The 57,434-nt window shown below is 62.3% G+C and carries 52 protein-coding genes and 1 tRNA gene (1 of these 53 running past the window's edge); 23 read left to right on the forward strand and 30 right to left on the reverse strand.

What is annotated here, in order from left to right; all coding sequences use genetic code 11:
* Nucleotides 1-138: 138 nt before the first annotated feature.
* Together QZY03_RS18865 and QZY03_RS18870 are read left to right on the forward strand one after the other, a co-directional pair.
* The gene (locus QZY03_RS18865; RefSeq protein WP_295583707.1) at nt 139-1,722 is read left to right on the forward strand and encodes a DUF262 domain-containing protein; all 1,584 of its coding nucleotides are present in this window, start codon (nt 139-141) and stop codon (nt 1,720-1,722) included.
* 587 nt (nt 1,723-2,309) lie between these two features.
* Nucleotides 2,310-3,236 carry an RES family NAD+ phosphorylase gene (locus QZY03_RS18870; RefSeq protein ID WP_295583708.1) on the forward strand — a complete coding sequence of 309 codons (927 nt, stop codon included), beginning with the start codon at nt 2,310-2,312 and terminating at the stop codon, nt 3,234-3,236.
* Nucleotides 3,237-3,748: 512 nt separating this feature from the next.
* Here the strand turns inward: QZY03_RS18870 and QZY03_RS18875 are convergent.
* From QZY03_RS18875 to QZY03_RS18885, 3 genes are read right to left on the reverse strand one after another with little or no spacing between them, the layout of a single operon-like run.
* Nucleotides 3,749-4,219, reverse strand: coding sequence for a hypothetical protein (locus QZY03_RS18875; protein ID WP_295583709.1), 471 nt, complete (start codon nt 4,217-4,219; stop codon nt 3,749-3,751).
* Nucleotides 4,209-4,562 (reverse strand): DUF4258 domain-containing protein, encoded by a 354-nt coding sequence (locus QZY03_RS18880; protein ID WP_295583710.1) that lies wholly within the window; start codon nt 4,560-4,562, stop codon nt 4,209-4,211. The genes QZY03_RS18875 and QZY03_RS18880 overlap by 11 nt, the downstream gene beginning before the upstream one ends.
* Entirely contained in the window at nt 4,559-5,572 is a 1,014-nt protein-coding gene (locus QZY03_RS18885) for a helix-turn-helix transcriptional regulator (RefSeq protein ID WP_295583711.1), read from the reverse strand. The genes QZY03_RS18880 and QZY03_RS18885 overlap by 4 nt, the downstream gene beginning before the upstream one ends.
* Before the next feature lie 464 nt (nt 5,573-6,036).
* On the opposite strand from QZY03_RS18885, the gene QZY03_RS18890 reads away from it, so the two are divergent.
* Nucleotides 6,037-6,957, forward strand: coding sequence for a DUF2887 domain-containing protein (locus QZY03_RS18890; protein WP_295583712.1), 921 nt, complete (start codon nt 6,037-6,039; stop codon nt 6,955-6,957).
* 30 nt (nt 6,958-6,987) lie between these two features.
* Nucleotides 6,988-7,257, forward strand: a complete 270-nt coding sequence (locus tag QZY03_RS18895; RefSeq protein ID WP_295583713.1) for a hypothetical protein — start codon at nt 6,988-6,990, stop codon at nt 7,255-7,257.
* Nucleotides 7,258-7,271: 14 nt separating this feature from the next.
* On the opposite strand, the gene QZY03_RS18900 is transcribed toward QZY03_RS18895, so the two are convergent.
* The 3 genes from QZY03_RS18900 to QZY03_RS18910 all read right to left on the reverse strand — a co-directional run bounded on the left by QZY03_RS18900 (nt 7,272) and on the right by QZY03_RS18910 (nt 8,786).
* Nucleotides 7,272-7,469: a type II toxin-antitoxin system VapB family antitoxin gene (locus QZY03_RS18900; protein WP_295583714.1), complete on the reverse strand. Its 198-nt coding sequence runs from the start codon at nt 7,467-7,469 to the stop codon at nt 7,272-7,274.
* 707 nt (nt 7,470-8,176) lie between these two features.
* Nucleotides 8,177-8,491 carry a helix-turn-helix domain-containing protein gene (locus QZY03_RS18905; protein ID WP_295583715.1) on the reverse strand — a complete coding sequence of 105 codons (315 nt, stop codon included), beginning with the start codon at nt 8,489-8,491 and terminating at the stop codon, nt 8,177-8,179.
* On the reverse strand, nt 8,460-8,786 hold the full coding sequence (locus QZY03_RS18910) for a transcriptional regulator (protein ID WP_295583716.1): 327 nt from the start codon (nt 8,784-8,786) through the stop codon (nt 8,460-8,462). Before QZY03_RS18910 ends, QZY03_RS18905 begins: the two co-directional genes overlap by 32 nt.
* Before the next feature lie 148 nt (nt 8,787-8,934).
* Here QZY03_RS18910 and QZY03_RS18915 point away from each other — a divergent pair, with 148 nt between their 5' ends.
* Both QZY03_RS18915 and QZY03_RS18920 read left to right on the forward strand, forming a co-directional pair.
* Complete coding sequence (locus QZY03_RS18915; RefSeq protein WP_295583717.1) at nt 8,935-9,690, forward strand: hypothetical protein; 756 nt, start codon at nt 8,935-8,937, stop codon at nt 9,688-9,690.
* Entirely contained in the window at nt 9,620-11,206 is a 1,587-nt protein-coding gene (locus QZY03_RS18920; RefSeq protein ID WP_295583718.1) for an SNF2-related protein, read from the forward strand. The genes QZY03_RS18915 and QZY03_RS18920 overlap by 71 nt, the downstream gene beginning before the upstream one ends.
* A gap of 213 nt (nt 11,207-11,419) precedes the next feature.
* On the opposite strand, the gene QZY03_RS18925 is transcribed toward QZY03_RS18920, so the two are convergent.
* Nucleotides 11,420-12,451: a HupU protein gene (locus QZY03_RS18925; RefSeq protein ID WP_295583719.1), complete on the reverse strand. Its 1,032-nt coding sequence runs from the start codon at nt 12,449-12,451 to the stop codon at nt 11,420-11,422.
* A 165-nt stretch (nt 12,452-12,616) separates the two neighbouring features.
* Here QZY03_RS18925 and QZY03_RS18930 point away from each other — a divergent pair, with 165 nt between their 5' ends.
* Nucleotides 12,617-13,813: a Bcr/CflA family multidrug efflux MFS transporter gene (locus QZY03_RS18930; protein WP_295583720.1), complete on the forward strand. Its 1,197-nt coding sequence runs from the start codon at nt 12,617-12,619 to the stop codon at nt 13,811-13,813.
* On the opposite strand, the gene gshA is transcribed toward QZY03_RS18930, so the two are convergent.
* The 6 genes from gshA to rluD all read right to left on the reverse strand — a co-directional run bounded on the left by gshA (nt 13,765) and on the right by rluD (nt 21,072).
* Entirely contained in the window at nt 13,765-15,399 is a 1,635-nt protein-coding gene (gene gshA, locus QZY03_RS18935) for a glutamate--cysteine ligase (protein WP_295583721.1), read from the reverse strand. The genes QZY03_RS18930 and gshA overlap by 49 nt on opposite strands.
* 167 nt (nt 15,400-15,566) lie before the next feature.
* Complete coding sequence (locus tag QZY03_RS18940; protein ID WP_295583722.1) at nt 15,567-17,666, reverse strand: carboxy terminal-processing peptidase; 2,100 nt, start codon at nt 17,664-17,666, stop codon at nt 15,567-15,569.
* A 369-nt stretch (nt 17,667-18,035) separates the two neighbouring features.
* Nucleotides 18,036-18,554 carry a peptide deformylase gene (def, locus tag QZY03_RS18945; protein ID WP_295583723.1) on the reverse strand — a complete coding sequence of 173 codons (519 nt, stop codon included), beginning with the start codon at nt 18,552-18,554 and terminating at the stop codon, nt 18,036-18,038.
* Between the two features lie 29 nt (nt 18,555-18,583).
* Nucleotides 18,584-19,105 (reverse strand): ACT domain-containing protein, encoded by a 522-nt coding sequence (locus QZY03_RS18950; RefSeq protein WP_295583724.1) that lies wholly within the window; start codon nt 19,103-19,105, stop codon nt 18,584-18,586.
* Between the two features lie 244 nt (nt 19,106-19,349).
* Nucleotides 19,350-20,105: a peptidoglycan editing factor PgeF gene (pgeF, locus tag QZY03_RS18955; protein ID WP_295583725.1), complete on the reverse strand. Its 756-nt coding sequence runs from the start codon at nt 20,103-20,105 to the stop codon at nt 19,350-19,352.
* Entirely contained in the window at nt 20,086-21,072 is a 987-nt protein-coding gene (rluD, locus tag QZY03_RS18960) for a 23S rRNA pseudouridine(1911/1915/1917) synthase RluD (RefSeq protein ID WP_295583726.1), read from the reverse strand. Before rluD ends, pgeF begins: the two co-directional genes overlap by 20 nt.
* 93 nt (nt 21,073-21,165) lie before the next feature.
* Between rluD and QZY03_RS18965 the strand changes: the two genes are divergently transcribed.
* A complete protein-coding gene (locus QZY03_RS18965) occupies nt 21,166-22,005 on the forward strand; it encodes an outer membrane protein assembly factor BamD (RefSeq protein WP_295583727.1) in 840 nt (279 codons plus the stop codon).
* Between the two features lie 38 nt (nt 22,006-22,043).
* On the opposite strand, the gene QZY03_RS18970 is transcribed toward QZY03_RS18965, so the two are convergent.
* The 11 genes from QZY03_RS18970 to QZY03_RS19020 form a co-directional block, all read right to left on the reverse strand.
* A complete protein-coding gene (locus QZY03_RS18970) occupies nt 22,044-22,382 on the reverse strand; it encodes a P-II family nitrogen regulator (protein ID WP_295583728.1) in 339 nt (112 codons plus the stop codon).
* Nucleotides 22,383-22,494: 112 nt separating this feature from the next.
* Nucleotides 22,495-24,174, reverse strand: a complete 1,680-nt coding sequence (locus QZY03_RS18975; RefSeq protein ID WP_295583729.1) for a diguanylate cyclase — start codon at nt 24,172-24,174, stop codon at nt 22,495-22,497.
* 119 nt (nt 24,175-24,293) lie between these two features.
* Nucleotides 24,294-25,109: a carbonic anhydrase gene (locus QZY03_RS18980; protein ID WP_295583730.1), complete on the reverse strand. Its 816-nt coding sequence runs from the start codon at nt 25,107-25,109 to the stop codon at nt 24,294-24,296.
* Nucleotide 25,110: 1 nt separating this feature from the next.
* Nucleotides 25,111-25,407, reverse strand: a complete 297-nt coding sequence (locus tag QZY03_RS18985) for a segregation and condensation protein A (RefSeq protein WP_295583731.1) — start codon at nt 25,405-25,407, stop codon at nt 25,111-25,113.
* A gap of 315 nt (nt 25,408-25,722) precedes the next feature.
* Nucleotides 25,723-26,052 carry an SWIM zinc finger family protein gene (locus QZY03_RS18990; RefSeq protein WP_295583732.1) on the reverse strand — a complete coding sequence of 110 codons (330 nt, stop codon included), beginning with the start codon at nt 26,050-26,052 and terminating at the stop codon, nt 25,723-25,725.
* Nucleotides 26,053-26,278: 226 nt separating this feature from the next.
* The gene (ligA, locus tag QZY03_RS18995; protein ID WP_295583733.1) at nt 26,279-28,564 is read right to left on the reverse strand and encodes an NAD-dependent DNA ligase LigA; all 2,286 of its coding nucleotides are present in this window, start codon (nt 28,562-28,564) and stop codon (nt 26,279-26,281) included.
* Nucleotides 28,561-29,307, reverse strand: coding sequence for a cell division protein ZipA C-terminal FtsZ-binding domain-containing protein (locus tag QZY03_RS19000; protein ID WP_295583734.1), 747 nt, complete (start codon nt 29,305-29,307; stop codon nt 28,561-28,563). Before QZY03_RS19000 ends, ligA begins: the two co-directional genes overlap by 4 nt.
* A gap of 351 nt (nt 29,308-29,658) precedes the next feature.
* On the reverse strand, nt 29,659-30,213 hold the full coding sequence (locus QZY03_RS19005) for a cache domain-containing protein (protein ID WP_295583735.1): 555 nt from the start codon (nt 30,211-30,213) through the stop codon (nt 29,659-29,661).
* Nucleotides 30,214-30,278: 65 nt separating this feature from the next.
* The gene (locus QZY03_RS19010; protein WP_295583736.1) at nt 30,279-30,845 is read right to left on the reverse strand and encodes an acetate uptake transporter; all 567 of its coding nucleotides are present in this window, start codon (nt 30,843-30,845) and stop codon (nt 30,279-30,281) included.
* Between the two features lie 545 nt (nt 30,846-31,390).
* The gene (gene odhB, locus QZY03_RS19015; protein ID WP_295583737.1) at nt 31,391-32,617 is read right to left on the reverse strand and encodes a 2-oxoglutarate dehydrogenase complex dihydrolipoyllysine-residue succinyltransferase; all 1,227 of its coding nucleotides are present in this window, start codon (nt 32,615-32,617) and stop codon (nt 31,391-31,393) included.
* Entirely contained in the window at nt 32,614-35,502 is a 2,889-nt protein-coding gene (locus QZY03_RS19020) for a 2-oxoglutarate dehydrogenase E1 component (RefSeq protein WP_295583738.1), read from the reverse strand. Before QZY03_RS19020 ends, odhB begins: the two co-directional genes overlap by 4 nt.
* A gap of 174 nt (nt 35,503-35,676) precedes the next feature.
* Here QZY03_RS19020 and QZY03_RS19025 point away from each other — a divergent pair, with 174 nt between their 5' ends.
* The 3 genes from QZY03_RS19025 to QZY03_RS19035 all read left to right on the forward strand — a co-directional run bounded on the left by QZY03_RS19025 (nt 35,677) and on the right by QZY03_RS19035 (nt 37,726).
* Nucleotides 35,677-35,898 carry a hypothetical protein gene (locus QZY03_RS19025; RefSeq protein WP_295583739.1) on the forward strand — a complete coding sequence of 74 codons (222 nt, stop codon included), beginning with the start codon at nt 35,677-35,679 and terminating at the stop codon, nt 35,896-35,898.
* A gap of 122 nt (nt 35,899-36,020) precedes the next feature.
* A complete protein-coding gene (gene hemC / locus QZY03_RS19030) occupies nt 36,021-36,959 on the forward strand; it encodes a hydroxymethylbilane synthase (RefSeq protein WP_295583740.1) in 939 nt (312 codons plus the stop codon).
* Nucleotides 36,956-37,726: a uroporphyrinogen-III synthase gene (locus QZY03_RS19035; protein WP_295583741.1), complete on the forward strand. Its 771-nt coding sequence runs from the start codon at nt 36,956-36,958 to the stop codon at nt 37,724-37,726. The genes hemC and QZY03_RS19035 overlap by 4 nt, the downstream gene beginning before the upstream one ends.
* A gap of 54 nt (nt 37,727-37,780) precedes the next feature.
* Here QZY03_RS19035 and QZY03_RS19040 read toward each other — a convergent pair.
* Nucleotides 37,781-37,857, reverse strand: a tRNA-Arg gene (locus QZY03_RS19040).
* 269 nt (nt 37,858-38,126) lie between these two features.
* On the opposite strand from QZY03_RS19040, the gene QZY03_RS19045 reads away from it, so the two are divergent.
* The 10 genes from QZY03_RS19045 (at nt 38,127) to QZY03_RS19090 (ending at nt 46,569) form a co-directional block, all read left to right on the forward strand.
* A complete protein-coding gene (locus QZY03_RS19045; protein WP_295583742.1) occupies nt 38,127-38,540 on the forward strand; it encodes a DUF2177 family protein in 414 nt (137 codons plus the stop codon).
* A 98-nt stretch (nt 38,541-38,638) separates the two neighbouring features.
* The gene (locus QZY03_RS19050) at nt 38,639-39,709 is read left to right on the forward strand and encodes an SPOR domain-containing protein (protein WP_295583743.1); all 1,071 of its coding nucleotides are present in this window, start codon (nt 38,639-38,641) and stop codon (nt 39,707-39,709) included.
* 141 nt (nt 39,710-39,850) lie between these two features.
* Nucleotides 39,851-40,738: a glycosyltransferase family 39 protein gene (locus QZY03_RS19055; RefSeq protein WP_295583744.1), complete on the forward strand. Its 888-nt coding sequence runs from the start codon at nt 39,851-39,853 to the stop codon at nt 40,736-40,738.
* Between the two features lie 37 nt (nt 40,739-40,775).
* A complete protein-coding gene (locus QZY03_RS19060; protein WP_295583745.1) occupies nt 40,776-41,165 on the forward strand; it encodes a hypothetical protein in 390 nt (129 codons plus the stop codon).
* Nucleotides 41,143-41,376: a hypothetical protein gene (locus QZY03_RS19065; RefSeq protein ID WP_295583746.1), complete on the forward strand. Its 234-nt coding sequence runs from the start codon at nt 41,143-41,145 to the stop codon at nt 41,374-41,376. Before QZY03_RS19060 ends, QZY03_RS19065 begins: the two co-directional genes overlap by 23 nt.
* A gap of 297 nt (nt 41,377-41,673) precedes the next feature.
* Entirely contained in the window at nt 41,674-42,921 is a 1,248-nt protein-coding gene (locus QZY03_RS19070) for a flippase (protein WP_295583747.1), read from the forward strand.
* Nucleotides 42,918-43,691 (forward strand): methyltransferase domain-containing protein, encoded by a 774-nt coding sequence (locus QZY03_RS19075; protein ID WP_295583748.1) that lies wholly within the window; start codon nt 42,918-42,920, stop codon nt 43,689-43,691. Before QZY03_RS19070 ends, QZY03_RS19075 begins: the two co-directional genes overlap by 4 nt.
* Nucleotides 43,688-44,596: a glycosyltransferase family 2 protein gene (locus tag QZY03_RS19080; protein WP_295583749.1), complete on the forward strand. Its 909-nt coding sequence runs from the start codon at nt 43,688-43,690 to the stop codon at nt 44,594-44,596. Before QZY03_RS19075 ends, QZY03_RS19080 begins: the two co-directional genes overlap by 4 nt.
* A complete protein-coding gene (locus QZY03_RS19085; RefSeq protein ID WP_295583750.1) occupies nt 44,593-45,558 on the forward strand; it encodes a glycosyltransferase family 2 protein in 966 nt (321 codons plus the stop codon). Before QZY03_RS19080 ends, QZY03_RS19085 begins: the two co-directional genes overlap by 4 nt.
* 120 nt (nt 45,559-45,678) lie before the next feature.
* On the forward strand, nt 45,679-46,569 hold the full coding sequence (locus QZY03_RS19090; protein ID WP_295583751.1) for a DUF5672 family protein: 891 nt from the start codon (nt 45,679-45,681) through the stop codon (nt 46,567-46,569).
* On the opposite strand, the gene QZY03_RS19095 is transcribed toward QZY03_RS19090, so the two are convergent.
* The 5 genes from QZY03_RS19095 to QZY03_RS19115 form a co-directional block, all read right to left on the reverse strand.
* Complete coding sequence (locus tag QZY03_RS19095) at nt 46,484-47,293, reverse strand: glycosyltransferase family 2 protein (protein WP_295583752.1); 810 nt, start codon at nt 47,291-47,293, stop codon at nt 46,484-46,486. The genes QZY03_RS19090 and QZY03_RS19095 overlap by 86 nt on opposite strands.
* Nucleotides 47,290-48,336 carry a glycosyltransferase family 4 protein gene (locus QZY03_RS19100; protein WP_295583753.1) on the reverse strand — a complete coding sequence of 349 codons (1,047 nt, stop codon included), beginning with the start codon at nt 48,334-48,336 and terminating at the stop codon, nt 47,290-47,292. The genes QZY03_RS19095 and QZY03_RS19100 overlap by 4 nt, the downstream gene beginning before the upstream one ends.
* A gap of 119 nt (nt 48,337-48,455) precedes the next feature.
* The gene (locus QZY03_RS19105) at nt 48,456-49,193 is read right to left on the reverse strand and encodes a bifunctional 2-polyprenyl-6-hydroxyphenol methylase/3-demethylubiquinol 3-O-methyltransferase UbiG (RefSeq protein ID WP_295583754.1); all 738 of its coding nucleotides are present in this window, start codon (nt 49,191-49,193) and stop codon (nt 48,456-48,458) included.
* The gene (locus tag QZY03_RS19110) at nt 49,190-50,365 is read right to left on the reverse strand and encodes a glycosyltransferase family 4 protein (protein ID WP_363169448.1); all 1,176 of its coding nucleotides are present in this window, start codon (nt 50,363-50,365) and stop codon (nt 49,190-49,192) included. Before QZY03_RS19110 ends, QZY03_RS19105 begins: the two co-directional genes overlap by 4 nt.
* Before the next feature lie 104 nt (nt 50,366-50,469).
* Nucleotides 50,470-51,549, reverse strand: a complete 1,080-nt coding sequence (locus QZY03_RS19115) for a glycosyltransferase family 2 protein (protein WP_295583756.1) — start codon at nt 51,547-51,549, stop codon at nt 50,470-50,472.
* 353 nt (nt 51,550-51,902) lie between these two features.
* Here QZY03_RS19115 and QZY03_RS19120 point away from each other — a divergent pair, with 353 nt between their 5' ends.
* Complete coding sequence (locus QZY03_RS19120) at nt 51,903-55,193, forward strand: DEAD/DEAH box helicase (RefSeq protein ID WP_295583757.1); 3,291 nt, start codon at nt 51,903-51,905, stop codon at nt 55,191-55,193.
* A 104-nt stretch (nt 55,194-55,297) separates the two neighbouring features.
* On the forward strand, nt 55,298-57,434 hold the 5' portion of the coding sequence (locus QZY03_RS19125; protein WP_295583758.1) for an HAD-IC family P-type ATPase. The gene runs 548 nt beyond the window's last position; the window shows 2,137 of its 2,685 coding nt (coding positions 1-2,137); the start codon lies at nt 55,298-55,300; its stop codon lies beyond the right edge, outside the window.

A 57,434-nucleotide genomic window follows, 5' to 3' on the forward strand; every position in this document is an offset into this window, starting at 1 on the left:
CTGGTGCGCCGCACCAGTTGGGCGGCGGCGAATTTCGTCAACTCAACCGCAGACCCGGACGCCCTCGTTATTTCCCGCCAGGATTGGCAACGCGTGCTGAATCAACTGGCCTCGACTCCCTGAAATGGCCAAAGTCGAGTGAAACTCAACAATATGGATCATCAAAAAACGCTGGATCGCCTGCTCTCCGGCTCTCTTGATGCGATCGGGGCGACCGATAAAGAGACCAGATACTGGGAGAACTACAGGCATATCAAAAAGGCTCTAGAGCACTTGCGTAAGGAGGGTGACTGGCGACTCGCGGAGTTGCCTGCTATCCTTGAACGCGTCAAAGTCGTGGCGATCTTTCTGGACGACGACCAGGACGAGAACTCTGTATTTGAATCCATCAACTCGGCCGGCAAACCTTTGTCAGGCCCGGACCTGATCAAGAACTTTCTCTTCACCTTTCGACACTATGACGTTTCCAGGTCTCAGGAAGACGACCTCGTTAGCCTCTACACGGAAAAATTTGAATCACTTTTCACCAAGTCGCCTGCAGGTGGGGTCGAGGCATTCTTTCGCGAGTATATCGCTGTGAAGACGGGTGTGAAGGTGAACGAAAATCCAAAGATCATATATTACTCATTCAAACGTCACGTCGGACCGATTGAGAGCCATGAACGTTGTCGTCAGTTGATCTTGGAGCTTGTTAAATGGGCGGTAATCTATAATACACTCGCGACAGGGAATCATCCCGACTTCGATCCAAACGATCTAGGCTACCTGCGCGCGTCTTTCTTCACTTACGCCAGCCTCCTAATGGACATTGTGGATAGGCTCGGCAAGTACGAAGCCGGGAAGATCGTCATCTATGACCAAGCCGCTCTGCGTAAGACAATTGCCTGCGTAGTGGCTTATGACGCAAGCCGGTTCCTAGCGGGCGCCGGGCAAAAGGCGATCACCCGGTTTGTCCCAACGATACCCAAGATCCTCGAATCAATCGATCCGAATTTCTTTCACGACTATGCGAATGCGTTGTGGACTCATGTCAGCAGCGTGCAGCAAGGTTATCGTCTCCCCAGCGTTGCGAAGATTAGAGAAGCTGTTGAGGCAAATGATATCTATTTCAATTCCAAGCAGGTAGTTCGATTTCTAATCCTGCTGGATAATGTTGGCAGGAACGAGCAGATACCCTTCGACGCGGGGCTTAGGAGGTGCCAGATTGAACATATCATGCCTCAGACACTCGGTCAGGGATGGACGCAAATTAATGAGAAGGATCATCAACGTTATCTCCACAAGCTGGGTAATCTTTCGATCACTTTTGATAATGCCAAACTTAGTAACTTGAGCTTTTCCGAGAAAAAGAAGAAGCTTACGGAGCTTTCAAGAGTGCGCTTGAACCATATGCTGCTAGCATACGAATCCTTTGGTCCAGAGCAAATCCGGGACCGTGCTGGACGGCTTCTGGATCGGTTCTTCGAAGCCTATGCTGTGTTTTCCGACGGAGCTGATTATAGCGAGCCGGAAGCCTCCGCGACGGTAAACATATTTCCGCAGAAGTGGCTGGACAAGGTGCGTGGAACATATAATCCATCAGAGCTTGCCGGCTTCCCCGTAGCGCAATATTGGTCAGAGATTTGCGCCCATTTGAACGTCCCTGTGGGGAAAAACTCCGCCCACCGTGCTCTTGAGAATTGGCTGGAGAATTACCGACCGCATTGGCCGAGCAGTTGGTAATTCCAACTATCGCTACGAGTACCGCGAAAGCATCCCCTTAGCGGGTTCTTGTCCGCATGGCTCATCATGACATGACGGTTGGCTCGCCCTCCAACCTGGAGTGCATTTAGGCCGTTGGCTCCCAGGCGGCCGCCATCACCTGGCCCTCCGTCCTGATGATGCGGCGCTGACACCGTGGACGCACCTGTTGGCCTACCCGGAGGCTCCCGCCCCCAAATCCTCGCTCCGTAGATGGGGCTGCGGCTGAAACCTGACTTCGATCGGACGGCAAAGAATACGAATACCATGAACAACCCTCCGGCGGAATACTGCTGCTTCAACTGTTTCACGCATCCTACGCTATTAGAAATAGTCAAGCATGGAGCAGATACGGAAGGCCAGTGCGACTTCTGCGGTTCGGAGTCGGTTTTATTGCTGCACGTGTCGGCGCTCTACGATTCACTCAATAACGCAGTTCGCATGTAAGTACTTCAACAGAATACTTTATAAGACGAAATTGTGTTAAGTTATTGTTTATGAAAGCTTTTTGTTTTATTTCTTTTCCGATTTTTTATAAATAATTGTATTGATGCACATACCATCCTGCTGTGGATGGTGACACCGTTGCGCCATGGGACGACGCGTGGGCTGAGGGCGATCCGCTGTATATCGCGCTTGATGAAGACTGGCATGTCTTCAGCGAACTTCTGTCAGGCCACGATGCGGCGGCAGAACTGCTGCGAGCAATTCTTGAGTCCGGCTGGGATGACGACAGCGGTGAATCTTTTCCGGACCCGCATGAGTTAGTGGTGCGACGCTCATCATGGGTGCATCAAACACCAGCGGAATGCTGGAGAGACTTCAGCTACGCGATTCGTCACGACGGCTCACTCGAACACTACATTCCGGAGAGTGTTGAAGAAGACATCCATTTACTACGGCGAGAGCTTTCACAGAGCACGCTGTTTCGGGCTCGTCTGGGCTTCGATACGGATCAGATGGGTCGGAAGGTCCCGTACGCACTGGAGAAAATCGGCGCGCCACCATCTTCTAAACCCGGTCGAGCTAACAGGCAAGGCGAGGTGGTCTTCTATGCGGCGGAGCAACGTGAAACTGCGGTGGCCGAAATACGTCCGGCTCGTGGACTTCTAGTTTCGGTGGGCACATTCGAGATCAAGCAGCCTACCGTCATTCTTGACTTGCTGCACAACCCGCCGAAGGTCGATCCGTTCATCGACGAATCGTTTGAGTATTTGATTGATTTCTGGGGACTGATGCAAGAGTTCGCTTGGTCCCTGTCCACGCCTTTGGAACGCGATGATCAGGCGGAGATCGACTACCGACCTTCGCAATGGTTGGCCACATGGTTTAGAGAGCGGGGTTTCGAGGGAATCCGTTACCCGAGCGCGTTACACGTTGATGGTGTCAACATTGTGCTCTTTGAGCCTGGGAAAGTGACGTTTCAAGAGTCATCGCTCGTAAGAGTCGATGATGTTGAATGGTTCTTTTCCCCGTATTGCGAAGACACGGAGTGATTCACGGTTGGGTCAGGTCGTTGTTCCGGGGCGAAGCGAGCTTCGCCGCATGCGCGATAGAAGTGTTGATCCCTCAGAGTAAGTTGAGTAGGATTCTGGAATGAACTCCGGTGGCCTGGCTAGCTGTAGCGGCCTGCAAACATCCGCAACCCGACCTGCAAACAGCGCGATTTTCGATCCAGATTAGTTGCAAATAGCGGGGGTCCAGGACCCGGATTATTTGCAAATGAGCCGACATTAGCTGCCAACAGCCAGAAAACAGCCAGCCCGACCCGGATTGTCTGCGAACGACGCGGACGCCTTTCTTGACCAGCGGATTGGCGCTGACTGGTCTCTCGATGATCGCTTAGAGGAGACCCACGACGCGATACTGGCCGCGGCAACGGCGGCGGGAAAGCGGCCAGACCAATGGGCGGCCGAGCGACTCGCGAATTCCGTGGGGCGGTGAGTCCCGACCGACCTCGACCACGTCCTGTACCGCAACCCAACTCGACTCCACCAGTCGCCATCCGTCACATCCACACCTGCACATCGCGCCCGGAGCGCAGCCCCATGACCTGGCACGCCAGCTTCAGCAGTTCGCGCTTCTTTGCATCGCTCTCGTTGGTGCCGACCAGCCAGCCAGGGGCGAAGGGCTCGGTGTGTTTCCAGAGCCCTGGCTTCATCGGATAGACCTCCTGCGGCGTGCGTCCAACGTAGCGGCGGGACCGTCCGATGCCGCGTGCCGCCTCTTGAAAGCGCGCCGGAAACTTGGGCTCCAGTTCCGCGAACTGTCGCAGCAGGTCGACGAAGGTCTCCTTCGCAAAGCGGGTCAGGAAGTCCTGGCCGAACAGCCGGTACCCGGACTGCGGCGAGCGGGTCGGCGGCGGTGTTGCCGGGACAGGGGCGGGCACGTCAAGCCCCCGCTGGAGACCGGCGATGGTCCGCTGCAACGCGGCAAGCTGGTTCTGCAACTGGGTGAGTTGGGCGGTATCAGGCAGCATGGACTTGCTCTCCTGGGCAGGACGGTTGGGACAGCGCGGCGTTCAGATCGCCGCCGGCGTGGCGGTGCTCACCACGCAGCAGGCGCCTTTCGGTCCGGCGCGACGGGCGATAGACGGTGACCACCTGGTCGCCGGCAATCACCACCCGACAGCCCCGCAGCCGTTCCAGCGCGCCGATCTCCTGCTTGCGGCGCCGGATCTCCCGGTCCACGTCTTGGGCGAGCAGCAGCAGGCTGTCGGCATCAACCGCCGTGCCGGCGGCGACGATCATCGGGATGTCGGACTCGCGCAAGCCGCGTTGGCGGATGCGGGACTGGGCGTGTTGGGTCAGTGTCAGGTTCATGTGCGTTCCCCAGTATCGGTGTTGTCGATATCGGCCCCTTGGTTGGCGGCGCTGCCGGTGGCTGCTGGCGGTGACCGGTCTCCCGGCAACTTGATCTTCAAACAAAAGCCGCGTGGGAGCTCAAATCGCGACGCCAACTCCTCGGTAGCGGCCTGGTTCATCTCGTCCAGCCAGCGCCGGTACTCCTCTGCGCCGGTGGCCTTGTTCTTCTCCCAAACTTCTCTCAGATCGATCCGCCCATCCTGAATCCGATAGAGGATGCGCTGATCCGCCTCGTTGTCAGGATCGAGCCCGACGGTATCGCCGAGAACATGCGTTGGAACGGCATACTCCGGTGTCGCCCCGCTGTAGCTGGCCTCGAATTCGATCGGGTGCTTCTGGAACAGACCAAGCGTCTTGAGCTCGTCATGCAGGAAATTGATGAAGGGCGAGTGCTCATTGCGGTCATCGTCCTGGTATGTCACGAATAAATCTCTCTTCTCCAAAGACTTACGTTCCGCTTCGATCCAGTCGTCATCATAGCCGTAGCGGAATGCACCGGGCAGATACGGCAGTCGGCGGTACGCCTCCGCGGTGGCGGCTTCCAGCGCCGCCACGGTTTCATCAAGGGCAGTCTGCCGGGCGTGCAAGCTGTGCTCTGCGAGGATCAGAACGGCGAGCGGGGCGAGGTCCATGATCGCGTCTTCGGTCAAGCTGAGGTGCTTTTGCACGAGGGTCAGGAAGGTCCTGGCCGACCCGTCGATGCCGCCCTTTAGCGGCACGCGATTCCGCCACTTCAAGCCGTCCTCCTCCTTCGGAGCGCGCGTCAACTGCTCCCATTTGACGCCGAGGGCCTGGCATAGGCGCTCGCGATTGTCTGGGCGGATGTTGGCGATCTGCTGGCCGCGTTCCCAACGGCTGATCTGGGTCTTGCTCGGACGGAGCTTGGTTGCCTCTGCGAGTTGGTCCTGGGACCAGCCTCGCTGGTTGCGGTAGAACTTGAGGGCTTGGGGGTTCAGGCTGTCGGTCATGGCGCGTCTCCTGTTGAGCGTCGTTAGATAAAAGAATAGACGCCAAAGAACGAGTATACAATGATCGTTTCAGCGTCTTTTTCAATTTACGGCGTTCGAAAAATTCCTATACTCGCCTTTATGGAGGGCTGCGAGACGACGCATCGACCACCACGCGCCGGGCTTGCCATGGCAGTCTCCGCCCCGTAACGACGTGCAGCACGTCGTTGCTACCGCCGGAGCGCCCGAGGGGGCTCGTGTTTCTCTGAGAGGACTTCACGCCAGTGCCGGCTTCCAGTGCGCCCAGCCGCATCGGACTCGATCGCCGCGAACGGGTCATCGAGTTCCTGGACCGGCGGACATCCACGGGCTCGGCGAGGATTCCCAGTGCCATCGCCTGGCAGCGTTCAAGCTGGATCGCCCGCGCTTCGACGTTCCCGAAACGTCGGCTGCCCATTTACGGCCGTTCGGCTAGAATCGAACCAATGCACACCGACCCGCTCTTCTACCGGATCTTCCAGGAGCGTCCGGCGACCGTCTTTGAACTGGCGGGCCTTGCGGTCCCGCCCGCGGGGGTCTACCGGATGCATGCCGAGGAGATGAAACAGACGGCCTTTCGGCTCGACGGTGTGCTGTTGCCCGCTCCGGGTACGCCCGGTCTGCCGTTGGTCTTCGCCGAGTCCCAGTTTTATGCGGACCCCTGGTTCTATGCCCGCTGGCTGGCATCGATCTTTCTGTTTCTATTTCGGCACCAGGTGATTGGCCCCTGGCGGGCAGTGGTGGTGTTTCCCGAACGGTCGTACGACGTCGGCGACACCACGCCCTACGATGCCCTGATCCGTTGCGGCAGCCTGCATCGGGTCTACCTCAAGGATCTGCTCGGCCGTCCCGGGCTCGGGCCGGGGGCGCGGCTCGCCCGTCTGGTGGTCATGGACCGGGAGCCACTGCTCACCGAGGCGCGTGCCTTGATCGATGAACAGACCGCGGCCGGGCAGCGCGAGTCGACCCTCGACCTGATCGAGACCGTGCTGGTCTACAAATTTCCAGAGCTTTCGCGAGAGGAGATCCAGATCATGCTCCATTTGCCTGAAACCGATTTGAAAAAGACCCGCTTTTACCAGGAGGTATTCCGTGAGGGTGAGGAGGCGGGAGAGAAACGTGGAGAGAAACGTGGAGAGAAACGCGGCGAGAGGCGCGGTCTGGTCCTTGGCCAACTGGCCTTGGTGATGCGCTTGTTGCGCCGTCGTGTCGGCGAGCCGACCGCCGATCAGCGCGCGCAGGTCGAGCGCCTCTCCGCCGACGAACTGGCCGCCTTGGGTGAGGCCCTGCTGGATTTCACCGGGACCGAGGACCTGGAACGCTGGCTGCGGGGATCAAAGGACAGTGAGGCTCGCAGTGACATCTGATCCCCGGTTTCCCGACTCGGTGACCCCGACATGCAGGCCGCACCGGTGGCGCTGATGCGGGCCTCCGAGCGGGCGCGTCGCCTGGCCGAGCAAACCGGCACGCGGTTCGTGGTCCGCCCGCCCGCCACTGTGCTCAATGAAGGGCACGGCCCCGCCGGTGGAATCGAACCTGACGGCGGCGGGAGCGTATCATTGCCGCCGAGTGGATCAAGCCAATACCGGCTCAGTGGCGAGCAAGGCGTCGAGTGCACCGCACTCGACGGTGGATTTCCCGTTGAAGTAGTCGATCCAGACCGATGAGTCGACCAGCACCATCACGCATCGTCGCGTCGCATGGCATCCAGGTCGCCGTCCCAGGGCAACTTGCCGCGCACCGTGCGGATGCGTTCTTGCTCCTTGAGTCGAACCAAGAGCCGCAACCCCTCCTCGACCGCCTCCCGCTTGGTTCGCAGCCCCGAGAGCGCCTGTGCACGCTCCATGAGCCAGCCATCAATCACGATGTTCGTTCGCATGCCGTGGGTCTCCTGTAGATCGGTGTTGGCGAAGCGGTTACGCCATTTTACCTTGAGATTCTGAAAATGAGCCTGGGAGAATGAACGATGACTGTTGCAGAGCGGGCATATGAGCAGATCAAGAGCAGCAAGCTCTAGAGCGATTACTGATCTGCCGAATCTTCATATCAAGGGCTTACGCTATTTTCAGACGCTGCCATAGAGACATTTTCTTTTTGCGTAAACGCTCTATCATTTTTTTAACGACTTACTCGACCTACTGAGTTTCCAGAGAGCCGAAAATCTCTCGCGCTTGGCTAATTACGGGAACTGATGGGCGTGCCATCGCAGAACGCCTGCTGGGAAAGTCTTTCGGGCAGTTCTCGGGAACGGCTAAAGCAGATCATCTTGGGCTAATGATGCAAATGGGGAGCTATGTGATTCTAGAAATGAATCAGAATGGCAGAACGCTCTTCTGGCCGATAAGCGATGCAGAGATGCCAGGTTTCTATCAACCTGAATACAGACGCGCCACACTAATCGAGCGGTGCCAGCAGGAGACAATTATCTCGCGGGAAGCTGGACGGTTTCACATGACACATCCCAACCCCCCTGGGCAAAAGATGTATTGGCAATCCAAATATGAAGAAAAAATCTCCAGCATAATCGGCGTGTCGCGCTCTGGTTAAGATCCCGCCTTGACGCAGCGGGCGACGATGCGGCAATCCTCACGCCTCCGCCAGTTCCCGCAACACCTCAGGATGCCGCTGCGCCACCTTGAGCAGCGTCTTGGCCGCACCGCTCGGCTGGCGTCGGCCTTGCTCCCACTCCTGCAGCGTGCGCACCGACACGCCCAAGAGTAACGCGAACTGTGCCTGCGACAGGCCGGAATGCTCGCGGGCGGCGATGATCGGCGAGTACACCACTGTTCCCAGGCCAGCGTTCATCTGGCGGATCGATTCCAGCAGGTCTTCGCCCAGGTCGCGGCCTGCTTCAAACGCCTCCAGTTCATCATCGGTCAGGGGTTGCGTGTTCGATGGCATGTTTGATCTCCACAAGTTGCTTGGCGGACAGGTTTCCCCGCTCGGATTTCGCGTACAGTACCAACAACATGAGTGCCCCGGAGGCGAATCGCGTGTAGTAGATTACCCGTACCCCACTGGATTTGCCGGACCCGGCCCGGCTCCAACGCACCTTTCGCAGTCCGTCCGTGCCCGGAATCACATCGCCGGCTTCGGGGTTTTGGGCCAGGAATGCCGCGAAGGCGCCCCGCTCGTCTTCGTGCCAGTAACGCGGCCAGAGTTTTGTGAACAGTGGGGTTTCGACGACGGTGTACATAGGGAGAATAATACGTCTTTGACGGATATTCGCAAGCAAGCGTTAGCCGTCAAAGCCGGGCGGGAGCCCAACTCATCAAACCCACTTTTGAGGGGGGTAAGTGGGACCAGACGAGTGCCAACCTTCACCCTGAGAATGGTTCTGCCAGATGATGCGATTTCGACTTGCCGGCATACTGGATGACGCCGGATGGCGCTTCGAGTTGTTCCGTAAGGGCGCTCTTCCCTTCGCCCGCGAGGCACCGGTCGCCCTACCCGATTGGCCGCAGGCCGCCCCATCGCATCCCGGCACAGCCCTGTTGTTGGCCCTGCTGGATACGCAGGAGGCTCAGTGTGAGGGCGAGTCGCTGCGCCTGACCCACGATCGAGTCGCCGGCCTGAGCCGACCCGAGGCGGTCCGGCTCGGGCTGCCGCCGGTGGTTCCCTGGACGCTCTTTCTGTCGCACGACGCGCCCATCGGCGAACCCTCCTTCGCGTTGCGTGTCGAGTGGTTCCAACGCGGCGGAGCGCCCATCTTCGGGGCGCGCCGCACGGGCACGGGGCTGACGGTCACCGCCGGGCGCTTCCTGATCCTGGACCCGCTTTACTCGGCCCTGGAGGCAATCAATGCCGTGAACGCGGCGAACGGCGACGCCTCGCCGGAAGGGTTGGATCGACGTATGACCGCCTATGCCCGCTTCAAGGGCTGTCTAACTCGACTCACCGGCGACCTGCGCGCCGATGAGTATCTGCGGGGGCTCACCATCCATCAGGCCACCGGGATCGGGATCGACCTGGAACCCGGCGATGAGGCGGCGCTCTTCCTGCCGACCCTTTACGGTGATCGCCCCGAGGATGCGGCGACCGCCGATCCGCAAGATCAAGGCCTACGAGACGCTGCGCGATTACCATCTTTCGTTCGGTAAGGTGCGATTCTCGGTGATCGTCTACGACGAGGTGCAGAAGCTCAAGAACCCGGCCTCGCTGATGAACCGGGGCGCCAAGGCTCAGCAAGGCAAATTCACGCTCTTGATGACGGGCACCCCGATTGAGAATAGCCTGCTGGACCTTTGGACGCTGCTGGATATCGCCTGGCCGGGATTCCTGGGGTTGAGCGCGCGGGAGTTCCTGGCTCACCATCGGGGCAACGACCCGGAGCGACGCGAGGAACTGAAGCTGCGCCTGGTCGAGCCCCCTGTTTTTTCGGGCCAGGTGACGCCAATTCCGGCCATTATGCTGCGCCGCTTCAAGCAGGACATTCTGGAGGGGCTACCCGAGCGGCGGATCGAGGCGACCCAAGACCTCATGCCCGCGGAGCAGCAGGCCGCCTACGACGCAGTGCGGACGGCAATCCGCGCGCGCCCCCAGGGTACGCTTGAGGGGCTGCAACAACTGCGGGCGATCTCGCTGCACCCGCGGCTTGGCCAGCCGCCCGAGTCCGCGGCGGAGGATGGGCCATTCATCGCCGCCTCGGCCCGGTTCACGCGCCTGTTCGTGATCCTGGACCGGGTTCATGCGCAGCGCGAAAAAGCCCTGATTTTCGTGGAGCTACGAGAAGCCCAGCGGGCACTCTACGATTTGATCCGCCGTCGCTACAGCCTTCCCTCACCCCTTCCCGAAACGATCAACGGCGCCACGGCGAGCCCGGTGCGCGACCGTATCCGGCGCGAGTTCCAGAGCCGGCGCGGCTTCGATGTGCTGCTCCTCGGCCCCAAGGCCGCGGGCTTCGGTCTCACACTCACGGCCGCCAATCACGTCATCCATCTCAACCGCTGGTGGAATCCGGCGGTAGAAGATCAGTGCAGTGACCGGGTCTATCGGATTGGCCAGAACAAACCCGTGACCATCTATCTGCCCCAGGCGATTCACTCCGAGTTGGGCGACCGCTCGTTCGACAGCCTATTGCACGGGCTGCTGGATGAGAAACGGTCCTTAAGTCGGGAGATCGTGATCCCAGTGCAATTCAATGACCAGGACTTCCGCGCGCTGTTCGAGAAGAGTCTGAGTGATGGCGAAACCGATCCGACAATTGCTGATCACATCGACGGCATGGATTGGCGGGGTTTCGAGTTATGGGTTGCCGGTGAGTTGAAGCGCGCCGGATTCAGCGTCGAGATCACGTCGGGGAGCGGAGACGGCGGGGTGGATGTCATTGGAGTTCCGTGTAATATGGGAGGGCGCCCGCTGTTTGTCCAGTGCAAACACACGGGGAACGGAATAAAGGCGATGATTGACGAGCGCGCCGTGAATGACCTCGTGCGAGCGCGTGCGACTCACTGCCATACCTACCCCGATCCGATTCTAGCGGCAGTGACAAACGGCCGATTCTCTCTGGCGGCAGAGCGTCTTGCCTTAGAGAAATGCGTACGGCTGTTTGACTCGGCGCGTTTGCCGACGCTGGGACGGGTCTTGGTCGAACTCAGTGATGGGGCGGCTCGATAAACGGAGTTGGTAGCGTGCCCAACGGCCAGCAGTTCCAGGGCCGGGCGACTTTCCAAGTCGACTTTGACCATTCTAGCCCACCTTTAACATAACCCCATTGATAAACACCCACAGATGGTACCTAACCATCTGATCCGTATGTACACACCTGCCGAAAATCGCAATGACGGCTTGGCGCGGCCACGCACCCGGATTCGTTGTTTGGGGTTGCTGCTAACGCGGCTTGGTACCCCGCACCGCGGGCGGTATAACGAGATGATCCGTCACCGCATTGCGGCGCAGGCGCTCCGGGGTCGCCGCCTTGGACAGTGAGGTCAGGGCGACAAACCAGGCCTTGGGCATGTCGGTGGGCAGGCCGATGGGAATGCCGGCAATGCTGGGGGTGTCGGCAAAGGCGTGGCCGGGCTCCTCGAATTCGGGGGCGGTGCAGTTGATGCACGCATAGCCGCCGCGGGTGCAGGAGCCCTGTCCATTCCAGAGTCGGGTGTTGCAGTCGCCATGCGCCTGGGTGCCCAGGCAGCCCAGGTGCTCCATCATGCAGCCCAGGTCGGAGTGGCTGCGGGCGCTCGCCTTGTACTCGTAGAACTCGTTGCGGGTACAGCCGTGATGGACCAGTTGGTCCGCAGACATCCGCGGTCGGCGGTAGGGGTCCAGGTCGTCCGCGGTCAGGCCGTCCAAGGCCAGGGCCATGAGCGTCTCGGTGACCCAGTTGGGGTGGGTGGGACAGCCGGCGACATTGATCACGGGCAGGCCGGATCCCGCGCGGTAGTCCGTCCCCAGCAGGCCGCCCGGACGGGTGCCCTCGTATTGCAGACCGCAGGCGTCGGTGGGGTTGCTGCCGGCGGCCGTCACCCCGCCGAAGGCGGCACAGGTGCCCACCGCGACGGTATAGCGGGCGCGGGCGGCGAGCTGCCGCACCCAATCGATCAGCGGCCGGTCACTCCCCGCCAGTACATGGAAGCGGCCGGTACCCCGCGGCCCGCGGAGCATGGCGCCTTCAACGCATAACACGTCGAATGCCAGGGTGCCGCTGATCGCGCCATCCAGCAAGTCCAACACCTCCTCGCCGCTCGCTTCGCTCAAGGACGGGTGCCAGAGCAAGCGGATGCCCGCGCCGTCGAGCGTGGCAGTCAGGTCCGGTGATTCGGCGCCCAGCAGCGACAATGTGCAGCCGCCGCAGCCGCCGGACTGGAGCCAGAGGACCGCGAGCTTGGGTGTCATGGGGTTGGTGTCAGGTTTGGGCATCGTGTCAGTATTGTCCGTCATTGAACGCGAATAAACTGGTAATACGTCAGTGTTGGAGTTGACCGTCAAGGCGGAAGCCTTGGATTGCAGCCGGTCGGCGCCTCGGCTGGCCGGAACCCTGACCAAGGCCTTCGCATTGTCGCCAACAGTTTGCCCGAGGCTGTCATGCAGGTTCGTCCATCGCTCTTCCTGACGCTGGGGTTACTCTCCGGGTTGACCCCCTTTGCGATTGATATGTATCTGCCGAGTCTGCCGGCCATCGCGCGCGACCTGGGCTCGAGCATGGAACTGGCGCAACTGAGCGTGACCGTCTATCTGGCGGTCTTTGCGCTGTCGCAGTTGTTTCTGGGGCCGCTGTCGGATGTGCTCGGCCGACGTGCGACCATCGGCGGCGGGCTGGCGCTGTTTTGCGCCGGGACCTTGGGCTGCGCGCTGGCCGGTGAGATGGGGGTCCTGTTGCCGGCGCGTGCGCTCCAGGCATTGGGCGGGGCGGCAATCGCGGTGACGGTACCGGCCTTGGTGCGCGATCTGTTCGAGCGTGACCGGTATGCGCGCGTGATGAGTCTGGTGATGTTGGTGACGGCGCTGGCACCGCTGCTGGCGCCGACCATCGGCGGGGTCATCGTGGAGTATGGGAGTTGGCACTGGGTCTTCGCCGTGCTGCTCGCCATCGCGTTGGCGGCAAGCGCACTCTTTTTCCACCTGATTCCGGAGACCCTGCCCAGGGCGCGCCGCCATCCGCCTGAACTGCAACGCGTCCTGCGCAACTATCTGCTGCTCGCGCGCCATCGGGTGGGGATGGGCTACCTGCTCACCGGTGCCTGCTCATTCGGCGGGATGATGACTTACATTGTCGGTTCCCCGTTCGTCTATATCGAACTGCACGGGGTGCCGACCGCCTGGTTCGGGGTCTATTTCGGCGCGAACGTCGGCCTGGCTATCCTGGTGACCAGTGTCAACGCCCGGTTGGTCACGCGGCTGGGGGCGCAGCGTCTGCTGCGCTGGGGGCTGGGGGTACAGGTCGGCGCCGCGTCATTGCTGGGCGCGCTCGCCATCTGGGAAGCGCCCCCGCTGTGGGCGATCGTGCTCGCGACCCTGGCCTATCTGGGGATGGCGGGGGTGGTGCTCGGTAACTCCATGGCCGGATTCATGGCGCACTTTCCGCGGATGGCCGGAACGGCTTCGGCCTTCTCGGGCGCGGCACGCTTCGGTTTGGGTGCGGCGGTCGGATCGCTGGTCAGCCTGGCCCATAACGGCACCGCGGTGCCCATGCTGCTCGGCATGGCGTTCTGCGGGTTGGCCGCGGGCGCGAGCTATCGACTGTGGTGCTGTGCCGAGTCGGTAAGTTCCGACGCGGTTTGAATCGCTCGTCCCTGGTCGAAATAGCGTTGCAGGAAGGTGTCGAAGTCCAGGTCGTCAGCCGCCTCGATTTCGCTCTGGCGGCAGATGGACTCTGCCGCCAGATCCCGGAACAGGGCCTCCCGTTCCGGACTCAGGGTGCGCACCGCGAGGGTGTCCCGATGGGCGGCGGAAACCCGCCGGGCGAAATCGAAGAATCCTTCGCCGTTCGCCCGCATGTCGGCCAACATGCGCGCCGAGGGGGTCGCATCGGGGTCACGCACTTTTTCACGCTGGGCCAGCAGGCTCAGGCCACGCGGACCGTCGGCCGCACCGTCGAGCAATTCGGCGACCGGTCCCATGGCTTCCAGGATCTCCCCCGCCCACTGCCGCAATTCAATCGCCTGACCGTCCCGGTTCAGCGTGAGCCCGGGTTGACGCCCGCGATGGGCGGTGACGACCTGATTGTCATCAATCGCCCGCCGCTCGGTGGCGCCAATGCGCGGGCTGTCCGCGAGCAGGCAATAGAGCATCAGGGTCTCCAGGACCAGGAGCTGCTCGGCGCCTACCCCGATGGGCTCGTAGGCGTTCACGTCCAGTGAGCGCAATTCGACATAGCGGACACCGCGCCGACGCAGGGCCAGGGTCGGCTTTTCCAGCCAGTCGATAATCTGCTTGGGTCGGACGGTACTGTAATATTCATTCTCGATCTGCAGGACCGCGGCGCTGAGTTGCTCGTAGCGCCCGCCGACTTTGACCCCGATCTGTTCGTACTGCGGACAGGGCGTCTCGATCGCCCAGGTGAGGCTGCGAATGAAGGCATCCAGGCTGTCGTAGCTGGCCTTCATGCCGGTGCCCTGCTCCTTCTGGTTCTGGTAACCGATGTCCCCCATGCGTAGCGAGGTCGCATAGGGATCATAAAAGGTCTGGGCGTCGAACGGGATCAGGTTGGTCTCCCGGCCCTGGAGAAAGCTGCCGCATACGGCCGGCGAGGCACCGAACAGATAGGGCACCAGCCAGCCGATGCGCTGGAGGTTGCGGATCATGTCGATATAGGACTCGGAGCGGAATGACCCGAGCGGACCGGTGTCACCCTCCTGATCCTGATAGAGACGCCAGAAGTCGTCGCCGAAGGAGAAATTGAAATGCACCCCGGCGATCACCTGCATGGTGCGTCCGTAGCGGTTGCCCAGGCCGCGGCGGTAGACCGTTTTCATGGTCGCGGCGTTGGATGACCCGTAGCGGGCCAAGGGAATTTTGCTCTCCCCCGGGATCACGCACGGCATGCTCGTGCCCCACAGGAGTTCATCACCCAGGTGTCGGTAGACCAGCGTATGGATATCGGCCAGGAAATCCAGCACCGCCTGTTGCTCACCCAGGGCCGGGGTGACCAACTCGATCAGTGCCTCGGAGAAATCGGTGGTGATGTGCGGATGGGTCAGGGGCGACCCCAGCAGGCTCGGGTGCGGAGTCGCCGCGATCTGTCCCGCGGGCGAGACCCGCAGGGATTCCTTTTCCAGCCCGATGCGATTGCCGGCAAAGCAATCGAGCGGGCGGGCGTGCTCCAGCGCCCGCAGGCGCCGGTCGAAGGTTACTGAATGCGAATCCATGGGTCAGTCCCGGTCGGTCTTCATTACAGGCGTCCAAAGCGATACCCGGATGTAGGGGCGGGTTTCAAACCCGCCCCAACACCAAGGCCATGTCTGGATATCAGGTGCGAAAGCGATAGCGTTTCTTGACCGGGACACGGCGGTCCGGTCGGTTGCGGTTCAGTGGATCAGTGGCTCATGGCCGCCCGCGGCCGGTTGGCGCTTTCCGACAGGATCCCGTCTGCCAAGATGCGCGCGGCCTCTTCGGCCTGGATGCGGCCGATGGCATCGCGTTGCGCGTCAAGCGCATCCTCATCGATCTGGTCTGCATCCTCATCCACCGGTTTGATCCCGCGAGCGCGCAGGAACCGATCCTGTTCATCCTTGAACGCCGCCTGGCGCGCTTTGTCCGCGGCGCGTCGCTCGGATTCGCGCAACGACAACTGGGTCTCTTCCTTGACTTCACGCACGACCTGGCTGCGCCGTTCCAGCATCTTGAACCCCGGGTCTTGGTTGATCCGTTGAACCGACTGGCGAGTCAACCCGGTGGCATCGGTGGTACCGACGCGGCGGTAGTCGGCCGCGTCGATCCGCGCCCAGGGCAGCGGGTTGTCGAGTGCCCGCTCGCCGTGATCGGTGGCGTCGTCCTTGGACGGGAAATGCACATCCGGCTCCACGCCCTTCAATTGCGTGCTGCCGCCGCTCACCCGGAAGAACTCGGCCATCGTCAGCCGCAGCCGACCCAGGTCGGCCTGATCGCCGGGCACGTAGCGGTTGAGATCCACCAGTGTCTGCACCGTGCCCTTACCAAAGGTCGGCTCGCCGATGACCAGACCGCGGCCGTAGTCCTGGATGGCACCAGCGAAGATCTCGGAGGCTGAGGCGCTGTCCCGGTCCACCAACACGGCCAGGGGTCCGGAATAGGCCACCCCCGGGTCCGAATCGCGTTCGACTTCAACCTTGCCGAACGCGTCTTTGACTTGCACCACCGGCCCGGTGTCGATGAAGAGTCCGGTCAGGGACGTCGCCTCCGCCAGTGAGCCGCCGCCGTTGCCGCGCAGGTCGATCACGATCCCATCCACGTTCTGCGCCGCCAGCTTCTTGAGCAGTTCGCGCACATCGCGGGTGGTGCTGCGGAAATCGCGCTTGCCCTCGCTTTCGGCCTCGAAGTCACGATAGAAGGCCGGCAACTCGATCACCCCGATCTTGAGCCCGGGCGCATTGGGCAGTTGCTCAATGAGATAGTCCTTGGCGGCTTGATCTTCGAGCTTGATCTCGTTGCGGACCAGGGGGACCTCACGGGTCTTGCCGTCGCTGGCGCCTGATTCGGGCAGCAGTTGCAGTCGCACCACGGAGCCCTTGGGGCCGCGGATCTTGTCGACCACATCCTGCAGCCGCCAGCCGACCACGTCCTCGATCTTCCCGTCCAGCCCCTGACCGACCCCCAGGATGCGGTCTCCCGATGACACCTGACCAGAATCGCGCGCGGGGCCGCCGGGAATGGTGCGCTGGATGACCGTGAACTCGTTATCCGAACGCAAGACCGCGCCGATGCCCTCCAGCGACAGTTTCATGCTGATGTCGAAATTCTCCGAGGTGGCCGGTGACATATAGCTGGTGTGCGGCTCCAGGGTCTCGGTGTAGGCATTCATGAAGGCCTGAAACACGTCGTCACCGGTGAATTGCTGCACCCGCCGGGCCAGGCCGTCGTAGCGCTGCCGCAGCCGCTCGCGGATGTCCGCATCCGCCTTGCCGGCGATGCGCAGGCTCAGGAAGTCGTTCTTGACCCGCAGCCGCCAGATCTCGTCCAGCTCCTTGTCGGTCTTGGCCCAGGGCGCCTTTTCGCGGTCGAACGCATAGGATTCGGCGACGTTGAAATCGAAATCACTGCTCAACAACGTCAGGGCATAGGCCACCCGCTCATCCACCCGCATGCGGTAGACCCGGAAGATGTCGAAGGCGCTGTCCAGCTCGCCGCGGCGCAGGTTGTCATCAAGCCGCCGGGCGCCGGTGCTGAAACGCTCCACGTCGCGCGCGAGGAAGAACGAGCGGCTCGGGTCGAGGGCGGCCAGGTAATTGTCCAGGATGGTCCGCGCAAAGGCGTCGTCGAACGCGACTTTGCGATAGTGATACCGCTCCAGGACTTTGTTGATGACGATGGCCGTTTTGGCCTGAGTCTGGGTGGGGAAAAGTTCGGACAGCGGCACCTGACGCGGTGACGCAACCGCCACCCAGGCGCCGAAGGTGAGTAACGCGGCGGTCGCGACGAGGGTTAAGCGGAGTCTCATGACGATACTCGGTACCAATAATTGGGGTGATATCAATTGGAACATCAACTGGATGGAATCGATCAAGCCGGCACCTGGTTCGGGGACGACTGGCGCACCCAGGAACCACGGCAAGCGCCCGGCGGCGGTTCGTGGCGATCACAGGCCCGCTGATGCCCTGGTGCCCTAATCAGCGAAGCGGCCCATACGCTCAGCTTAGAGGCTGAGCAGCTTTGTTTCAACGACTTAGATAGAATGTTGCGGGAAATTAACGCGTCGGGTCGCGTTCGGGGTCCAGCACCGGGGGCGGCGCACTCGGACCGGGCACGAATCGGGATGGCGACCATGGGTACTCCAGCGACTGACACTACTACGCGCGCGTTTTTGTCGTCAATTGGCCAGCTTGCCTTTTTGGTACACCCGGCGCCGATAAAGATCGGTGCGCCGGCTCACCACCCGATCGACGAAGAGCAGCCCATCCAGGTGATCGAGTTCGTGCTGGACGGCACGTGCCTCAAACCCCTCCATCACGAACTCCAGCGGGTCGCCCTCAGGGCCCTGCGCCTTGAGTTGGAGGCGTGTGGCGCGGATGACGTTGCCGGTATAGTCAGGAACCGAGAGACATCCCTCCCGTCCGATTTCGAACCCCTCCCAGTGAGCGATTTCCGGGTTGATCAGCACCAGATGACCGTGATTCGCAGTTTTGGGTCGGCCCGAGCAGTCGACGATGATGATCCGCTGGTGTCGCCCGACCTGGGGCGCCGCGATTCCCACCGCGGCCGGACCCGCACGGCGCGTCTCTTCCAGTGCGTCGATGAATGCCAGCAGTTCCTGATCGAAGTGGACGACCGCAACGGATGGCTGCTTCAGCCGCTCGTCCGGTAAGGTGAGGATGTTGAGGATCGCCATGGGTTCGCGTCGCGGTGTCGAATCGGGGGTCAGCCGATCATTAACTCGATGGGAGCGACATCCACGGAGATTCCGCGGATGGTCAATCCGGCCAGGGCCTGCTGCAGGTCCTCCAGGGTGCGCGCGCAGGTGCCCTGGATATTCATGATGTAGACCGGCGCGCGGGCGTTGCCGACGACGTCCGACTCCAGATCCAGAATGTTGAACCCCTGGTCCGCCAGGCATTGGGTCACCTCGGCGACGATTCCGGTGCGGTCCGACCCGGTCACGCGCACCTGGATATTCGGCACCAGATGCTGGTGCAGTCCGCCCTGAACCGGATCCAGGTGGACGCGCAAACCTAACTCCGCGGCCACCGGAGCCAGCGCCGTCTCGAGTTCGGCGTTGGGCCGAGTCCCGGAGACCATCAGGAGGATGGTGAAACTGCCGCCCAGGCGGATCATCGACGCCTCACCCAGGGTGCAGCCCGCCTCGTACAACACCCGGGTGACCCGGGAGACGATTCCGGGTCGATCCTGGCCCACCAGGGTCACTATGTTCCAATCGGTCATGCAGGCACCTCGCCGTGCGGTTAGGAAACGCCTATTGGCGTCTCGGTCGTTGTCGTTGTCGTAATCGTAATCGAGCTAAACTATCGAATTATTTCAAACGCTTGGCGGCATTGCAGGCCCAGGCTGTGTGGCAAATCGAAACCCGACAAACAGCGGGCTGCTCATGCAGAACTTAAATCGCTTATCCGATTACGATTACGATTACGACAACGACAACGACAACGACAACGATTGTATTCGTTGTTTATTTTCTCTCGGACTCGTCGCTTGATCCAGAAATCCAGATCAGGCTCGCCATCCTCCCGGTGATCCCATCACGACGGTAGGAGAAAAAACGCTCCGGGTCGGAATAGGTGCAATCGGTGCCGCCGTAGACCTGGGTGACCCCGGCTCGGGCGAGCCGGTGTCGGGCCAGGGCAAACAGATCCGCGAACCATTTACCGTCCGGCCCTGCCTGGAAGGCGGACGCGACCCCCGGATCGGCGCCGAGAAATGCGGCACGCACCTCGGACCCCACCGCGAAGGCCGCGGGGCCGATTGCCGGACCGAGCCATACCAGGAGGTCCCCGCACGGCGCATCCAGCGCGCTCAGCGTCGCCTCAATGACGCCCGCGGCCAAACCCCGCCAGCCGGCGTGGACCGCCGCCATGTGCTGACCATCCCGGTCACAGATCAGCAGCGGCAGACAGTCGGCGGTCAGTACCGCGCACACCGATCCGGGTCGGCACGCGATGGCCGCATCCGCAGCAGGCCCGGTGACCAGTCCGCCGGTCTGCACCACCGCGCACCCGTGCACCTGATTGAGCCACAGGGGTTCCGCCGGGAGGGCGAGGGCGGCACGCAGCAGCGCGCGGTTACGCGCGACCCGCCCCGGCGCATCCCCGACGTGATCGCCCAGGTTCAGACTGCCGTAGACTCCGGTGCTGACCCCGCCGCCGCGCGTCGTACAACAGGCATGCACCCAGGGCGGGGCCGGCCAGTCAGGTCGAATCAGATCCAAGCCCCGCCTCCCGTCGAAACAGTTCAAGCAGCGCCGCGAGGTCAGCGGCCATTGGCACCTCCCAGACCATCGCCTGGCCCGTGCGCGGATGGGTCAGCCCCAACCGGATGGCGTGCAGGGCCTGGCGCGGGAACTCCTGAATCGCCGCGGTCAAGGCCGGGGCGCAGCCCTTGGGCGGACGTGGACGCGCCCCGTACACCGGATCGCCGACCAGGGGGTGGTGCACATGCGCCAGATGGACCCGAATCTGATGGGTGCGGCCCGTCTCCAACTCCACCCCCAGCAGGCAATGGCCGGGGAAATGCTCAAGCACCCGATAACGGGTGAGCGCGGTCCGTCCCCCGGCGACCACGGCCATGCGCGTGCGCTGCGTCGGATGTCTCCCGATCGGGGCCTCGACCATCCCGCCAGCCACCAGATCCCCGACCACCAGTGCCCGATATTCCCGATGGACCGTGCGCTGCTTGAGTTGATCCACCAGGCCGTGGTGCGTCTCCAGCGTTTTCGCAACGACCAGCAGTCCGCTGGTGTCTTTGTCGAGCCGATGGACGATCCCGGCCCGCGGCAGCGTGGCGAGCATGGGGGCATGGTGCAGCAGGGCGTTGAGTAGGGTGCCGTCCGGATTGCCGGCCGCCGGGTGGACCACCAGACCGGCCGGTTTGTCGATCACCAGGATCTCGTCGTCTTCATACACCAGCACCAGCGGGATCGCCTGGGGCGCGTCGCGGTCGCTGACCGCGAGGACCGCGTCCAACTCCACCGCCTCGCCGCCCCAGACCCGGTCGCGGCAGCGGCGCGGCAGGCCGTCCACCCGCACCTGTCCGCCCGTGATCCACTGCTGCACCCGGCCGCGGGAGAACTCCGGCCAGGACTGGGCCAAGGCCTGGTCCAGCCGCAGACCGGCGGATTGCGCATCCACGCGCAGCGAACGATACACCCGCGGCGCGTCGCCCGCGATCAGGGACATTCCGCTCTCCGCCGCGGGTGCTCGGTTGCGCTGATACCAACCTGGAGCCCTTCGGGTATACTCACACGGTTTTGAGCTTGGTTAATCGCCGACATGCCATCCACCTTAACACGACTGGCCACCTTGTTGACTGTGTTCCTGATCGGGATCGCCCTGACCGGCTGCTCGATGTTTGGGAAGGAAGCCGACGAGACTGAAGGGTGGAACGCCTCCAAGATCTACGCGGAGGCCGCGTCCGAGATGGATTCCGGAAATTATAAACGTGCCATCGAGCTCTACGAGAAACTCGAGGCCCGCTACCCCTTCGGCCGCTATGCCATGCAGGCGCAACTCGATGTCGCCTATGCAAATTACCGGGCCGAGGAACCGGAGGCGGCGCTCGCCGCGGCCGACCGCTTCATCAAGTTGTACCCCCAAAATCCGTACGTGGACTACGCGTACTATCTCAAGGGAATCGTCAACTATAACCGCAGCGTCGGTTTTCTGGACAAGTACGTACCGATGGACGTTTCCCAGCGCGATCCCGGTGCCGCCCTGGACGCGTTTACCGATTTCTCCGAGTTGGTCAAGCGTTTCCCCGACAGCAAGTATGCCGCCGATGCCCGCCAACGCATGGTCTATCTGCGCAACAACCTGGCCAAGAACGAGGTCAACGTGGCGCGCTACTACATGAAGCGCGGCGCCTATGTCGCAGCGGCCAATCGCGCCAACTATGTGATCGAGCGCTACCAGCGTACCAGCGCGGTCGAGGATGCGCTGGAGACGCTGGTCGCTGCCTACGAAGCCTTGGGCGAGAAGAAACTTGCGGCCGACGCGCAACGGGTCTTGGATGTCAATCGCAAGGCTGGACGTTTCGTCTCCGATGAGCCGGCACCCGGTGAGGTGAGTCTCGGCCGGAAATTCTGGGACTATTTACAGCTCGATCAGAACTAAGGCGATTTCCGGCAATCGCCGGACGAGGCGCCGCGCGTTCAGACCGCCGCCTCGTTCTCCTCGCCGGTGCGGATGCGCACCACGCGGGTGACCTCCGAGACGAAGATCTTGCCGTCGCCGATCTTGCCGGTCCGCGCCGCGGCGGTGATGGCATTGATGCAGGCGTCCAGGTGCTCGTCGGTCACCACCAGCTCGACCTTCACCTTGGGCAGGAAATCCACCACGTACTCGGCGCCGCGGTACAACTCCGTGTGGCCTTTCTGCCGTCCGAAGCCCTTGACCTCGATGGCGGTCATCCCGGTGATCCCCGCGGCGGACAGCGCCTCGCGGACATCGTCGAGTTTGAACGGTTTGATGACGGCTTCGACCTTCTTCATGGGGATACTCCGCTGCGGGTCATTAGAATGAAGCGATCAGTATAGGTTCGCGCCGCGGAGAAGAACAGCCGGCGCCTATGAAGCTATGCACACCCGGTCGCGTCCGGCCGCTTCAGTAGAGTGCCTGGTCCGCGGAGCGCAGCAGTGCATCCAGCTCCCCCGGTAAGCCGGGGAACGAGGCGATGCCGATGCTGATGGTCAGCGACGGCGCGGCCCGCGGGTTCTCGCCGGGGCAAGCCGCGAGCGCGCCGCGCAGCCGCTCGACGACCTCGCGGGCCGAGGCCGGGCCGGTCTGCGGCAGCAGCAGCGCGAATTCGTCGCCGCCGACGCGCGCGAACAGGTCGGTCTCGCGCAGGCTCGCCCGGCACGCCCGCGCCAGTCTCACCAGGGCTTGGTCGCCCACCGCGTGTCCGGCGCCGTCGTTGATCTGCTTGAAGTGATCGAGGTCGTTGTGAATGATCGGGCGGCCTTGGCGCACGCAGTCGACCCACACTCCCGCCTGATCGAGTGGGTAGTGCTGGCCCTCACCCTGGGCCTGGCACATGTTCTGCGTGGTGTTGGTGGACCAGGTTTGCAGTGCGATCGTCCGCTGATCGGCATTGATGAAGTGATAGAAGCCGATGGTGCTGCCGGTGAGCGCCTCGACCTCGTCCAGCGTGGCGCGCAGCAGTTCGGTGAGCCCATGCGACGGGGCCAGCGCGATCAGTCGCAGGCGTGCCGCAAGGATCGCCTGATTGCTTTTCCGCTCACGAATCTCACGCTGCAACTGGCGATTGGTCGACCGCAACTCGGCGGTGCGCGCCTCGACCAGCGCGGCGAGGTGGCGGCGGTGTTCGCGCAACTCCCGCTCCGAGGCCAGCCGCGTTGCGGCGGTGCCGACCATCCCGGCCACCGCCAGATCGATGTTCAGGCGCTCGTTCGACGGCGGTTCGCCGCTGTGATGCCCGACCGCGAGCACGGCGGTGACCCGCGACTCCTGGGTGATCGGCAGACAAATCACGGTGCCGGGTTCGGGGTCGCTGCGGCCGTAAAACCCGAGGAAGCCGCTGTCGAGCGTCTCGGCGATGCACTGGCAGAGTGCCGGACCCGGCTGGGCGGTCAGCCCGGGGCCGAGCCCGACCGCCGTCGGCACCGCGGGGGCAAAACGCCCGCGTTCGGTGAGTTGCCCCGCCCGTCGCAGCCCGGCGATCAGGTCCACCAGGCCGGTGCCGCACAGGCCGCGCGGCGGGCCGCCACCGATGACATGCCAGACCGGATGGCCGTCGCGGAATACCAGTCGGTCGATGGCGCCCGGCTCGGCCGGCAGACCGCAGCACAGACCACTCCCCTCAAACGCCGGGCCGCCCGCCGCCGAGGTGGTCCAGAGGGTCGCGCCGTCCCACAGCGCGATCTCGGAGTTGGTGCCGAAATCGATCAACAGGCCCGCGTCGGGGGTGTCGGTCAGCCCGGTCGCGATCAACCCGGCCAACAGATCGGAGCCGATGAGCCCGGCCAGCGGCGCCACCAGGTCGATCCGCGCCGCGGCATTGATACCCCCAGGCCAGCGCCCAGGCCGCGGGGTCCGCCGGGCGACAGGTGATCGGCTGCGACCCATCAGTGCGAACACCGCGTCGTAGCCGTAGTGGCGCAGCGCCGCCAGTTGGCAACGGGCGAGCAGCGCCCCATCGCGCACGTAGTCCCCGACGCCAACCCCCGCGAGTACCGCGGCGTGACCAAATACCTGGGCCACCACCGGAACCCGGTCCGGGGTGCCGAAGGCGGCGGCGGCAGCGATGCGCTCAAGGCTGTTCATGGTCGGCCTCGGTCAGCGACCGACGCCATCGCCGGGTGCCGCCGCCCGCAGATAATGCAAGCCGTCGAAGGCGGTCTGGGCGACGAAATCGACGTTCAGGTTGGCGGCGGACGCCTGCTTCAGCGTCGCAATGACGCGTAGATTGAACGCCCGTTGAGCGGCTGTACGGGGCGGACATTGTTGACCCCGGCGGCGGCGGTGAGGCGGCGAATCCGCTCCGGGTCGAGACCTACCGGCTGGGCGATGATGTACCAGGCTGCCGGCTCGCTGCACGGGGGATTCGCCAGCGACCCCGTGTAGGTGTAGTAGCCTTGATCGGCTGGGAGCAGCAACAGGGGATTGATGCCCACCTGGCGATAGCTCAGGCGCTCCCCGGCGTGCAGCGGCAGGCGCTCGACGATGCGCGCCAGAGTCTGATTGCTGTGGCGGCCGGGTTGAATCTGCACCGCCACGATCGCGAAGCGGCCGGTGCTTGATCGATGGACCAGATGGACCTCCGCCGCCGCCGCCACGCCGTTGATCAGGGTCTCCCCCGGGCTGTGGAAGTGAAAGGAGGTCAGGTCGAAGGACTCCCCGCGCAACTCCAGTGTGCTCCCCGCGGAGCTGAGGACATGGACCCCGCGGCCGTCGTTGACCGCTTCCAGGGTTTGCGTGCGGTACCGGAAATGCAGCGGCTCGTAGGGGATCCGCTGGACGGTGCGGATATCGATCGGCGACTGCGACTGACCCTCGCGGCAGGTCGCAAAGGCGGGCGACAGGTCCGCCCAATGGTCAGGCCCGGTCTCACCCGCGTACGACCAGGCGTCCGGCGGGGGCGTGGACGGGTCACGGGCAAACAGGATCCCACCGCAGCACAGCGGCAGGACCGCGGCCATGACCAGCAGGCCGCGCCGGGTACGGGCGCCTGGCCGAGGAGGATGACGCTGTGTTGTCATGTCAGTCACGCCGCCGCGTCAGGCCGGCGACGGGCACAACCTGCACCGCTTGGGGCTCATCCGCATAATAGGGCCGCTCGCCGCTGCGCCCCTGGGCATCCGCCAGTTCCTTCTCCCGCGCGGCAATCAGCATCAGGCACTGACGCATGTCCTCAATGGTCGCCTCACTGAGCGGATGACGCATCCCGGGCGGCGGGGTCACGTCTCTGATAATCCCCGTCAGGGTCTTGCGCATGGCGATCAGGATGTGCTGCTCCGCAGTGAGGGCCGGCGTGCCGGGCGGGATTGTTTCAGTCATGTCGGTTCTTTGCGGATCCAGTGGGTTGAGTGCACGAAGCCGGTCCACCACGCGGCGGACGACCGTGGTCTGACGATGCGCGTATCCATCGGTTGCCGAGCCTCATGCCGGTTCTTGACCGGACAGCAGGGCGGCTAACTCAGCGGCAGCGCGGAATTCAGTGGACTGCGCTAGCGCTTTTTCCAGCCTACGGCCGGAACGATGATCAAGGCCGTATAGCCGTCGGACGTGATAACCGGACGTAGGGGCGGGTTTTAAACCCGCCCCTACACGAGCGTCTGTCCGGATATCAAGTACGAAGGCTATAAAACCATACTAACCGGCCATCAACTTACCAATTCTCTTCTTTACTTTATCGAATCTCGTTTTTGCGTCTTCGACGTTCTTTTCTGCCTCACGAAACTCTGAGCAAGCGATTTCCAAATCACTGCCGGCCAGCCAAGTCCGCACTACTTCAAGTTCCGCTAAGTTCTTGCTAACAACAGCACTAGCATCACCTGTGATAATCGCCAATCTATGTTTGCAGTGTAGCCCTCTTTCTCCAGCCGGACAGGTGCAAGACACACTTAACCCGTCACTCTTTTTAGCAAAAGTAACCTCGTATGGGTTTGTAGCAGAACCCGCGACCAAAAATGAAATTTCCACAACTCACCCTGTGTATCAAAGTCTCACCATGAAGTCTAGCCTAGAAAAAGCAGTTTTCACACAAAGACACTAAGATCACAAAGATATCGAAAGCGATAGGTTGATCTAGCAGGTCGCCCCCGCGGTGATCGGCCCGACGTTTTCAGTGATCGATTCTTCTTAGTGTTCTTTATGTGAGCAATTGCCGAATTTCGGGTATCTCGGTAAACTTTATGTTTTGAAGTACTTAGGATTTGCTACCTACAAGCTCAGCTAACTGTTCCTCGGTAATAACCATGACTCCAAATTCCTGCGCTTTCCGAAGCTTAGAGCCGGCATCCTTGCCGACGAGCAGATAGTCGGTGTTCTTGGAAACGCTGCTGGTCACCTTAGCGCCAAGAGATTCCAGATCAGCTTTGACCTCGTCCCGATGCCGACTTAGCGTACCAGTAATTACAAATGTTTTGCCAGCTAAGTGTTTCACATGAGCACTAGACGATGAGGGTTCAGCTACAGGCCATTGAATCCCTGCACGGATCAGTTTTTTGATCATCTCTTTATTGTTAGATTTTCCAAAAAACTCTACTATATTACTTGCAATTTTTTCGTCAATTCCGGTTATTCGAGATGGGTTATGATTTATTAGCTCATCTAACTCAGCTCGGGTCAGCGCGTCGAAGGTTGTAAAGCGATCCGCTACGACTTTCACAACATTAGCGGGTAGTCGAGTTTTGAGCCCCGGTAAAGTCTGAGAGGAAAGCCATTTAGCGAGTGAAATACCGGGCAGAGGACCTTGGCCGGACCGAACGAGCGCTTGAATCGCATTCGCCCTCTTCCTACCAATACCGTCGAGCCCCCTCGGGACAAAATACTCTTGTGTGGCGGCGCAAAGGGGATCTAGATCGCGGAAGTGCTTCGCTAGGTCTTGCGCTGTTGCCTCGCCAACCTCTGGAATCCCAAGCGAAAAAATAAATCGGTCTAGAGTCGTCGTCTTACTACGTTCGATTGCATCCAATATGTTTCTAGCAGACTTATCCCCTTGGAGATCAAGCGATACCAGTTGCTCGCCAGTTAAATCATACAAATCTGCTGGAGAATTCACCAGCCCCTTGTCTACCAATTGGCTTATCAGTTCGTCACCAACGCCCTCTATATCCATAGCGCGCCGAGAAGCGAAATGACGAATCGCCTCCTTGCGTTGGGCCGGGCACTTCAGTCCAGCCGTGCAACGGACTACCGCCTCTCCCTCTAACCGACTCACTTCCGAACCACACGCAGGACACTGAGCAGGCAGTACCACCGGGCGGGCATCAGCCGGCCGAAGCGCGGTCTCGACGCGCACAATCTCCGGTATTACGTCTCCAGCACGCCGCACATAAACACTATCTCCGATGTGTACATCCTTCTCCTTTACTTGGCCCATGTTGTGTAGCGTAGCGTTGGAAACCGTCACTTTGCCCACTTCGACAGGTCGAAGGCGTGCCACTGGAGTTAAGACTCCGGTTCTACCCACTTGGAACTCAACGTCTTCTACTACCGTAAGCTCCTCGTCAGGTGGGAATTTGCGGGCTATCGCCCAAGTGGGATGGTGATTTGTATCCTCCAGGTCTGCACGATCAGCAAGTCGATCAACTTTAAAAACAACACCGTCAATGTCGTAACCCAGGGTCTCGCGACGCCTAGCGAATTCTTCGTAATAGTCGCGACACCCTTGAAGTCCGTGCACTTTCTGTAATTCGCTAGAGATTGGAACACCTAAACTCGCAATGCGTTTGAGCATATCGAACTGAGACGCGGGCCGCTCACCGGAAAACTCTCCCCAGCCGTAACAACAGAAAGTCAAGGGGCGCTTAGCAGTGACACGGGGATCAAGCTGGCGCAAGCTACCAGCCGCGGTGTTCCGAGCGTTCTTATAGTCCCTGTCTCCGCTCAAGCGCGCATCAGTCTTTACTTGCTCTAAGCCTGTGGTGGTCAGATACACTTCGCCACGAACTTCCAAAATTTCGGGCAGGTCTGTTCCAAGCAGCTTCAAGGGGACACTCTTGATAGTACGCACATTGTGGGTAACGTCTTCCCCGACATTCCCGTTGCCTCGGGTAGCGGCCTGTACCAAGACGCCATCGACATACCGGATGCTGACGGCTAACCCATCAAGCTTTGGTTCGGCCGTGTAAAGAACATCGTCACTGTTCTCAAGATCCTGAACAACTTTGCGATGGAACTCAGCTAACTTCTCATCATCCATGGCGTTGTCCAGCGAGATCATCGGCAGGCGATGGCGGACCTGGCTGAATTCAGGCCGCGGGGCGTCGCCGACGCGCTGGGTGGGGGAATCCGGCGTCACCAGTTCCGGGTGGCGGGACTCCAGATCCTTGAGTTGGTTAAACAGCAGATCGTACTCGATATCCGGGATCTCCGGATCGTCGAGGACATAATAGCGATGGTTGTGGTAGCCGATCAGCGTGCGCAGTTGCTCGGCACGCTGCCGGTCCGCGGCCGTGGGCGGTGTCGGGACAGGACTGCCCTGGGTCACCGCCGCACCGCTCTCAAGAAGCGCTTCTCGTTGGCGAGGACTGCATCGCGCATGGCTTCTTCCTTGCGCACCGTGAGCGGTCGCCGGATGTCGTCGAATACATCGCCGCCGAGCGTGGTCGCGAGCTTGCGGGCCGTCGCGATCATCTCTTCCAGCACGGTCAGGTCTTCCGGCTGGCCGGTGAGCTGGGCGAACAACATCAACCCGGGGGTGCTGAAGCCCTCCATGTCGTCGAAGGGGAAGGTGCCGGGCTTGACCATGTTGGCCATGCTGAAGTAGATGCGGGTGCCGTCGTCGAACTCGTCCAGACAGTGGAAGATGTCCATATCGCCCGGCCGCAGGCCGCAGGACTCCGCGACCTCGAGCAAGTCCGGGCCGTCGAACTCACCGTAGCGTTTCGCCACACTGAGCTGGATGAGCAGCGGTGCCGGCACTCCGTTCGCGGAGTCGCCATCGGCGCGTGCCCCCGTGGGTGCTTTACCCGACGGTTGTTCGCGGAGCTGGCCGCCACGCCGCGGATGTCGGTCCCCCTCGTCCTGACCCTCGTTCAGATCAGGGTCGTTCAGCCGGCCCAGCTCGGGCTCGCGCTTCGTCCGACCGGCGGCATAGGGCATATCGTCGTCCTCGTAGCCCTCGTCATCCTCCTCCTCGGCGCGGTCACGACCGCGCTCCCAGAGATAGAGGCCGAGGAGCAGGAGAGCGCCCACGACGATCAGGATCAAGCGGATGGTATCGGGGGCCATTCGGGTTCGCGCATCTGGATGGAATTGATCGGTAAAACGCGAGTATAACCCGTGTCACCGATCCTTGTGACCACGGGTACCGCGGCCAAACCGCGACCGGCGTTGGCGACCTGCATCGGTCCGGTCGTAGCGCGCGCTGCACTATACAAGTCAGTGGCTTGGCTCGGGCTGGATGCGTTGTCAGGCGATCTCCGACACATCATGCACCCGCTCGCGCGTCATTTCGCCCGCGAGCCGCGGCGCGCCGACAGTCACATAGCCCGGCCATGCTCCTGTCGGCACTCCTTGACGGCGGACGAAAATCCTTCGAGATCCGGGCGACGATGTTCCGCCAATCGCCTCAGGCTTTGCTTAAGGCACGGCCTTTTGGGGTTTGGCCGACTCCTCGACGATCTTGCTCAGATCGGCCGGGGTCAGCGTGTCGTCGTAAATCCCGGCGCCGACCTGGATATCCGACTTGAACGAGACCGGGGCGCTGTGGACGTAAGAGATCTTACGCGAGGCCTTGGCCTCGCCCGGCTTCGGCCACCAGTACTCGACCCAGCCGCCGTCGGGGTTGGCGGCGGCCTTGCACATGTCCTGAAACAGCGGATGATCCTTGTCGTCACGCATCTGCAGGATCGGCTTGCCCACCAGATCGGGGCGCAGGGGGTGCGCGATCATCACATCGTCGCGGCAGCTATAGACGAACACATAGCTGTCTTTCCATACCCAGCGGGAATCCTTGTTGTTATTGAAATCCGCGAAACCGGCCAAGCCCTTCGCGTTCAGGTACTGGGCGGCCTCGCGGACCTTTGCCACCACCTCCGCAGCGGTCGCCGAGTCGGCGTCGGCAGCCCAGGTCATGGCCGGAGTAGTCCCCAGGGTCAGCACCAGGCCGGCCAGGGCAAATGGGTGTTTTTCCATCGTTGAATCCTCTTGAGTCGATTGTTCTTATGATAGAAAGGCTGAGAGCGACAGCGATGCGACGCTCAGCTCAGCCAGGGCTTGCCGGCGGGCAGGAGTTCGCGCCCGTAAAGCTCGTTCAGGATGATGCGGGCCATCATGTACCAGGCCGACAGCGCACAGACGATTAAGGTGTAGCCGGCAACGACGGTCATTTCCGGATAACCGAAATGCGCCAGGTCCAGCAGGATGAATCCGGCCAGCAGCAAGGTAAAGGTGATGGCCATGGCGCCGTGGATGCGCATCGAGCCGACCCAGAGAATCGCCGTGAACAATGTCCAGGCGACCAGGAACCAGCCGACATCTTGCGTGCTGGCCTTGAAAATGTCGAACTTGTTGGCGATCAGCATCAGGGCCAGGGCGATCCAGAAGGCCCCGTACGAGGTGAAAGCGCAATACCCGAAGTTGTTTCCGGTTTTCTGCTCTTGCACTCCGGCGATGAGTTGCGCCAGACCGCCGAAGATCAGCCCAAGCCACACCACCGGTCCGATGCTGGGCATCCAGCCGACATTGTGGAACTGGAGCACCAGGGTGGTAAGACCGAAGCCGGCGAGGCCGACCACGGCGGGGTTGCCGAGTTTTTGTTCTGCCATTATGTCAATCCCAAACGCGTATTAGAGAGGATAAGTGCCCCCGCGTGACCGCGGGGCGCCTGATCTTAACCTAACTTTGCGAAGCGCGCAGGTGCGACGTGGCGCTGTCGCCGCGGCGGCGTGCCGGCCGTGTCGGATTTTCTCTGGTTGAGCCGCACTTTTCGATCTGCCGGACGCTGGCGATGCGCGAGACGGCCTGATGCCGAGGGTCGGGGCATCAAGAGTGTCTTATATGCTTATTCGCTTATCCAGTAGTTCCGCGAAGAGGCGAAATGACGAGACAAGGGCAAGGAAAATACGCGCACAATCGTTGTCGTTGTCGTTGTCGTTGTCGTAAGCGTAATCGGATAGGCGATTCAAGTTTGGTATGCGCAGCCCGCTGTCTTCCTCGCGGGGGATCGTCAGCTCGATTACGACAACGACAGCGACAAAGGTCGCGATCGATCAGACAACAAAATGATTCGATCGGAGTCCACGGCTTCAGCCTTGGCAGGTATCCCCAGGCCAAGCACCGCGCATCCCTGCGCGGCCGGATCGACCCAAGCCTAAACCCGCAACAATAACCGCGCCGGCTCTTCCAGCGTTTCCTTGATCGTGACCAGGAACTGCACGGCCTCGCGCCCGTCGATGATCCGGTGGTCATAGGTCAGGGCCAGGTACATCATGGGAGCGATGACGATCTGACCGTTCTCGGCGATCGGGCGCTCCTGGGTCTTGTGCATCCCGAGGATGGCGCTCTGCGGCGGATTGAGAATGGGTGTGGACAGCAAGGAGCCGAACACGCCGCCGTTGGTGATGGAGAAGGTGCCGCCGGTCAGGTCTTCGAAGCTCAGGGTACCGTCTTTGGCCTTGCGCCCGAATTCGCTGATGCCCTGCTCGATCTCGGCCATACTGAGCTGGTCGCAATTGCGCAGGATCGGCACCACCAGACCGCGCGCGGAGGAGACGGCAATGCCGAGGTCGAAATAGCCATGGTACAGAATGTCATTGCCGTCGACCGAGGCATTGACGACCGGGAAGCGCTGCAGGGCCTCGACCGCGGCCTTGACGAAGAAGGACATGAAACCCAGACGCACGCCATGGGCTTTTTCGAATTGGTCCTTATAGCGATTGCGCAGTTCGATGACCGCCTTGAGATTGACCTCGTTGAAGGTAGTCAGCATGGCGGCATTCTGCTGAGCCTGGAGCAGGCGCTCCGCGACCCGCGCGCGCAGCCGGGTCATCGGCACGCGCTGCTCGGGACGGCCGGCCTCACCGGTCAACTGCGGGGCGCCGGTGATCGGCACGGTCTCCGGGTCACGCGCGGGCTCGGCCTGGTCGCGTTCATCCAGGTAGGCGACAACGTCGGCCCGCTGGACCCGGCCGTCGCGGCCACTGCCGGCGATCTTGGCGGGATCCAGGCCCAATTCTTTGACCAGACGCCGCGCGCCGGGTGCAACAACCGATTCGGCCTTGCCGGATGGGCTTGCGGCCGGGGCGGTCGGGGCGGCCGGTCGCGGCGCGGGCGGTGCCGCACCTGGCGCGCCGCCGACGATGGTGGCGAGCACGGTGGCGGCAGTGACCACGGCACCAACCGGGGCCAGGATCTCCCCGAGCACGCCGTCCGCCGGCGCCGGGACCTCCAGCACCACTTTGTCGGTCTCTAGGTCGACCAGATTCTCATCCTTCTTGACCGCCTCTCCCGGTGCGCGGTGCCAGGCTGCGACGGTGGCGTCGGCGACTGATTCCGGGAGGGCTGGGACTCTGACTTCGCTACTCAATTCGGAACTCATTGTTCGGGGATCCTGCGATTCATACTCGGGTTGAAGCGGCCGGTCAGGGCCTCGTCGATCAGGCGGTCATGCTGCTCCACGTGGGCGGGACGGTGACCCACGGCAGGCGCGGCGGAGGGTGGGCGGCCGACATAGTGGGGCCGTTTGCCTTCCTGGATCAGGTGGTGGAAACGGTGTTTGATCTGGTCCCAGGCTCCCTGGTTCTGCGCTTCTTCCTGGCACCAGATGACCTCTTCGGTGGCCGCGTAGGGCGCCAGGGCGGCGGCAAAGGCATCCTTGGGGAAGGGATAGAGTTGCTCGATACGGATCAGCGCGCAGTTGGTCAGTCCGCGGGCGCGGCGCGCTTCCAGCAGGTCGTAATACACTTTGCCGCTGCAGAAGATGACGCGCTGCACCCCGGCCGGGTCGATCGGATCCACCTCCGGAATCACGTTCTGGAATTGTCCGGTGGTCAGTTCATCGAGTGCCGAGACCGCCAGGCGATGCCGCAGCAGGCTCTTGGGGGTCATCACGATCAGCGGCGTGCGGTAATCCCGCAGCATCTGTCGGCGCAGCAGGTGGAAAATCTGGGCCGGCGTGGTGGGCACGCAGACCTGGATGTTGTGCTCGGCGCACAGTTGCAGATAGCGTTCCAGTCGGGCGGAGGAGTGTTCCGCCCCCTGGCCTTCCAGCCCGTGCGGCAGCAGCATCACCAGGCCGCAGGCCAGCCCCCATTTGGTGCCGGCGGAGGTGATGAACTGGTCGATGACGACCTGGGCGCCGTTGGCGAAATCGCCGAATTGGGCCTCCCAGAGGGTCAGTCCGTTGGGTTCGGCGGTGGCAAAGCCGTACTCGAAGCCAAGCACCGCCTCCTCGGAAAGGATGGAGTCGATGGCGATGAAGGCCCCCTGGTGCGCACCGATGTGCTGGAGCGGGGTATAGGCATCGCCGGTTCGCTGGTCATGGACCTTGGCATGGCGGTGCACGAAGGTCCCACGCCCGCAGTCCTGACCCGAAAGGCGCACCGGAATGCCGACATCGAGTAAACTGGCATAGGCGAGATTCTCGGCGCAGCCCCAGTTGAGCAGTTGCTCGCCCGCGGCCATCTTGCGCCGCTCCTCCCACACCTTCTCCACTCGCGGGTGGAGTTCGAACCCCTCCGGTATTTGCAGCATCGCCTCGGTCAGGGCACGCAACCGCTCGACGGACACCCCGGTATCGACCGTCTGATCCCACTTCGGGTCCACGCTCTTGGACCAGTCCACCCGATACGCATTGTCGAGTCCGCACAGCACCGGGCGCGCGACCACGACGCCTTGTTCGATCGAGCGGCGGTAGTCATCGACCATGGCCGCGGCCTCCTCCCGGGTACCGATTCCGGCCGCCGCGATCCGCTCGGCGTAGAGCGTCCGCACCGTGGGGCGGGCGGCGATCTTGCGGTACATCATGGGCTGGGTGACAGCCGGCTCGTCGGCCTCGTTATGGCCCAGGCGGCGGTAACACATCAGGTCGATGATCACGTCCTTGTGGAACTGATTGCGGAAATCCAGCGCCATGCGGGTGACGAAGATCACCGCCTCGGGGTCGTCGCCGTTCACATGGAAGACCGGCGCCTGGACCATTTTGGCCACGTCGGTGCAATAGGGGCTGGAACGGGCATCCAGCGGGTGGCTGGTGGTGAAGCCGATCTGGTTGTTGATGACGATGTGCACTGTCCCGCCGGTCGAATAGCTGCGGGTCTGCGACAACTGGAGTGTTTCCATCACGACGCCCTGGCCGGCGAACGCGGCGTCGCCGTGGATCAGCACCGGCAGTACCAGGTCGCCGGTCTTGTCGCGGCGGCGGCGCTGGCGGGCGCGCACCGACCCCTCGATCACCGGGTTGATGATCTCCAGATGCGACGGATTGAACCCCAGGGCCAGGTGGACCACCCCGCCGGGGGTGTCGACGTCGGTTGCGAAGCCCAGGTGATATTTCACATCCCCCGCCATCTTGCGCCAGTCCGAATGCAAGCGGCCCTCGAACTCGTCGAACATCGCCTGGGGCGGCTTGCCGAAGATGTTGGTCAGCACGTTGAGCCGGCCGCGGTGGGCCATGCCGATGACGACCTCCTTCTGACCCTTGCGCCCGGCACGCTGGATCAGCTCGTCCAGGAGCGGGATCAGGGACTCGCCGCCCTCCAGTGAGAAGCGCTTCTGCCCGACGTAGCGCTGGTGCAGATATTTCTCGATGCCCTCGGCGGCGGTCAGCAGGAACAGGATCCAGCGGCGGTCGGCGGTCTCCAGTTCGGGGGTGGCGCGATACCCTTCCAGGCGGTTCTGCACCCAGCGTTTCTCGGTGGTGCTGGTGATGTACATGTACTCGGAGCCCACCGAGCCGCAGTAGATCTGGTTCAACAGCGCCAAGACCTCGCGCAGCTTCATGCGGTCCGGGGCGCAGAGCGAGCCGGTGTGGAAGACCAGATCGAGATCCTCCGGGCCCAGGTTGTGAAAGGCCGGGTCGAGATCCTGGATATGCGGTTTCTCGCGCAGCTTGATCGGGTCGGTGTCCGCCACCTGATGGCCGCGGTAGCGGTACGCGTTGATCAGGCGCAGCACCGCGGTCTGCTTTTGCGCCGCCGCGGGCTCCAGGTTGTCCGCCGCGCGCGCGCGCGGCCGGGCGCGATTTTCTTGGGCCAGACGCAGGAAATTCTCCCGCACCGGGCCATGGGGGATGTCGGGGCGGCCGGTCCCGAGGGTGCCGGGCTCGTTGGCGGCCTGCTGGCGCAAGGCGTCGAACCGGGCGCGCCAGGCGATGGCCACGCTCTCGGGGTCGCTGAGCCAGCGTTCGTACAAGTCTTCGATGAAGGCGGCATTGCCCCCATAGAGGGCGCCGGAACTGCGGAAGAGTTCTAGGATTGCGCTCATACTCGGTGTCGTTCTGCCCCTGGGCTTAGCTGACGTTTAATCTTGATGATCCCATAATGGCCGTTTATAGCACAGCCTGATTGCCGCGGGTTGGTTGCGTGACGTGCCCCGGCACTGGACAATTGACGGCAGTCCCGCACCACCATAGACACCGCGCCGCATACACCGAGAACCATGGCCAATCCGGAATCCGTGATCAGCGACGAGCGCCGCCGCCGCCGTGTCAGCCTGGCGCGGCTGGAGGCCGATATGGCCTATTTTCAGGCGCGGCTGGAGATGATCGGCGACCCCGGGAGTACCAACCAGATGGCCCAGCGCAAGGTCTTCAAGCTGCTGCACAAGACGATCGGGGCTAAAGTCCTGTCGGCCAAACGGGACACGACGGAGCCGCGCTGAATGTGCACCCTGGTGGCCGCGGTCATGAACCGCACCGGCGAGCGCCGGATCAGCGAACGCACGGATGATCTTTCGCCTTCCTGTTAGCATAGGCAGCTTCGTCGTGATTCCAGGACCCCACCATGCCCGAGACCTTGCGTATCGCCACCCGAAAATCCCCCCTGGCCATGTGGCAGGCCGAGCACGTCGCCGCCGCACTGACGGCCCTCCACCCCGGACTGCAGGTCGAGATCCTGGGCATGAGTACCAAAGGCGACCGTATCCTCGACGCACCGCTCGCCAAGGTGGGCGGCAAGGGGCTGTTCGTCAAGGAGTTGGAGCAGGGGATGCTGAGCGGTGAGGCGGATATCGCCGTGCACTCGCTCAAGGATGTCCCGGTGGAGTTCCCCGCCGGGCTGCACCTGGCGGTCATCATGGAACGGGAGGATCCGCGGGACGCTTTCGTCTCGAACCGCTTTGAGTCCCTGGACCAGTTGCCCCAGGGCGCCTGTGTCGGTACCTCCAGCTTGCGTCGCCAGTGCCAACTCGCCGAGCGCCGCCCGGATCTGCGGATCGAGCCCCTGCGCGGCAACGTCAACACCCGGCTCGCCAAGCTCGACGCGGGGGAGTATGACGCCATCATCCTGGCCGCCGCCGGACTCATCCGGCTCGGTTTCGGGTCGCGCATCCGCGGCACTATCGCACCGGCCGACAGCCTGCCGGCGATTGCCCAGGGTGCGATCGGGATCGAGTGCCGGATCGACGACCCGCGCACCAACGCCTTGATCGCTCCATTGCATCATGGGGCGACGGCCCTGCGTATCCGTGCCGAACGGGCGATGAACGCCCGCCTGCACGGCGGCTGCCAGGTACCGATCGCCGGGCACGCGGTGCTGGACGGTGAGCGTCTGGTCCTGCAAGGCCTGGTCGGCACCACGGACGGAACACTGATCCTGCGGGCGCGGGCGGAGGGTCCGAGCGACACCGCCGAGGCGATCGGCGCCCGGGTGGCGGATGAGCTGCTGGCCCAGGGGGCGGGCGAGATCCTGAGCGCACTGCAACTCTCTACCGAGGAGTCATGAGTCCGACCGGCGAACTGGCGGGAATCGGGGTCCTGGTCACCCGCCCTGCCGGACAGGCGCAGGCGTTGTGCGACTTGGTCGCCGCGGCAGGCGGGCGGCCTCTCGTGTTCCCGACGATCGAGATCCTGCCGGTCGCCGACCCGGAGCCCGCGCGCGCCCTGCTGGCCGCGGACTGGAACCTGATGGTCTTCACCAGCCGCAACGCGGTGGAATTCGCGTTGGCGCTGGGGTGCGCCGGGGCTTGGCCGCGTGTCGCCCGGCTCGCCGCGGTGGGACGGGCCACGGCCGTCGCCCTGACGGCGGCCGGGCGGGCGCCCGACCTGGTACCGCCCGAGCGCTACGACAGTGAATCCCTGACCGCGCTGCCCGAGCTGGCGGCAATGGCGGGTCGCCGGGCGCTGATCGTGCGCGGTGAAGGTGGCCGCGCGCTCCTCGGGGACGTGCTGACCGAGCGCGGGGCGCAGGTCGCATTCGCGGAGGTCTACCGGCGGGTACGGCCCACGCGCGATGCGCGGCCGTTGATCGCGTGCTGGCGCGCCGAATTGGGCCTGGTGATTGCCACGAGTGACGAGGTCCTGCTCAATCTGGCCGACATCCTGGGCGCTGCCGGCCGCGAATTACTGCTTGCGACCCCGCTGGTCGTGATCAGCGAGCGCACTGCACGGACGGCGCGGGAACTGGGTTTTCGGACGGTGCGTGTGGCCGAGCGCGCGGACGACCCGGCGATCCTCAAGGCGTTGATCGCGTTGACCAAGGGCACGCCGTGACTGCTGCATGGTCGTGGCTTGGCCGGGCGGGGTAAACGGTCACCGGTGCGAGAATGGTGCCCTCGGCGGGAGTTGAACCCACGACCTATCGCTTAGGAGGCGATTGCTCTATCCAACTGAGCTACGAGGGCAAGCGTGCAGATGATCGACCCAGGCTCCAGGTTGACCACCCGACCTAGTGTAACCGAGCTGCCGCGGCAGGGCACCAGCGGGATGACAAAGGCGCGCAGCCCGTGCCCACGATCGTCCGCGGCCAAGTCTCATGGCGGCGTGGTTGTCGGCTCTTTGCTGCAAACAGGCCTGCCGCCCGCTTATGCTTCTGGTCGTTGAGGATTTACACTTGAAATGCGTAAGGACGATCGTCGGATTCGTCCCAGACCCTCCGGACCCGAGGAACACCATGACAGCCGTCGCGTATCTCAAGCTCTATCTACTGACAGTGCCGGTCTTCTTCGCCGTGGATCTGCTGTGGCTGGGCGTGCTCGCCAGGGATTTTTACCGCGACAGCCTGGGCCACCTGCTAAGCCCAGCCGTGTACTGGCCCGCCGCCATCGTCTTTTATCTGTTGTACATCCTCGGTATCCTCTACTTTGCCGTGGCCCCGGCCCTGGCTCAGGGTTCCCTGTGGCGGGCGATCATCAACGGGCTCTTGTTCGGCTTCTTTACCTACATGACCTACGAGCTGACCAATCTGGCGACCCTACCCGATTGGCCGATGAAGGTCGTCCTGGTCGACACTGCCTGGGGCATGGCGCTGTGTACAAGCGTGGCTGGATTGAGCTACGGTATCGGGCGGTGGCTCCAGAATGCGTGACCCTCAGTATCGAAAACAGCGCGAGGACCGGGGCGGATTCGCCCGGACCAGAGCGCGAAGCAATTGCTCGTCAGACTTGTACACGCGGAGCTAGTGTCATGCCGAATACCCCAGGAACGGGCAACCTCAACGATCCCTTCGCCCCGGACTTGCCGCGCGAACAGCGGCTGCGCGCCCTGGAATCGGTCGACGCCGAAGCAGAATCGGACCAGGCGTACGCGACCCGTCTGCAGGCCCTCGCCGCCGAGTTTGCCGCCCATCGGATACTGATGCGCGATCAGGAGAAGGCGCTGGTTGAGCGCATCGCCGATGTCGATGATGACCGCCGCCTCGCCATCATCCACCTCCAGCGCGCCTGGCAGACTCAACGCGACGAACTGGCCGGCAAGCTGCGTCGCCCGGGTTGGCTTGCCGCAGCGGCCCTGATGCTGGTGCTGGCCCTCGGCGGCGGTTTGATCGCCCTCTATTTCGATGTGAGGGCCTCGCGAGCCACCCTGACGGCAGCCATCGAACGGCTCACGGCGGAACAGCAGCGCCTCGCCGCCGCGTTGGCCGCGCGCGGGCAATCGCTCCATCCCGTGCCGCTCGGGACCAGGACCGGGCCGGAGCCCACTGGAACGGAACCCGCTACCAGCATCGGGATCGCGGTGCCGACGCCATCCGAGAGACCGATCGGTGAGGCGACTGCGACGGAGGCGGATCCAGGTGAGGCGCCCGCGACGACGCCGGACGCCCCGCCGCCTGCTGACCCAGCGCCCGCTCCAATGGTCGGCGCGCAGTCAGAGGACGCCGCCGCGACCGCGACGGAGGCGGATCCGACCCCCTTTGCCATTGCCGCGCCGACGTCGGCGCAGGACCCCGAGCCAGAAGAGACCTTCCGGGTCACCGACCGTCCATTCGCCCTACAACTCGTCGGCTCCCACCAGCGGGAAAGGCTCTTGGAACTGGCGGCTAATCAGGCTTTGCCACAATACGTTTATCTGCACCAGGAGACCCGGCGCGGACGTCCCTGGTTCGTGCTGATCCACAGCCTTTACAGCAACATCGAGGACGCCCAGGCGGCGCTCGCGCGGCTCCCGCCGGGATTGCGCAAGCCGCTACCCTGGGTGCGTGCCTTACCTGCGGAAACCACTCTCGATCGCATCGCCACAGGGAGCTCCGCAGGATGAGCCGATCGGCTCGTAGCGCATCCGCCAGCGGCCGTCGCGCGCCCCCACCGACCGCGGCGACCGCCGGGCGCGACAGTGATGAACGCCTGACTGATCGGCAGCTTTGGTGCCGGACGGAAGCCCGTTTGGGCCGGTAGCGACATGCCGACCGGGCGACTGGCGTCCACCATTGACAGCCGCTTCATTCCAGCGCTGCCATTGGTGCTCGTCACGACTCTCATCATTCTGAATTTTCAAATTTTTTTCGTAGGCTTCATCGCTTCGGACGACGGCATCTACGTGGCTGCCGCGCGTGCCTGGTCGTTTCCGGTCAACGCGTTGCCGACTAACCACTGGGGTTTTCGTTATCCCGCTTTGTGGCCGATTGCCGCGCTTGAACACCTGGTCGTCAGTCCGCCGCCAATCGCCTATGCGCTGTTGCCGCTCGCGTTCTCGATCGCCCTCGGCAGCGCGGTGGTCTGGTTCGTGGGGGCCAACATCGGTGGCCGGGGTGCACTTGCCGCGGCGTTGCTGTTGTCGACCATGCCGCTCGCCGTCGTCCAGTCGAGCATCATCAACGTCGATGTCATCGAAACGCTGTTCCTGTTTCTGTCGCTCGCCTGGTTCGTCTCGGCTGCACGCGCGTCCACGGCACGTCGGGCGGGTTGGCTGTTCTTCAGCGGTCTCGCCTTGGGCGGAGCGTTGCTGACGCGGGAGACGGCCTACGGCTTCCTGATCGTTTATGGGTTGTTGTGGCTCTCCGGCGCCTGGTTCCCACGCAAGTACTATCTTTGGGTCCTGGTCGGCGCGCTGTTGGTGATCGGTGCCGAGATGGGTTATTACGCTGCACACGAAGAGTCTCCGTTGTATCGGTTTTTTACCATCGCCGACTCACACGGCACCCTCCATCTGTCCACTGCCGATTTTTCATCCGGCACGGGCAATGCCAGCGATAACCGGTGGCTGGCCCCGATGGCCGCGCTGCTGCTCAATCAAGAGTTCACGCTGTTGTTCTACGCCGCGCCCCTGGCCCTGCTGGCTCCGCTTTGAGAGCCGCTCCACCGCAACCGACGGGCGCATCTTGCGCGTGTTTCTTTTTGCTGCACTCGTCTATTTCGTCTGGCTTGGCTATGGTGGCGCCATCCGCCCGTTACCGCGCTATTTTCTGTTCCTGGCGGTCGTGGCGGTGATCCCGATTTCGCTCCTGATGCAACGGACACGGTTCCCGGGCAGCGCGATGCTCGCGGTCGCCGGGCTGGTGGCCGCCAATTACCTGGCGCTGACGGTCGAGAACATCCATCCGCGATTCGCGGCAAACCAGGTTGCGTTATTAGCCGATACCGCGGATCAACCTATTGTTACCGATCCTGAAACCGCCTCGCGGGCGCGCCAGATCGCACGCTTCCGGCGCAGCGCGAACCAAGGTCTCATTACCACCCGCGGCGCCGCCGTTCATGGTCGTGTCGATCGCGGGTGACCGCAACCCCGATGCGGTGCCACTCAACCAGGGCACCGCTGGCGGCGTTGCTGTGTCACGACTGGTTCAGGAGATCGAACCCCCTAAGCTGCTTATCGGCCGTCTCCTGGATCTGACCGGCCTGGCGACACTCCTGACACCATCGCAGTATCGATGGCTCGCGGTCAGAAACCCCCCGGTGCTCGTGTTTCAGATCGATGCAAAGCCTTAGTGAACCATCGCCTACCTGGGATCTTGATCCAGGCGTTGCCGGGCCAGGTGACCTATGCGCCTGGCTTCCCGCCGCCCTGCCCGCCGATTGCGACACCCCGTGTCGTCGGGCCGAGGTCTTGAGCATCAGTGAGGGCCTACCAGCGGTCCCTGCAGAATCGTCAGAGTTATCGTCAATGTCCCCGTCACGATCGACTGACGATGGGAGCAGACTCTGACCGTATACCCTCAAGTTGACCCGGCCTGGGTGCGCGTGTTGCCTGGACGCCTGCGAACCAGGCTAAGGGGCCGCAGCACGTTGTTCGCGGTCATTCATAACTCAACTTGGCTGATCTTCGACCGGGGTATCCGACTGATAATGGGGCTGGTGGTCGGCGCTTGGGTTGCCCGCTATCTCGGACCTGAACATTTTGGTGAGCTTGCCTACATCCTTGCTTGGATCGCCTTGCTCCAGGCAGTCGCCGGCCTGGGGATGGACGGGATTGTTGTCCGCGACATTGCCCGCAACCCGGCACACGCCGGACAGCTACTTGGAACCGCTCTTATCCTGCGACTGACCGCCGGCACGCTCTGCTGGATTGCCGCCATCAGCGGCATGGCATTGCTCTATGGTGGAGCCGACCAACGCGTGCTGCTCATCGCCCTTGCGGGCGCCGCACTCATATTCCAGTGCGCTGACACCATCGACCTCTGGTTTCAGAGTCAAAGCCAGAGCCGCCGGACGGTGATCGCAAAACTCATTGCCTATTCCTTGTCCAACGGGATAAAAGTGCTGCTGATCCTGTTGCACGCACCGCTCGTCGCCTTTGCCGCGGTCATGGCGCTGGATGCCCTGGTCGCCGCCGTTGCTTTGATTGTTGCCTACCATCAATTCCCCTGTCGGGGTTCCTGGCAGCCACTCCTGGCGCGCGCACGTGCGCTGACCAAGGAATCCTGGCCCTTTATTATCAGCGGGGTAGCGATCATGATTTATACAAGAATTGATCAAATCATGATTGTGGCCTTGCTTGACAACAAGTCTTTGGGGTATTACGCTGCCGCGATTCCGCTCGGACAGCTACTCAACGTTATCCCATACATACTGGCGATCAGCTTGCAACCCCTTGCAGCGACTCTCGCCCATCAGTGCAGCGCCAAACACGACGAATTTTTCGTTGCCATTTTCCGGCTCTACATGGTGCTCGGACTCATCGCTGCGATTGCGACCTTTGCCGCCTCAGCGTCCATCGTTATCATGCTGTACGGCAGCGCCTATCACGCGACCTCTACGGTATTATCGATTATCGGTTTCGCTTACCTCTTCAGCTTTCTCGGTATCGCACAAGGTCTGTGGGTCACCCAACGGCGTTCGAAAAAAATCGTCATTATCTCAACGTTGAGCGGAGCGTTTCTTGTCGTCATCGGAAACTATCTCCTCATCCCGATATTTAACATTGCCGGCGCTGCGGCGGCCTCAGTGATCGCGCAAGCTGTATCGGTATCAGTGATTCCTCTGATTGTTGAGCGGGACCTCAGGCTATTGTATCGGAAGGCGCTCAAGCCATGAATTGTCCAATCTGCAACACCGGCGTACTGACGGCATCCGCACTGCCCGCCTATCTCCGTTGTACCAATTGCCTGTGCAATATCGCAGGCGATATGAATCCACGGCCACCGGAGCAATACGATGAAGTGGAGTGGTATGGCCCACGATGGGAGTTCGGGCTTGCCGTAAAGCGCCTCGCCGGGATCAACTCGATCGTCGAGTTGGGCTGCGGCGAAGGTTTTTTCGCGGCAGCGATCATCCGACCTGGATTGAAATACATCGGCGTTGATTTCAACACCCGCGCAATCGCGACCGCCAGGCAGCGCATCCCGGAATCCAATGTCTGCTTCACTGCATCGCTGCAAGCAGTCGCTCAACCGGGCGACGCGCTGGTCGCATTTCACGTGCTTGAACATATCCCGAACCTGCGGGAGGCTCTGCTTGAAATCTTGCGGCACAGCAACCCACGTATTATCATCATTTCGGTACCCAGTCCCCACCGAGTGCTCGTGAAATATTCTCTTCGTGAATCCTGGGACCAACCACCGCATCATCTTTATCATTTCACCCAATCCGGACTCGCTATTTTGTTCCGTTCGCTGAATTATTCACTGACCAACACGGAGTTCGAGCCGCTGCGCAACGATGAGGTAAATACGTTACTCGAAAATAAGATACGAATTCCCAAGTATGCCCGCAAGGTCTTGAGCAGCGCTTTTTCTTTAGTCCCCCGATCAATGCGGCCAAAGATCGGCCAGGCGATGATGATGACATTTACGAGGGGCCGATGATAAAGAAGGTCATAATAAACAACTTCAACTACGCGACCTACCTTCCGGAATGCATCGAGTCCGCGCTCAACCAAACGCTCCGCCTGGATCAGCTTATTATTATTGATGACGGATCGACCGATCGCTCGCGCGAGATTATTGCGGGATACGCACTTTCCGATCACCGGATTATTTCGGTTTTTAAGGATAACGGCGGACAACTCTCATGCTTCAATGCGGCCGCCGCCTATATTACGGAAGACGATCTCGTATTTTTTCTGGATGCCGATGATGTCTATCCGCTCGACTATGTCGAAAATATGCTGAAGTCTGCGCCCTACATTGATGTTGCATTCTGCAATGCCGCCGAGTTTTATCAAGGCCGTACCGCGCCTATCAGCACCGCTGTCATCAACAACAAGCAAGCCATTGCGATCCTTCAGTCGTCCCATGTGACGCGCGCAACCCGCTGCTGGATCGGCAGCCCGACGTCAGCGATGGTCATGAGCGGGTCGCGTTACCGGCAAGTGTTTCCCTGTCCGCTGGAGCCTGACTGGATCACCAGAGCTGATGACGTCATCGTTTATACCTCGTCATTGTTCGGAGCAGAGAAGCTCTATATTCAATCCCTGGGGATTGCTTATCGGGTCCACGGTAAGAATCGTTTCTTTGGTTTACCGCAACAAAAGACAGCGCAGATGTCGCGGAACCTGAAAATCGAAAGGTTATTCTGTTGGGCCTGTCAGCAGCGATTCATCCCCGCACGCGCAACCATACTAATTGCGCTCGATGAAGTCACAGCCATCCCTTGCTCGATGCGCAGCCGTTTTTTTGTGCCACACCCGGCCCTCATCGCGCTTCAACCGCTGATCGACTTTTTTCGCATACTTAAGCGGCTTTTGACAATGGCAAGGGCGACTCAATGAGAAGCTCCGTTCTGTTCCTGGTCTTCAATCGACCCGACACAACAGCGTTGGTATTTGACGCGATTCGCGCCGCCCGCCCGCCGCGCTTATACATCGCAGCCGACGGACCCCGCATCGATCGGCATGACGAACCATTTCAATGTGAACAGGTTCGCCGCATTGCAACAGCGATCGAATGGCCCTGTGAATGTCATATGCTGTTTCGCGACCGGAACCTTGGCTGCAAGATCGGTGTATCGGAAGCGATCAACTGGTTTTTTGCGAACGAAGAAGAAGGCATCATCCTCGAAGATGACGTTGTTCCGCTTCCCGGGTTCTTTCCGTATTGTGACGAACTACTCGAGAGATACCGCATGGACCATCGCCTCGCCATGATCAGCGGCACCAATTCCATATCTCACCGCTTTACTTCATCCGCCAGTTATTATTTTTCCCGTCATGTCCAGATCTGGGGTTGGGCAACTTGGCGCCGCGCCTGGGCGCGGTACGATGTTACGATGCAAGCCTGGCCAGCATGGAAGGAGCAGCGCGGGCTTCAGTCTCTTGCCCATGGCAGAGTCTTTGAGTACTATTGGCGCGACCGGTTCGACCGCACGTTCAATGGCGAGATCGACACCTGGGATTATCAATGGACATTCGCGTGCTGGTATCATGACATGCTGGCAGCCGTGCCGGCCTGCAACCAAACACTGAACGTCGGTTTCCGTCAGGATGCCACGCACACGAATACCAATATCCCGCTGTACGTTCAACGGTCTATCCCCCAACCGCTGCGCTTTCCCTTGCTACACCCGACTCATATTGAAGTGACACCGGAAGCGGACTTACTTGTCAATACAGAAGTTTTGGGTTTGACGGTGATATCGGAGGTGCTGCGGCGATTAGGTGAGATCCCTGTTCTCGGCCAGATGGTGCGGCGCCTGAAGTCCGGCTTCTCTTATATCTCGGCACGTACGAAATAATGTCTGAAAGGTGATAAAAGCATTGCAGAGCATTCGGTTGGAGCTTTCTTATTTTTTGCAAAAAGCGAGCCACGATCGGACCGTTGGCCCCGCTTGTATCAAAGAATCGCAGGTCCGCTGATGCCGAGTCGTGCGGCGGTGATCGTGCCGCTCTACAAGGAGAGCATGACCGATGCTGAGGCTTTCTCATTCCACAACACGCTGACCGTTCTGGCGCGGCACGACGTTTACGTGATCAGTCCGCAGCGCTTGACTGACCATCTCGATGCGTTCTTGGCATCCTGGCCTGGTAAAGTCCAGGTCGCGTCTTTCGCGGATTGGTTTTTCGCTGATACTCACAGCTATAGCGCGCTGCTTTCCTCCGCTGCTTTTTACCGGAGATTTGCATGTTATGAATACCTGCTGATCGTTCAGACCGATGCCCTGGTGCTGGATGATTCGCTGGATAACTGGTGCAGCCGGCACTATTCTTATGTCGGCGCACCCTGGTTCAAAGGGTTTGACGAGCTCGAGCAGCCACTGTCATTCCTTGGCGTGGGTAACGGTGGTTTCTCTCTGCGCAAGGTCAGCGACTTTCAAAGGGTGCTGACACTCTCCGGAACGTTTTCCCACTTTGCCGCAGCAGTCATCGCTGGTTCGCGAAAGCCGAGACGCTTGTTTTACTATGCGCGCTTCATGAAACATCGACTCTGCACCGCTTTTTTCTTTCCTGCCGTGTGTTCCTTAATCAACGAGGATAAATTCTGGGGCTTGCTCGTTCCACAATGCTTTTCATTTTTCTCGGTACCCAGCCCGGAGGAAGCCATTGCCTTCTCATTTGAGGTTGCTCCAGCCTATCTTTTCAATCTCAATCGCTGTCGGTTGCCCTTCGGCTGCCACGGTTGGGAAAAGCACGATCCCGAATTCTGGCGCAACATTCTCGCGATTAAGGAGGTCCGGAATGGCCGCTGGCGACGGGACCCCGCAGAGCGCGGAGACGGCGATAGCTCAAATAGAGAGGCCAGTAAATAGCGTAAATAAAACGCATGGCCGCGGTAGTTCTGCGCCGCTGATGGATCTGACGTTCCTCAAGAAAGCGACGTTTGAGGGCCGGCCAGTCGCGACGGGAACTGACGCCGGTGTCGCGCATCATACTGAGGGGTAGTTGAATGCAGTGTACCTGCGCACCGATATCGTAAGCACGCAGGAAGAACTCATAATCCATCGTGATGGCGAGCGTGGTGTCAAAGCCGCCCAGCCGGTCGAAGAGGCTGCGGTGACAGAGCGCTCCCTGGTGGTAGATACCCGGCTTGAAGCGCATCCGCCAACTGAAACCTCTGGGACTGAGGCGGGAAAACGCCGCTGCTGAGCCGAAATAGATGTCGAATGCATAGATGTCGGCATGCACGCGGCGCATCGCGTCAAGCGCCTGGGCGAGGGTGTGCTCATTGACCAGATAGTCATCCGAGTGAAGGAAGAGGATGTAATCGCCGTTACAAAAGGCAAGCCCTTTGTTCATGGCATCCGAGATGCCTTGATCGGGCTCAGAGACCCACTTGAAAAGCCTCGGCGCGTAATGGCGGATGATCTCCCGGGTGCCGTCCGTGGATCCACCATCGATGACCACATACTCAACGACCACGTCGGCTTGGGCGAGCACGCTGTCCAGGGTTTTCCTGATTGTTTCTCGGGCGTTCAACGTCACCGTGACGACGCTGATCGTCGGCGTTTCGCGAGGGACCCACGAGGTTCTCATTGCCTGACCACGGGGGCTATCCCGGCAATCAAGCAGTCATAACAGCGCAGCGCCGCGGTATCCCAGGTGATCGGCGGCGGGAATGCGCGCGGCCTGGTCTCCAGGATCGCCAGAATGTGCCGGGCGAGATCGAGAGGGTCACCGACGCGATAAAGGTACTGAGGGAACGCGTCGAGGAATCGTACCGCGCCCCCGATTGCCGGCGTGACGAACGGTACTTGAGAGGCGATGTATTCCATCAATTTTTGCGGGAAGCTGAAGGTCGCGAAGGCGTTGTCGGCATAGACGATGGTTGCGGCATCGCAGGCGCAGATCAACTCGGCGAGCGACCTCTGGGTCACCAGACCCAAGTGACGGACGTGACACCGGGTAGGAGGGATGTGGTGCTGACCGCTACCCGCCATCAAAAACAACACGTCAGGATGTTGTGATGCAATGTAATTGAAGGCATCGAAAAGTACCGCGGTTCCCCGGTGCGTGGTCAGGGAGCCGAAATAGCCGACGATCGGCGTTGCGGCGGAGATACCAAGAGCCGCTCGACAAGCCCCCTTGTTGCGCACATGAAAAACCTCAGGGTCGATACCGTTTGGTACCGTGCAAGTGGCCCCTGCCCCGTACGCTTGGACGAGGTGGTGTCCGAGTGTCTCCTCAAACACGATCGTACGATCGGCATGTCGCACCGCCCAGCCGAGTGCCTGAATCATGAACGGCACGCGGCGGCTTGCATAGGTTTCAAAATTATCGTAGATGTCGCAGACCGATCGCAGTCCGGTCAGGCGAGCGATCAGCACGGCGATGATGCAATAGGGGGTGTCACCAGACCCGATGACGGTCTGGTAGCGGCCGCTGCGTGCGAGCGTGACGAGGTGCCATAAAAAGGCGGCGAATCCAAAGACACCGAATGAAAGGATGGAGAAACGGTCGTTGACGCTGATGCATGTCGTCGGATGCCGACGGTAACTGTAGACCAGCATCTGGATCGTCACGCCGAGTGCGGACAGGCGCTTGGGTATCTCATAATAGCGTCCGAACCGATCGGCCACGAGATCCCGATGCATATACTCCCGTTTGGTGATCCAGAGGACGGACAACGCCGATGGCTCATGCGATGGCTGTTCGCATTGACTGGGGATCATGGCGCACTCGTGCGATCCGGGGAAGCTCACGTCTCGGGATGCGTCATCAGGAAGGTCATGGTGGGATAGACGGGACTGCAGGTCTTGAGGACGAAATCAGGCAGGGTCCGGACCACGTCGGACACTATCCAAGGTTTTTCGATTTGTACCATCAGCCGCAGTGCCGGCGCAGCAACATCCTGCAAGCAAAGACCAGCCAGTCGAATCAACGAGCGAATACGACGCGGTCCCGGGGGCTCGCAGTCATAGCAGGTTCCGCGCCGGCGGGCTCGAAGATAGGGGCTGCGCAGAGAACGTGGCAGCCAACTCAGAAACCAGAGGCCGAAATGCGGCTCGCGCAGTGCCCAGCGATTCGGAACCGCAAGGTAAGCAAGGCCGTCCGGGCGCAAGACGCGCGCGATCTGCGTGAGATGCGCGAGTTGCTCGGTGTGGCCGCCGACATGCTCCAGCACGTGATTGGATACCACGACGTCGAATGACCGGGCAGGAAACGGGAGCTGCACTCCGGTCACCGGGACGAATTGGTATCCATCACACATAACGCGTTGGTCGACGCGGTCCACGGCCGTCACCTGGCCTTGACTCCCGACACGCTCGGCAAGCGCTGTCGTGATAACGCCCGAACCGGCGCCAACTTCAAGCACGGTCAGGCCACGCAATGACCGGTTCATTTCCAATATGCGGACGATCTTCTCAGCCTTGCGACGGCGATGCGCAATATCCAGGTAAGCATGGGTTTGCCGGCCCGGAGCAGCGTTGGTCATGACGGCCGGCACTGCGCGTCTGCCTTGAGCGACGCAAACAGATCGGAAAAAGCCGCGGCGCTGGCGTCACGGGAGAAATTGCGGACGACGTGCGCGCGGGCGCGACTGGTCAGGGCCGGTGCCAGTGCGGAGTCGGACTGCAAGCGGCAGACGGCGTCGGCGATTTGCTCGGGCGAACGCTCATCGACCAACAGCCCCGTCTGCTCATGGATCACCGCGTCCGGAACCCCGCCAAGACGCGTGGCAATGACTGGCACACCCGTGCTCATCGCCTCGATCAGCGTCAACCCCTGGGCCTCCACCCAGCCGTTGGCGGCGCGCCGTGATGGCCCGATGAAGGCGTCGGCAGCCGCGAGATAGGCCGGGACTGCGCCGGAGTCGATCCAGCCGGTGAAGGTCAGACGGTCACGGATGCCGAGTGCGGCGGCACAGTGTTCCAAGTCGACGCGATCCTGGCCGTCGCCGACGATGAGCGCGGTGGTATGGGGTAAGCGATCACGCAGGAGTGCGACGGCCCGCAGCAGATCCTCAACGCCCTTCTCATCGACGAGACGTCCCAAAAACACCAGCAGTGGTCCCTGCCCGCGGCGATGACGCCGGCGGATCTCGACCGCGGCCTGATGCTGCGGCTCATTCAATACATTCGTGGTGACTCCCATCGGGATGCGGTGGGGTCGTTTGAGTGCAGGCACGAGATCCAGTACTGCACGCTCAGTGCAGGAGCTATTGACGGTCACCGCTGACGCGTTCTTGAGCGCGGCGCGCTTGGCCGCGGCCATCCAGCGTCCCGGCAACCCGAAGATATCGCCTCCGTGCACCGTGACGACCCAGGGCGTACGCCTCACCCGCTGTGCCAGCATTGCGGTGAACCCCTGCGGTAAGATCCAATGGGCATGGATGACGTCATAGCGCTGTGCCAGCAAGCGCCTCGCGACGGCGACGGTTTCAGCACCGACGAGGGCCGGGAGCTTGAGTCTGTTCAGCGGATGCTTGCGAAGATTGATCAGCGCACCTCCCTGGTAGCAGACGGTTTGCGCAGACTCGGGTAAGAGATAGCGGAAGCGGATGACCGGCAGACCGCCAAGCAGCTCACGCCGCGCGGCCCCAGGCGCGTGGGGCGCCAGGACATCGACGTCCCACCCGAGTGTCTGAAGGTCCTGGGCGAGATGCAATACGAAGGGCGTCGTACTGTCGCCCTCCCATCGCGGGAAATTCGAGGTGACGCAAAGAACGCGGCCACACTTTATCCCTGGAGTTTGCATCATGCGGCCGCCCGTCACGCGCGTCCGCCACGGGGATCCGGCGCCAGCGGGTGAGCCGTCGCTGATCGCTCCGGCCGCTGGTCGCTCGCACCGGGCGGCGCGAGCGGCGCTGCCGATGGATGGCTCCGGCCATGGCAAGCCTCGGTGCGGCGACCTGCGGCAAGCTCCATCCGCCTGACGCGCTCCAGTGTCATTTCCAGTAATTGCCGGTTGAATCCGATGAGGTCGGCAACCAGACCGATCAGATAGGCGATGAATCCCATCATCAGAAAAACGGCACCGAAGATCAAGGATTGAATATGTCCGTCGCCGACCCCGCTCATGTAGTAATAAAAGAACCGCAGAACCGGGAGCAGTCCGAGCACGGTCAGGAGGGTCCCGATCATGAAAAAGACCCATAACGGCTGGTACATCGCGTACATCCGCACCATGGTCCCCAGGGAACATTGCACGAAGTGTCGAATGTTCTTGAAGAGACGCGAGTCGCGGGTTTTCGGGTTGGTGCGGACCGAAACCGAGGTGACTGCCAGATGGCGCTTACCGGCCTGAATCACCGTCTCGATGGTATAGCTGAAGGACGACACGACGTTGAGGCGGATGGCGGCCTCGCGGGAGAATGCACGAAAACCGCTGACGGTATCGGGGACCCAAATCCCGGCGAGTTTCCGCACCACGCCGCTGCCGAACCACTGAAGGAACTTCTTGGCGGCGGAAAAATGGGCGATCTTGTCGGTCTCGCGGTCGCCGATCACGATATCCGCCTCGCCATCGAGGATTGGCCGCACCAGCTTCGGAATGTCGCGACCATCGTACTGGTTATCGCCGTCGGTGTTGACGATGATATCCGCGCCCAACTCCAGGCAGGCTTCCAGACCATTGCGAAAACTGCGCGCAAGCCCCTGGTTGCGCTTATTCCGCACGATGTGGTGAACGCCGAGCGCCCGCGCGACCGCGAGCGTCTGGTCCGAACTGCCGTCGTCAATGATCAGGATTTCGATGCGGTCGATGCCGGAAATCGCAGCTGGGATCGCCCCGATCGTTTTCGGAAGAGTCAGTTCTTCATTATAGCAAGGAATCTGGACGATCAGCTTCACAGAGTTGCTCCCGCGGAACGGGGTCCGCCGAGATCGGATTATACAGAAGCTTGCCGACAGCGCCCGGCCTGGCGCTCGAGGAGATCGCGCTCGGGGACATCCGACAGCGGCTTGGCGACGCGTCCTGAGCCGGGGTCGTGGGTCCGGGCGGTCCGGCGGAAACCTGACCTGCGCTGCCTAAGTCAAGCGGTTGGAGGCGGCGTACGCAAGTCCGATCGGCCGTGGCGGACCTTCGGACGACGAGCCCAGGCCATCGACCCAATCATTTTGTGCTATTGCCCCCATACCCATGGGCAACGGCCCCCATACCGGCGACAATAGACGGCTGTTTCGCAACTGCCTGGTCCAACACCATGCCACGCCCCCTGAGCCGTGACGACATCCGCCACGCGATCGACCTGAGTTCCTTCAACCGGGGCCTTGCCTACTATCAACAAGGAATGGTGATCGAGCTGGAGGAGGAGCGGCGCGATGACGCCGGGGTCAGCCTGCGGGCACGGGTCCGCGGCAGCGCCGGCCGTATCTACCGGCAGTCTATTTTCATCCCGGCGGACCCCGCCAAGCGTGACATCACCGGCTCCTGCGGTTGCCCGATCGGCTACAACTGTAAGCATGTGGCGGCGGCCTGTCTGGCTTTCGAGGAACGGGAACGCCAATCGCAGCCGAGCGACGGCTCGGCCGGCACCGAATTCATGAAACGCTGGTTGAACCGCGTGGTGCTGGCCGGCCAGGATAAAGCAGCCGACACGGCGGGGGAGCGGCTGGTCTATGTGCTCCAGCAAAATCCGGGCGATGTCCACGCGGCTGCGGCGGAACTGCGGGTCGCCAAGCCCCTGCTGCGCGGCACCGGGCTCTCCAAGGGGCGACAGGTCAATCCGTTCAACCTGCTGCACGGCTACTCCGCACCAACCTATCTGCTCAGCGCGGACCATGACATTCTGGGTATCCTGCGCGCGCTGGCCGGCGGTCAATGGGTCACCAGCGTGCCGCTCGCCGGCCAGACCGGCTATTTGGCACTGTTGCGCATGATCGGGACCGGGCGCTGCTATTGGCAGGGCATCGAGGGGGCGCCCTTGAGTCTGGGTGAGACACGCTCCCTGGATCTCAGTTGGCGGGAAAACAAGGACGGATCACTCGACCTGAAGGTCGAGGTGACCCCGCCGGCCCGCCTGCTGCTGGTCGATCCCCCCATGTACCTGGATCCCGCCAAGCACCAGGCCGGCCCCCTGGAAACCCAGGGGCTGCGCACGGCCCAAGTGCGCGAGCTGCTGGCCGCGCCGCGGCTGCGCGCCAACGAGGCCGAGACGCTGTCACGGACGCTGGTGCTGGAATTCCCTCAGTTACCGCTGCCGGTCCCCCGCCCGGTGCCGGTCAAGGAGGTCACCGCGGCCACCGTCGTGCCCTGGCTGACGCTGCGCTGTGAGTCCTTGGCCGGAACCGACACCCATCTGCTGAGTCTGGATTTCGACTACGACGGTTACCAGGTCCCTGGTCTTCCCGCGCTGCCGTACACCATCCTGCCCGACGGCTCCGGGACGGTGCGGATCCACCGCGACCTGACGGCTGAACAGCGGGCCTTGGACACCCTCGCGGCGCACGGCTTTGTCCCGCTCGCCCTCGCCGGCATCGCCGCGGGCAGCCACCGGGTCGTCCCAGCGACCGCCAATCCGCTGGAACGGGCAGGGCGCTGGTCGGCCCTCCTGCGCGACGGCATTCCCGCGCTGGAAGCGGCCGGCTGGCGAGTGGAACGCGAGGACGCCTTCCGGCTGCAATTCGAGTCCGCGGACTGGGAGCTGGAACTCGAAGACCCGGCGGAAGCGGGCGGCAACGACTGGTTCGGCCTGCGCTTCGACCTGGATCTCGGCGGGCGCCGCTTGCCCCTGCTGCCCATCATCGCGCCCTTGCTGGAGTTGGGGATGGGAAGTGAAGTCCCCGCCATCATTACCCTGCCGCTCGACCCGACGGGCACCGACCCGGACGCCGCGCACCGCTATATCGACCTGCCGGGAGCGCGGCTCTTGCCGTTTATCGAGATCCTGCGCGATCTGTTCGACCGGGCCGCGCCCGGGGCGGACGGCCGGCTGCGGGTGTCGCGCTTCGACGCCGCCGCCCTGGCCGACCTTGAAGCCCAGGGTTATGCGATCCGCGGGGCCGAGCGGCTGCGTGAACTGGCGCGGCGGCTGACGGCCTTCGCCGGGATCGAGCCGGTCGAACCCCCGACCGGGCTCACGGTCGAATTGCGCGGGTATCAACGACGCGGGCTCGATTGGCTCCAGTTCCTGCGCGCCTGGGATCTGGCCGGCATCCTGGCCGACGACATGGGGCTCGGCAAGACCGTTCAGGCCCTCGCCCACCTGCTGCTGGAGAAGGAGTCCGGACGGCTGGAGCGCCCCGCCCTGGTGGTCGCCCCCACCAGCCTGATGGGCAACTGGCGGCGCGAGGCGGCGCGCTTTACTCCGGGGCTGCGCACCCTGGTCCTGCACGGTGCCGACCGTCACGTCCATTTCGACGCCATCCCGGATCACGATCTGATCCTGACCACCTACCCGCTGCTGTCCCGTGACCAGGAGCGGCTCCAGGAGCAGTCATTTCACTCACTGATCCTGGACGAGGCCCAGTCAGTCAAGAATCCTAAGTCGCAGGCCGCGGCCGTGGTCCGGGCACTCAATGCCGATCACCGGTTGTGCCTCACCGGCACCCCGATGGAGAACCATTTAGGCGAACTCTGGACGCAATTCGACTTTCTCATGCCCGGGTTCCTCGGTGACCAGGCCAATTTCAAGCGCCACTGGCGCACGCCGATCGAGCAGCATCGGGATCGGGACCGCCAGGACCGCCTCGCGCGCCGGGTCGCCCCCTTCATGCTGCGCCGCCGCAAGCAGGATGTCGCGGCCGAGTTGCCGCCGAAAACCGAGATCATCAAGAGTGTGACCCTGGGCGAAGCGCAGGCCGCGCTCTATGAGAGCATCCGGCTGTCGATGGAAAAACGGGTGCGCGACGCCATCGCCGCCCAGGGCCTGGCGCGCAGCCACATCACCATCCTTGATGCCTTGCTGAAACTGCGCCAGACCTGCTGCGACCCGCGCCTGCTCAAGCTCCCGGCCGCCGCCCGGGTCAAGGAGTCGGCCAAGCTGGAACTGCTGATGGATCTGGTGCCTGAGCAACTGGATGAGGGCCGGCGTATCCTGCTGTTTTCCCAGTTCACGTCCATGCTCGCACTGATCGAGGCCGAACTGGATCAACGCGGCATCCCCAGCGCCAAGCTCACCGGTCAGACCCGCAAACGCGACGAGGCCATCGACACCTTTCGTTCGGGTGAGGCCAACCTGTTTCTCATCAGCCTCAAGGCCGGCGGGGTCGGCTTGAACCTCACGGAAGCCGATACCGTGATCCTCTACGACCCCTGGTGGAATCCGGCGGTCGAGGCGCAGGCGGCGGATCGCGCCCATCGGATCGGTCAGGACAAGCCGGTGTTCGTCTACAAGTTGGTGACCGAGCAGACGGTCGAGGAGCGCATCCTGACCATGCAGGAGCGCAAGCGGGCGCTGGCCGCCGGGGTCTACCAGGAGAGCGAGGGCGAACAGGAGCCGCGCTTGAGCGGGCACGACTTGCAGGAACTGTTCGCGCCGTTCGGCGAGCGCTGAGCCGATCAGCGGCCCGGTGCAGGGCGCGCTTCGGGAACCACCGCCCTGGTTCGGGCTCAAACTGAATCGCTTGCCCTCGTCGGCCGACTCAATAAGGACTCACAGTGAATACGCTCCCCGCGGTACCTGCCACACTTCCCCCGCGCGTCTGGTATGCCGAAACGCCTGAACGCGTCGCGGCTGATCTAAAGGTTGACATCAGCGTCGGCCTGTCCACTGCCGCCGCCGAAGCTGGACTCGGGGTCCATGGCCCCAACCGCATCAGCGGTCGGCCGCCGCGCCCGGCATGGAAAAAGTTTCTCGACCAGTTCCGCAACGTGCTCGTGCTGGTACTGATCGGCGCCGCGCTGCTGGCGGGCATCGTAGGCGATCTCAAAGATGCGATCGTCATTGGCGTTGTGGTGTTGCTGAACGCCACCCTGGGGTTTTTTCAGGAACACCGCGCCGAGGCGGCCTTGTCCGCCTTGAAAAAGATGCTGGCTCCCATTGCCCGGGTGCGGCGCGACGGGCATCCGGCGGAGATTCCCGCCGAAGCGCTGGTGCCGGGAGACATCCTGCTGCTCGAAGCGGGTGATCGCATCCCGGCCGATGCGCGGGTGCTGCGTGCCCATGCGGCCGAGGTTGCGGAAGCGGCGCTCACGGGCGAATCACAGGCCGTTGCAAAAACCCCCGCGGCGATTCCCGGTACGCCCCCGCTGGCCGAGCAGCACAACATGGTCTTCATGAACACCGTGGTTACCCGCGGCCGCATTGAGGCCATCGTCTGCGCCACCGGGATGCGCACCGAAATGGGCAAGCTCGCGAGCTTGCTGGCCGAGACCCCCGAGTCGGCCACCCCCTTGCAGGTGCAACTGGATGCGCTCGGCACCCGGCTGGCCGCCATCGCCGGGCTGGTCGTGTGTGCGATCTTCGCCATTGGCATCCTGCGCGGCGATGCGCTGATCGACACCGTGCTGACCGCCATCGCTCTGGCCGTGGCGGCGATCCCCGAAGGTCTGCCGGCAGTCGTTACGGTGACGCTGGCGCTGGGCATGCACCGCATGGCCAAGCGCCATGCCATCGTGAAAAAACTCGCGGCGGTAGAAACGCTCGGCTGCACTACGGTGATCTGCTCGGACAAGACCGGGACCCTCACCCTGAATCAGATGACCGCCCGGCGCGCCTGGTTTCACGGCCGTCGCTTTGCCGTCACGGGAGACGGCTACGCGGGTGTCGGCGCTATCCTGCCGGAGGATGACGCGCCGCCGCCGAATTGGCTGCCCTTGCTGACCTGCGCGGCACTGTGCACGGATGCTCGTATCCGCGACGGCGAACTGATTGGCGACCCGACTGAAGGCGCCCTGTTGGCCTTGGCCGCACGGGGCGGCCTGGACGCGCCGACCCTGACCGGGCAGCAGCCGCGGATTGCCGAGATCCCGTTTGACTCCACGCATAAATTCATGGCGACCTTCCATCATGACGGCGCCCTGGTGCGGATGTGGGTCAAGGGCGCGCCTGATGTCTTGCTCGAGCGCGCGCGCGCTCACTTGACGGCTGCCGGCGAAGTCGCGCTCGACACGGCCACACGGGAGGCGTTCGTCGCGCACAATGCGGCCTTCGCGCAGGACGCGCTGCGCGTGCTCATGCTGGCCGGCCGCACCATCCCGGCGGCCGATTTCGACCCGGCGGGCGAGCTGATGGTCTGGGCCGACGGGCTGACACTCCTCGGCCTGGTCGGCATCATCGATCCGCCGCGTCCGGAGGCGCGCGACGCCATCCGCATCTGCCAACAAGCCGGCGTGGCGGTGAAAATGATCACCGGTGATCACCGGGCGACGGCCGCCGCCATCGCCCGTGACCTCGGGTTGACGGGCGAGGTCCGCGAAGGCCGTGACATCGAGGGCCTGACCCAGCCGGCGCTCGCTGCTCTGGTGGAAGGCACCGCGGTGTTCGCGCGGGTTTCGCCCGAGCATAAATTGCATATCGTCGAGGCGCTGAAGGCTCGCGGCCATGTTGTCGCGATGACCGGCGACGGCGTGAATGACGCTCCGGCGCTCAAGACCGCCGACATTGGTGTGGCGATGGGCATCACCGGCACCGAGGTGTCCAAAGAAGCGGCCACACTGGTCCTCACCGACGACAACTTCGCGACCATCGTGGGCGCCGTCAAGGAGGGGCGCACCATCTACGACAACATCGTCAAGTTCGTGCGGTTCCAGTTGTCCACCAATATCGGGGCCATCCTGACCGTCGTCGGTGCGC

It is taken from the genome of uncultured Lamprocystis sp. (assembly GCF_903933125.1).
Taxonomy (GTDB): domain Bacteria; phylum Pseudomonadota; class Gammaproteobacteria; order Chromatiales; family Chromatiaceae; genus Thiodictyon.

Excerpts from the sequence above, each read along its gene's own strand:
- QZY03_RS18875 (WP_295583709.1), bottom strand. The coding sequence starts at position 4,219 with ATGCTGCCTGATACCGCCCAACTCACCCAGTTGCAGAACCAGCTTGCC.
- QZY03_RS18880 (WP_295583710.1), bottom strand. The coding sequence starts at position 4,562 with ATGAACCTGACACTGACCCAACACGCCCAGTCCCGCATCCGCCAACGC.
- QZY03_RS18885 (WP_295583711.1), bottom strand. The coding sequence starts at position 5,572 with ATGACCGACAGCCTGAACCCCCAAGCCCTCAAGTTCTACCGCAACCAG.
- QZY03_RS18890 (WP_295583712.1), top strand. The coding sequence starts at position 6,037 with ATGCACACCGACCCGCTCTTCTACCGGATCTTCCAGGAGCGTCCGGCG.
- QZY03_RS18895 (WP_295583713.1), top strand. The coding sequence starts at position 6,988 with ATGCAGGCCGCACCGGTGGCGCTGATGCGGGCCTCCGAGCGGGCGCGT.
- QZY03_RS18900 (WP_295583714.1), bottom strand. The coding sequence starts at position 7,469 with ATGCGAACGAACATCGTGATTGATGGCTGGCTCATGGAGCGTGCACAG.
- QZY03_RS18905 (WP_295583715.1), bottom strand. The coding sequence starts at position 8,491 with ATGCCATCGAACACGCAACCCCTGACCGATGATGAACTGGAGGCGTTT.
- QZY03_RS18910 (WP_295583716.1), bottom strand. The coding sequence starts at position 8,786 with ATGTACACCGTCGTCGAAACCCCACTGTTCACAAAACTCTGGCCGCGT.
- QZY03_RS18915 (WP_295583717.1), top strand. The coding sequence starts at position 8,935 with ATGATGCGATTTCGACTTGCCGGCATACTGGATGACGCCGGATGGCGC.
- QZY03_RS18920 (WP_295583718.1), top strand. The coding sequence starts at position 9,620 with ATGCGGCGACCGCCGATCCGCAAGATCAAGGCCTACGAGACGCTGCGC.
- QZY03_RS18925 (WP_295583719.1), bottom strand. The coding sequence starts at position 12,451 with ATGCCCAAACCTGACACCAACCCCATGACACCCAAGCTCGCGGTCCTC.
- QZY03_RS18930 (WP_295583720.1), top strand. The coding sequence starts at position 12,617 with ATGCAGGTTCGTCCATCGCTCTTCCTGACGCTGGGGTTACTCTCCGGG.
- gshA (WP_295583721.1), bottom strand. The coding sequence starts at position 15,399 with ATGGATTCGCATTCAGTAACCTTCGACCGGCGCCTGCGGGCGCTGGAG.
- QZY03_RS18940 (WP_295583722.1), bottom strand. The coding sequence starts at position 17,666 with ATGAGACTCCGCTTAACCCTCGTCGCGACCGCCGCGTTACTCACCTTC.
- def (WP_295583723.1), bottom strand. The coding sequence starts at position 18,554 with ATGGCGATCCTCAACATCCTCACCTTACCGGACGAGCGGCTGAAGCAG.
- QZY03_RS18950 (WP_295583724.1), bottom strand. The coding sequence starts at position 19,105 with ATGACCGATTGGAACATAGTGACCCTGGTGGGCCAGGATCGACCCGGA.
- rluD (WP_295583726.1), bottom strand. The coding sequence starts at position 21,072 with ATGTCCCTGATCGCGGGCGACGCGCCGCGGGTGTATCGTTCGCTGCGC.
- QZY03_RS18965 (WP_295583727.1), top strand. The coding sequence starts at position 21,166 with ATGCCATCCACCTTAACACGACTGGCCACCTTGTTGACTGTGTTCCTG.
- QZY03_RS18970 (WP_295583728.1), bottom strand. The coding sequence starts at position 22,382 with ATGAAGAAGGTCGAAGCCGTCATCAAACCGTTCAAACTCGACGATGTC.
- QZY03_RS18975 (WP_295583729.1), bottom strand. The coding sequence starts at position 24,174 with ATGAACAGCCTTGAGCGCATCGCTGCCGCCGCCGCCTTCGGCACCCCG.
- QZY03_RS18980 (WP_295583730.1), bottom strand. The coding sequence starts at position 25,109 with ATGACAACACAGCGTCATCCTCCTCGGCCAGGCGCCCGTACCCGGCGC.
- QZY03_RS18985 (WP_295583731.1), bottom strand. The coding sequence starts at position 25,407 with ATGACTGAAACAATCCCGCCCGGCACGCCGGCCCTCACTGCGGAGCAG.
- QZY03_RS19000 (WP_295583734.1), bottom strand. The coding sequence starts at position 29,307 with ATGGCCCCCGATACCATCCGCTTGATCCTGATCGTCGTGGGCGCTCTC.
- QZY03_RS19005 (WP_295583735.1), bottom strand. The coding sequence starts at position 30,213 with ATGGAAAAACACCCATTTGCCCTGGCCGGCCTGGTGCTGACCCTGGGG.
- QZY03_RS19010 (WP_295583736.1), bottom strand. The coding sequence starts at position 30,845 with ATGGCAGAACAAAAACTCGGCAACCCCGCCGTGGTCGGCCTCGCCGGC.
- odhB (WP_295583737.1), bottom strand. The coding sequence starts at position 32,617 with ATGAGTTCCGAATTGAGTAGCGAAGTCAGAGTCCCAGCCCTCCCGGAA.
- QZY03_RS19020 (WP_295583738.1), bottom strand. The coding sequence starts at position 35,502 with ATGAGCGCAATCCTAGAACTCTTCCGCAGTTCCGGCGCCCTCTATGGG.
- QZY03_RS19025 (WP_295583739.1), top strand. The coding sequence starts at position 35,677 with ATGGCCAATCCGGAATCCGTGATCAGCGACGAGCGCCGCCGCCGCCGT.
- hemC (WP_295583740.1), top strand. The coding sequence starts at position 36,021 with ATGCCCGAGACCTTGCGTATCGCCACCCGAAAATCCCCCCTGGCCATG.
- QZY03_RS19035 (WP_295583741.1), top strand. The coding sequence starts at position 36,956 with ATGAGTCCGACCGGCGAACTGGCGGGAATCGGGGTCCTGGTCACCCGC.
- QZY03_RS19045 (WP_295583742.1), top strand. The coding sequence starts at position 38,127 with ATGACAGCCGTCGCGTATCTCAAGCTCTATCTACTGACAGTGCCGGTC.
- QZY03_RS19050 (WP_295583743.1), top strand. The coding sequence starts at position 38,639 with ATGCCGAATACCCCAGGAACGGGCAACCTCAACGATCCCTTCGCCCCG.
- QZY03_RS19055 (WP_295583744.1), top strand. The coding sequence starts at position 39,851 with ATGCCGACCGGGCGACTGGCGTCCACCATTGACAGCCGCTTCATTCCA.
- QZY03_RS19065 (WP_295583746.1), top strand. The coding sequence starts at position 41,143 with ATGGTCGTGTCGATCGCGGGTGACCGCAACCCCGATGCGGTGCCACTC.
- QZY03_RS19075 (WP_295583748.1), top strand. The coding sequence starts at position 42,918 with ATGAATTGTCCAATCTGCAACACCGGCGTACTGACGGCATCCGCACTG.
- QZY03_RS19080 (WP_295583749.1), top strand. The coding sequence starts at position 43,688 with ATGATAAAGAAGGTCATAATAAACAACTTCAACTACGCGACCTACCTT.
- QZY03_RS19085 (WP_295583750.1), top strand. The coding sequence starts at position 44,593 with ATGAGAAGCTCCGTTCTGTTCCTGGTCTTCAATCGACCCGACACAACA.
- QZY03_RS19090 (WP_295583751.1), top strand. The coding sequence starts at position 45,679 with ATGCCGAGTCGTGCGGCGGTGATCGTGCCGCTCTACAAGGAGAGCATG.
- QZY03_RS19095 (WP_295583752.1), bottom strand. The coding sequence starts at position 47,293 with ATGAGAACCTCGTGGGTCCCTCGCGAAACGCCGACGATCAGCGTCGTC.
- QZY03_RS19105 (WP_295583754.1), bottom strand. The coding sequence starts at position 49,193 with ATGACCAACGCTGCTCCGGGCCGGCAAACCCATGCTTACCTGGATATT.
- QZY03_RS19120 (WP_295583757.1), top strand. The coding sequence starts at position 51,903 with ATGCCACGCCCCCTGAGCCGTGACGACATCCGCCACGCGATCGACCTG.